Origin of the sequence: Sphingomonas sp. Leaf5 (genome assembly GCF_001421155.1) — a bacterium.
Lineage (GTDB): Bacteria > Pseudomonadota > Alphaproteobacteria > Sphingomonadales > Sphingomonadaceae > Sphingomonas.
In genome coordinates, this window is the sequence record NZ_LMJZ01000001.1 from 624538 (window position 1) to 679354 (window position 54817).

Here is a 54817-nt window from a genome sequence, read left to right on the forward strand (position 1 = left end):
ATCATCAGCATCGACCACAGCTGCCCCGCCGCCAGCGGATAGAGCGCCAGCGTCGCCGCGCTCCACAGCAGCAGTGCGCCGGCGGTCGGCATCAATGCCCGGTCGGCGAAACGCGGCACGACCAGATTGCCGACGGTCATGCCGATGCCGAACACGGCCAGCACCACCGGCACCATCGCCGCGCCCGCACCGGTCACCTCGATCAGCGTGGAGGCGAGATAGGTATAGACCGCGAACATGCCGCCGAACCCGATCGCGCCGATGCCGAGCGTCAGCCACAACTGGCCCGATCGCAGGACATTCAGTTCGGCAAGCGGGCTAGCCGACCGGTCGGGCCGATCGCGCGGCGCGACCCACGCGACCATCGCCATCGTCGCCGCGGCCAGCACCGCCACGACCCCGAAGCCCCAGCGCCACCCGATCGCCTGTCCCAGCGCATTGGCCAGCGGCACCCCGACGATCGTCGCGGTCGTCAGCCCGAGCATGACCCGCCCGATCGCCTGCGTCCGCTTCTCCGCCGGCACCAGCGAGGCCGCGACCAGCGCCGCGATCCCGAAATAGGCTCCATGCGGCAACCCGCTGAAAAACCGCGCAACCAACATCGCTTCATAGGTCGGGGCGAGCGCGCTCGCCGCATTGGCGACCCCGAAACATGCCATCAGCGCGATCAGCACCGTCCGTCGCGCCATCCGCGCGGTCAGCACCGCCAGCAGCGGCGCGCCGACCACGACGCCCAGCGCATAGGCGCTGATGACGTGCCCTGCCGTCGGTTCGTCGATGCTTAGTCCCGGCGCGAAGAACGGCACGAGGCTCATCGTCGCGAACTCGGTCGTCCCGATCGCGAAACCGCCGAGCGCGAGCGCGAGATGAACGAGGGCAGGGTTACGGGTCGGGGTCACGGTCACGCTCCTTGCTGCGATGCAGCATTCGAAGCGGTCATATGGGAGGAACGGTCGGGGGATCAACGATGAATAGGTATGCGGGTTTGCCGCTCTAGCGAAAAACTTGGAGACTCCCGCGATGGATAACGGCGAAGCCGTCTTCGGTAACAGGACTGGTTATACCGGCATCCCCCAACGCTTCACCGCAGAGAACCAGCGCCGGAACATCGAACATCGGCTTCGGCGCTGGCCCAATAGTTTCGGGTCGAAAAATGTTGATGCCGGGGTGATGGACGAGAACGTTGCAGCGGCCTCGTCTTTTCAAGTCTCGAACCATCTCGAGAAACTTTCCGAAGGTCGGGTTCGAAGAGAACGAGATATAATCGACCGGTACCCGTACCGAACCTCTCTGAACCGACTCGATCTTCGTATCGTCCAGTGCGGGTTGCCAACGTTTCTCCCGAAACGTCGCGGGTCGGCGATCAATCGGGATCGCATAGCGGGCCGAGTCCAGACCGACATGCGTCACCCAGACACGTTCCCAACCAACCATCGCTGCGTGCAAGACAAACAGGTCAAAACCGGCGATCAGAATCGCCACAGCGACCAAGGTTCGCCGAAGCGGCCTCATCCGGCGATGCCGATCATCTTGTGAAACGACTTTCCTACCGTCCGGATATCGTGCGATGCCCGCCGCCCGTTCTGTCTCATGCTCAATTCTTTAATCGCGCCTGCGTTAGTTCGGCGTTGGTGCCAAGTGCGCGCGAGTGTGACCTTCGTGACCTTTGGCGCCGCATCATCCCCGGTACAGCGCGTCCAGCCGCTCACCATATACCTCTTTCAACACATGCCGCCGGATCTTCAAACTCGGCGTCAGCTGCTGGTTCTCGATCGAAAAGGGTTCGTCGGCGATGATGAAGCGGCGGATGCGTTCGGTGACCGACAGGTCCTTGTTCACCCGCTCGACCGCTGCGCCCAGCGCCGCGCGATACTCGCTGTCCGCGCGCAACCGGGCGAAGTCGCAGCGTGCGCCGCCCTTCGCGCAGAATTGCTGGGTCCATTCGGCATCGGGCACGATCACCGCGACCATATAGGGTCGCCGGTCGCCCGCGATCATCGCCTGCGCGATCTCGTCCTGCAGGGTCAGCATCCCCTCGACCTTCTGCGGCGCGACATTGTCGCCCTTGTCGTTGACGATGATATCCTTCTTGCGATCGGTGATGCGGATGCGGCCTTTGGCGTCGATCTCGCCGATGTCGCCGGTATGCAGCCAGCCATCCTTCAGCACGCGGGCGGTCTCGGCCTCGTTGCGCCAATAGCCGTGCATGACCAGTTCGCCACGCACCAGGATTTCGCCGTCCCCGGCGATGCGAACCTCGGTTTCGGCCAGCGGCGGGCCGACCGTGTCCATCTCGATCCCCGCCGCCGGGCGGTTGCACGAAATGACCGGTGCGGCTTCGGTCTGGCCATAGCCCTGGAGCAGGCACAGCCCCATCGCCTCGAAGAAATTGCCGACATCGGGATTGAGCGGCGCGCCGCCCGACACCATCGCCTTCAGCCGCCCGCCGAACCGCTGCGCGATCTTGGGCTTGAGCAACCGATCGACCAGCAGCCTCGCCGGATAGTCGGTCAGCCGCGGGCCGTTCTGCCGGTTGCCGATGTCGATCGCGCGGTCGAGCAGCCACGACGACAGTCGTCCCTGTTTTTGTACGCCCTTGCTGATCCGCGTGCGCAATACTTCGAACAGGCGCGGTACCACGACCATGATCGTCGGGCGCACCTCCTCGATATTGCTGGCCAGCTTGTCGAGGCCCTCGCTGTAATAGATCTGCCCGCCCAGCCCGATCGGGAAAAACTGTCCCGCGGAATGCTCATAGGCATGGCTGAGCGGCAGGAACGACAGGAATATTTCGTCGCTCCATCCGAAATCCTCGGCGATGACGGTGGCGCAGCCATTCACGTTGTGCAGGATCGCGCCGTGATGCTGCATCACCCCGCGTGGGCTGCCTCCGGTGCCCGAGGTGTAGATGATGCAGGCCAGATCGTCGCGGCCGAAGTCCGCGTCCGCCGCGACCTTTGCCGGATCGGCGGGGTGGCGGGCGATCAGGTCGTGCCAGTCGTGAAATTCCAGACTGCCCTGCTGCGCGGTGCGAATCGGTTCGATCGTGATGATCTTTTCCGACGAATTGGTCGCACGAAGCGCAGCGGGCAGGATGATGCGCGCCAGCTTGTCGGTCGACACGATGATCGCGCACGCGCCCGAATTCTCGATGATATGACCATGGTCGCGGACGGTGTTGGTGACATAGGTCGGCACCGTCACGCACCCCGCCGCCATGATGGCGAGGTCGGAAATGCACCATTCGGGGCGGTTCTCGCTGACCAGCATCACCCGGTCGCCGCGTTTCAGCCCGATCGCCTTCAGCGCGGTCGCCAGTGCCGCGACCTGGCGCGCGGCCTCGGTCCAACTGGTCGACACCCATTGGCCGCCGGTCTTGGTCCACAGGAACGGCGCGTCGCCACGCTCGCGCGCCCGCGCGAAGAACATCGCGACCAGATTGGGGAATCGTTCGAGCTGCCGGGCCATTCGTCGTCCTTCTCCTGCGGGCAAGGTAGGCAGGTGCCGCGGCCGCGGCAATGTCCGAACGCGGGTGACGCGGCGGATCGTCTTGGGTAGACACGGCGACCATGAGGAAATCGACGATCGCCGCCGCCCTGCTCGCCACCGTGTCGCTGGGGGGATGCAACCTGTTGCCGTTCGGCAAGGCGCAGGTGGCGACCCCGGCCACCGCCGCCGCGCCGGTGGCGGGCGCGCAGCAGAAATTCGTCGTGACGGCCAATCCGCTGGCGAGCGAGGCGGGCATGGCGGTGCTGCGCCGTGGTGGCGGCGCGGTGGACGCGGCGATCGCGGTACAGGCGATGCTGTCGCTGGTCGAACCGCAAAGCTCCGGTATCGGCGGCGGCGCGTTCATGACCTATTTCAATGCCACGACCGGCAAGGTCGAGATCTATGACGGGCGCGAAACCGCACCCGCCGGGGCATCGCCGACGATGCTGTTGGGGGCGGACGGCAAGCCGCTGCCCTTCGCCGAAGCGGTGCTCGGCGGCCGCGCGACCGGTGTGCCCGGCGCGGTGCGGATGCTGGGACAGGCGCATGCCGATCACGGGACGCTCGCTTGGGCCGACCTGTTCGACGACGCCGAACGGACCGCGCGCAAGGGCTTCCTCATCTCGCCGCGCCTCGGCCGGTTCCTGACCGGCCGCTTCCCGGAGTTACAGGCCGAGGATGTCCGCCGCTATTTTAAGGGGAAGGGCGGGGCACTCGCCACCACCGGCGACCGGCTCACCAACGACGCCTATGCCGATTTCCTGAAGCGGCTGGCCAAGCAGGGGCCGGACGCGCTCTACACCGGGGAGACCGCGAAACGCATCGTCGCGCGCACGACCACGGGTACGCTGCCGGGCACGATGACGCTCGCCGACCTTGCCGCCTATCGCGCGGTCAAGCGCGATCCGCTGTGCGCGAACTGGCGTGTCTATATCGTCTGCACCCCGCCGCCGCCCAGCAGCGGGATCGGACTGATCGAGCTGCTCGGCATTCTTGGCCGCACCGATATCGACCAGCGCGGGCCGAACGATCCGCAAAGCTGGTTCCTGTTCGCCGAGGCGAGCCGGCTGATGTACGCCGATCGCGACCTGTATGTCGGCGATCCGAAGTTCGTGAACGTACCGGTCGCCGGGCTGCTGGCCCCGGCCTATCTGTCGGCGCGCGCGAAGCTGATCGGGGCGACCGCCGGACCGGCTCCGGTGGCGGGCGTGCCGGCAGGCGTCGTCACCGCGGCGGCGGACACCACCCGCGAACCGGCGGGGACGTCGCACTTCATCGTCGGCGATGCGGCGGGCAATGTCGTGTCGATGACGACGACGGTCGAAAGCATCTTTGGCAGCGGGCGGATGGTCGACGGCTTCTTCCTCAACAACCAGATGACCGACTTCGCCTTCTCGCCGGTCGATGCGCAGGGCCGCGCCGCCGCAAATGCGGTCGCGCCGGGCAAGCGGCCGCGTTCGTCGATGACGCCGCTGGTGATGATCGACCGGCAGGGCAAATTCGCGGGCGCGCTGGGGTCGGCGGGCGGCAATGCGATCCTCGCCTATGTCGGCAAGTCGCTGATCGGCGCGGTCGAATGGAAGCTGCCGATGCAGGACGCGCTGTCGCTGCCCAACCTCGTCGCGCGCGGCGACGGTTTTCAGGGGGAGGTGACCAAATTCTCACCGCAGATCCTGAGCGCGCTGGCAGCGAAGGGAATCCGGTTGCAGCCGGGGCAAGGGGAGGATTCGGGGCTGCACGGGGTCATCGTGCGGGACGGGAAGATCGATGGCGGCTTCGATCCGCGGCGTGAGGGCAAGGTGATCGTCGAGTAAAAGGTCGGTTCACGCGAAGGCGCAAAGAAGAAGCAGGAGGGGTTCGCGCGGAGGCGCGGAGGCGCGGAGGGGTTGCGCAGCGGGCAAGCCGGTCGCGATCGGCAGACCTTATCTCGCGTTGCCACGATGTATAAGGCCGCTGACGCGGATGAGGGTCGCCTGTGACGCGACCCCCTCCGCGTCTCCGCGCCTCCGCGCGAACCCCTACTTCTTCCAGCGAACCCGCGCGAAATGCTCCGCCCGCTCGAGCAGCAGCGTCAGATCCTCCGGCGCAATGTCGAACGCATCCGGTGTCTCGGCCATCGCAGCGTCGATATCCTCCGGCCGGATCCCGCCCGGCTCGGCCGCCGCCGCGATAGCGACTGGAGCAGCAGGCTCGTGCGGGTAGGAGAGCGCCGTCATCCGGTGATAGAACATGCCGATCGACACCAGCGCGATCGAATTGATTCCGACCGGCGCGAAGGCAAAGGCATAGCCGGCGTCATGGATGCCCGCACTGCCGATCACCGCCGTCAGCGCCGCCGCCCCGCCCGGCGGATGCAGGCAACGGCATAGCGACATGACGAAGATCGCGCAGCCGACCGCGACCCCGGCGGCGACGGTCACGGTCGGGATCGCCTGAAATGCTGCCACGCCGACCAGCGTCGACAGGATATTGCCGCCGACCACCGGCCATGGCTGTGCCAGCGGACTGGCCGGCACCGCGAATACCAGCACTGCCGACGCTCCGAGCGGCGCGACGATGATCGGCAGGTCGCCCTTGATCCACGGCACCTGCACGCAGACGACCATGGTCAGCGCGATGCCGATCGCCGCGCCGATGCAGGCGATGATCCGCCGCCCGAACCCGGCATTGGCGAGCAGTGGCCGGAACAGCCGGATCACAATCCGTCGACGATCCGCCGGGCAAGGCCGGGGCCTTCGTAGACGAGCGCGCTGTACAGCTGGACGAGACTGGCCCCGGCATCGATCCGCCGCTTCGCTTCGTCCGCCGATCCGACGCCGCCCGCCGAAATTAGGGGGATCGCACCGCCCGCGATCTCGCGCGCCTCGACCAGCTTGGCGAGCGCCAGCCCTGCGAGCGGTGCGCCCGACAGCCCGCCGGTCTCGTTCGCGTTCGCCGATCGCAGCGTATCGGGGCGCGAGATGGTGGTGTTCGACACGATCAGCCCATCGACCCCGCCGTCGATCGCCGCGCGGACCGCGACCTCCATTCCGTCGCGCGACAGATCGGGCGCGACTTTCAGGAACAGCGGTACGCGCTTGCCCCCGACATGGCGGGCGGCGTCGCTGGCGGCGATCAACTGGCCCAGTTCGGGCTGCGATTGCAGGTCGCGCAGGCCCGGCGTGTTCGGGCTGGAAATGTTGATGGTGACATAATCGGCCAGCGGCGCCGCCTTCGCGACCGCGGTCCCGTAATCGGCGATGCGGTCGGTCGAATCCTTGTTCGCGCCGACATTGATGCCGATGATGCCGGGACGGGGGGTGAGCGCCGCGACCCGCGCCAGCGCCGCGTCGATCCCGCCATTGTTGAAGCCGAGGCGGTTCACCACGCCCCGGTCCTCGGGCAGGCGGAAGATGCGCGGTTTCGGATTGCCCGGCTGCGGTCTGGGGGTCAGCGTGCCGACCTCAACAAAGCCGAAGCCGAGGCCAAGAAAGCCCGCGACCGCCCGCGCATCCTTGTCGACGCCTGCCGCCAGCCCGACCGGATTGGGAAAGCGGATGCCGGCGACCGTCACCGCATGACGGTCGTCGGTAGTTGCCGCCATCGGCGTCCCGGCCTTGCCCCACGCCTCCAGCATGGCGATCGTCAGCGAATGCGCGCGTTCGGCGTCGAGGGCGAAGAGGAGCGGGTGATACCATGCCATGTCAGGCGCCCTACCGTTCGGGAGCGGCGGAAGGAAGATTCGGTTTCACGCGAAGGCGCGAAGAAGAAAGTGTTTCGCGCAGAGGCGCAGAGGCGCGGAGTGGTTGCGTTCGTACCTCTGTCTCGCGTCAGCGAGACCTCAACTCCCTGTGGCTGCCACAGGCGTCAAAGCCGCTGATGCGGCGAGGCGCTTCCGCCGGCGTAACCGCTCCGCGCCTCTGCGCCTCTGCGCGAACCATTCTTCCTTCTTCTCTTCGCGCCTTCGGGTGAAACCGAATCCTTCTTCCACCCCAACAATCGATCACACCAATCGAAACATAGCCGGTTGACCTATCGCCCCGCCACGACCACATGCCAATCCGACCGGAATGATCCGATTAAGGAACATATGCGCCTTTCCAGCCTTGCCGACTATGCCGTCGTCCTGCTCGCCGCCACCGCACGGCGGGATGGGGACGCGCGCGTAACGGCGACCGCGCTGGCGGAGGAAACGGGCCTCCCGCTGCCGACCGTGCAGAAGCTGGTCAGCCGGTTGTCGGCCGCGTCGCTGATTGAAACGGGGCGTGGCACCGGTGGCGGCTTCCGCCTCGCGCGGGCTCCGCACGCGATCGATCTCGCCCAGATCATCGAGGCGATCGAGGGACCGATCGCACTCACCACCTGCGTCGATGCCGCGCGCCACGATTGCGCGGTGGAGACGAACTGCATGATCCGACCCCATGCCGGCACGGTCAACGCCGTGGTCCGGGGCGCTCTGGCGGGCGTGACGCTCGCCCAACTCGCGAACACCGGGGCGATGCCCCAAGAGGTAGTGTGATGGCCACGAAAAATGCCGAGGCGCTCGCCGCCGCAAACAAGAAGTACGAGTGGGGTTTCTCCTCGGACATCGAACAGGACTTCGCGCCCAAGGGGCTGAGTGAGGACACTGTCCGCTATATCAGCGCCAAGAAGAACGAGCCCGAATGGATGCTCGACTGGCGGCTGAAGGCGTATCGCCTGTGGCTGACGATGGAGGCGCCCGACTGGTCGAAGCTGAACATCGATCCGATCGATTATCAGGACGCGTATTATTACGCCGAGCCGAAGGCGAAGCCGAAGCTCGGCTCGCTGGACGAGGTCGATCCCGAAATCCTGCGCGTCTATGAAAAGCTCGGCATCCCGATCGAGGAGCAGAAGGTGCTCGCCGGGGTCGAGGGGTCGCGCAAGGTCGCGGTCGATGCGGTGTTCGACAGCGTGTCGGTGGCGACGACCTTCCGCAAGGAACTCGAAGCTGCGGGTGTCATCTTCCGCTCGATCAGCGAGGCAATCCGCGAATATCCCGATCTCGTCCGCAAGTGGCTGGGCAAGGTCGTGCCGCAGCGTGACAATTTCTTCGCGACGCTCAACAGCGCGGTCTTTTCGGACGGAACGTTCGTCTACATTCCGGAGGGCGTGCGTTGCCCGATGGAGCTGTCCACCTATTTCCGGATCAACGCCGAAAATACCGGCCAGTTCGAACGCACGCTGATCGTCGCCGACAAGGGCAGCTATGTCAGCTACCTCGAAGGCTGCACCGCGCCGATGCGCGACGAGAATCAGTTGCATGCGGCGGTGGTCGAGCTGGTCGCGCTGGACGATGCCGAGATCAAATACTCGACCGTCCAGAACTGGTATCCCGGCGACGAGAACGGCAAGGGCGGCATCTACAATTTCGTGACGAAGCGCGCGCTGTGTCAGGGCAGGAACAGCAAGGTGTCGTGGACGCAGGTCGAAACCGGATCGGCGATCACGTGGAAATATCCGTCGTGCGTGCTGGCGGGTGAGAACAGCGTCGGCGAATTCTATTCGGTCGCCGTCACCAACAATCGCCAGCAGGCCGATACCGGTACCAAGATGATCCATCTGGGCAAGGGGTCGCGCTCGACGATCGTGTCGAAGGGGATCAGCGCCGGACGCAGCGACAATACCTATCGCGGGCTGGTGCGCGTCGCCCCCTCGGCGGAAGGGGTGCGTAACTTTACCCAGTGCGACAGCCTGTTGCTGGGCGACCAGTGCGGCGCGCACACCGTGCCGTATATCGAGGTGAAGAACCCCTCGGCACAGATCGAGCATGAGGCGACGACCAGCAAGATTTCCGAAGACCAGATGTTCTACGCGCGGCAGCGGGGGTTGGATTCGGAGGCGGCGGTCGCGCTGATCGTCAACGGCTTCGCCCGCGAAGTGCTGCAACAGCTGCCGATGGAATTCGCGGTCGAGGCGCAGAAGCTGCTCGGCATTTCACTGGAAGGGTCGGTGGGGTGATCCTGCTCGCACTGGCGCTACAGGCGGTCGCGCCGACCGCGCCCTATGCCGACTGCCTGTCGGAGCGGATCAATACCGATCCGCGCATGGCCAAGCCGCCGACCGAAGCTGCCGGTCGCGTCGCGATTTTCGACGATGCGGCCAAGGCCTGCGCCCCGGTGCGGGCGAAGGTGGCGAAGGCACACGGTCCGATGCTCGACAAGATCGATGCGTCGATGAAATCGGTGCTGACCAACCCGGATGCCGCCGAGGCCGAGTTCGGCACCGAACCGGTCGCGGGAACGATGCCCTAAGCTTTTGAGATACGCGGGTCAGCCCCGCACGAACAGGACGGAACATGCTAAAGATCGAAAACCTCCACGCCGAAATCGACGGCAAGGAAATCCTGAAGGGCCTGTCGCTGAGCGTGAACGCGGGCGAGATCCATGCGATCATGGGTCCGAACGGTGCCGGCAAGTCGACGCTTGGCTATGTGCTGGGCGGGCGTCCGGGGTACGACGTGACCGAAGGCAGCGTGACCTTCGCAGGCGCGGACCTGCTCGACATGGATCCCGATGCCCGCGCCGCCGCCGGCCTGTTTCTCGGCTTCCAGTATCCGGTTGAGATCCCCGGCGTGTCAAACGTCCAGTTCCTGCGCGAAAGCCTGAACAGCCAGCGCCGCGCCCGTGACGAAAAGCCGCTGTCGGGTGCCGAATTCCTGAAGCTCGCCCGTGCGCAGGCCGATGGCCTCAGCATGGACATGGACATGATGAAGCGGCCGGTGAATGTCGGCTTTTCGGGCGGCGAGAAGAAACGCAACGAGATGGTGCAGATGGGCATCCTCGACCCGAAGCTGGCGATCCTCGACGAGACCGACAGCGGCCTCGACATCGATGCGCTGCGCATCGTCGGCGATGGCATCAACCGCATCATGCGCCGTCCCGACAAGGGCGTGATCCTCATTACCCATTATCAGCGCCTGCTCGACTATGTGCAGCCCGACTTCGTCCACGTCCTTGCCGACGGGCGCATCGTGCGGTCGGGCGGCAAGGAACTGGCGCACGAGCTGGAACGCGAAGGCTATGGAGCGGTGGCGGCGTAATGGCCACGCTCCCCACGAACTCGCAAGAGGCGTTCCGCTGGACCGACCTTGCCGCGCTGACCGCCGCTGCGGCATCGGTGCGCGGCGTGGCGGCGAGTGCCGATGGCTATTGGCTCGATCTTGCCGGCCCGCGGATCGTGTTCTTCGACGGCGCTTATGCGCCCGAACATAGTATGCCGGGGCATGTCGCGGTGTCGCCGTTGACTCTCGATACCGCGCACCCGTTGGGCGTGCAGGCATCGGGTGCGGCGGGCTGGTCGATCGACCTGTCGGCGGCCGAGATCGCGGAGCCGGTGCAGATCGTCCACATCGCGACCGGCGCGGAGAACCATCTTCCCGCGCGGCTGACGCTGGATGAGGATGCGGTCGCATCGGTCGTCGAAACCTATGTCGGCACCGGCTGGACCAATCGTCTGACCCAGATCGACCTCGAACGCGGCGCGCGGCTGATGCGCAGCGTCCGCCTGCTCCAGTCGGACGGTTTCGTGTCGATCCGCGACGAAGCGGTGGTGGGCGAGGCGGCGAGCCTCGTCACCCAGTTCCTCGGCGCGGGTGGCATGGGTAGCCGCATCGACGCGCAGCTGACGCTCGATGGTGATGCCGCGTTCGTCGATTACGGCGGCGCGCTGCTGACCCGCGAACAGCAGCGGCAGGAATGCGCCGTCGCCGTTCGCCATGCCGCCCTGAACGGATCGAGCCGCCAGACGTGGCGCGCGGTTGCCGCCGATCGCAGTCAGGCGAGCCTCGCCGCCCGTGTCGAGGTCGCCCGCGGTGCGCAGAAGACCGATGGCGAACAGTCGCTGCGCGGCCTGTTGCTCCAACGGACGGCGACGGTGAACCTGAAGCCCGAACTCGAAATTTTTGCCGACGATGTGAAGTGCGCGCACGGCGCGACGGTCGGCGAACTCGATGCGAAGGCGCTGTTTTATCTGCGCAGCCGGGGCGTCAGCGAGGCCCGGGCCAAGGCATTGCTGACCAAAGCGTTCGTTGCGGACTCGCTCGACCGGATCGGTGAGGATGTCGTGCGGGAAGCCTTCGCGGCCGATGCCGATGCTTGGCTGGAGGCCGCGCTTTGAGCGAAACCACCCCCCTCGACCGCGTCAGCGACTTTCCGGCGATCCCCGCCGGCTGGTCGTATCTCGATACCGCCGCGACCTCGCAAAAGCCGCAGCCGGTGATCGACGCGATCACCCGCGCCTACGACACGACCTATGCCACCGTGCATCGCGGTGTGTACCAGCGCTCGGCCGACATGACGCTTGCGTACGAGGCGGCGCGCCGCCGCGTCGCCACGTTCATCGGTGCCGCAGCGCCGGAGGAATGCGTGTTCGTGCGTGGCGCGACCGAGGGGATCAATCTGGTCGCGCAGGGCTGGGCCGAACGCCATCTGAAGGCCGGCGACCGCATCCTGTTGTCGATGCTCGAACATCATTCGAATATCGTGCCATGGCAGTTGGTCGCCGAGCGGATTGGCGTCGCAATCGACGTCGTGCCGCTGACGCCGGACGGGCGGATCGATCTCGACACGATGGCGGCGATGATCCGGCCCGAGCATAAGCTGGTCTCGCTGGCGCATGTGTCGAACGTGCTGGGATCGATGCTCGACGGCCGCCGCGCCGCCGACATCGCCCATTCGGTCGGGGCTAAGCTGTTGCTCGACGGGTGTCAGGCAGTGCCGCGCGTGGCGGTCGATGTCGCCGCGCTCGACTGCGACTTCTACGTTTTTTCGGGGCACAAGCTGTACGGCCCGACCGGTATCGGCGTGCTGTGGGGCCGCGCGGAACTGTTGGAATCGATGCATCCGGTGCATGGCGGCGGCGCGATGATCGACCGCGTGACCTTCGAGCGCACCACCTATGCCCCGCCGCCCGCTCGGTTCGAGGCAGGGACGCCGCATATCGTCGGTGCGCTCGGGCTGCATGCCGCGATCGACTATGTCGACGGCATCGGGCTGGACGCGATCCATGCGCATGAAACCGCGCTGGTCACCGCCACCCGCGACGCACTCGGCCGGATCAATTCGGTACGGCTGCTCGGACCCGACGACGCTGCCGGCATCGTCAGTTTCGTGGTGGAGGGGGTGCATCCGCACGATGTCGGCACCATCTTAGATGAGGAACGCGTCGCGATCCGTGCCGGCCATCATTGCGCACAGCCGCTGATGGACGTGCTGGGCGTGCCGGCCACCGCGCGGGCGAGCTTCGGCGTGTACAACGGACCGGCCGATGTCGATGCGCTGGTGCGCGGACTGGAACGGGTAAGCAGGATTTTCGGATGAACGACGAACGCCATTTCGATGTCGAGGAGGTCAGCGCGGTGCCGTCGCCGCCCCGCGCCCGCGTGACCGATGCGGAGGAAGCCCCGCCGCGCCGCCGCGACTATCTCGACGGTTTCCTGGCGCAAAAGCCCGAACCGCAACCGGCGGGCGAGCCGGGCGGCGACGTGTACGAAGCGGTCATCGCGTCGCTCAAGGAAATCTTCGACCCGGAAATTCCGGTCAACATCTACGACCTTGGCCTGATCTACGGCGTCGATGTCGCGGACAACGGCCATGTTGCAGTGACGATGACGCTGACCACGCCGCATTGCCCGGTGGCGGAATCGATGCCGGCCGAGGTCGAATTGCGCGTCTCGGCGGTGCCGGGCGTCGCCACCGCCGACGTCAATCTCGTCTGGGATCCGCCATGGGACCCGCAGAAAATGTCCGACGACGCCAAGCTCGAACTGGGAATGCTGTAATGGCCACGCGCGTCCGCCCCGCCGCGATCAACCTGACCGCCAGTGCCGAACGGCGCGTCGCCGACCTGATGGCGAAGGCCCCTGCGCAAGCGATCGGGGTGAAGCTGTCGACGCCCCGGCGCGGCTGTTCGGGCCTTGCCTATTCGGTCGATTACGTGACCGCCGCCAACCCGATGGACGAACGGATCGAAACGCCGGGCGGGACCTTCTTCGTCGACGGCGGATCGATCCTCTACCTGATCGGTTCGACGATGGACTGGGTCGAGGACGATTTCACTGCGGGCTTCGTCTTCGCCAATCCGAATGCCAAGGGCGCGTGCGGGTGCGGGGAAAGCTTCACGGTCTGATCGTCCCATCGGGGGACAGGTGTGAAGCGGTTTCTATGGATATTGGCGGCGTGGCCGGGCGCGGCGGCGGCACAGGACGCGCCGGAGATCGTCGTCACCGGGCGTGGCCTTGCCGATGCGCCGGGCGACCGCGTCTATGACATCGTCACCATCGACCGTGACCGCATTCTGTCCTCGGCCAGCGGGCGGGTCGAGGATGTGCTGCGCGACGTCGCCGGTCTCCAGCAATTTCGCCGATCGGACTCGCGCAACGCCAATCCGACCAGCCAGGGCATCACCCTGCGCGGCCTTGGCGGCAATGCATCGAGCCGCGCGCTCCTGCTGCTCGACGGAGTGCCACAGGCCGATCCGTTCGGGGGCTGGGTCGCCTTTCCCGCTTACGCCACCGACCGGCTCGGCCGGGTCCGCGTAACCCGCGGCGGGGGGAGCGGCGTCGCCGGACCGGGCGCGCTGGCCGGCACCATCGAACTCGACAGTGCGATGCCGGACAATCTGTCCCCGTTTGCCGGCTCGCTCAGCTATGGCAGCCGCGAATCGATCGACGCGCGCGGTTCTGCCGGTCTGACACGCAGCGGCGGCTTCGCGACCCTGTCGGCCGCCTATGCCCGTGGCGACGGCTTCGTGCCCATCGTCGCCGGCAGTCGCGGTCCCGCCGATCGCGCGGCCCCGTTCGAACAGGCCAGCGCCGCCGCCCGCGCGGTGGTGCAGGTCGGCGCGACGACCGAATTGCAGGCGAACGTGTCCGGCTTCACCGACCGTCGCGACCGTGGTCTCGACTTCACCGACAATCGCAGCGAAGGTGCCGATGCCAGCGTCCGGCTGGTCGGGCGTGGACCGACCGGCTGGTCGCTGCTCGGCTATCTCCAGACCCGCGCCTTCGCCAGTCGCTTCGCCAGCGTCGGGGCCGGCCGCGTGACCACCGCGCTGACACTCGACCAGTATAACGTCCCCGCGACCGGTATCGGCGGCCGGGCAGAGGTCGCCCCCGACCTCGGCAACGTGTCGCTCCGCCTCGGTGGCGACGTGCGCGTCGTCAGCGGCGAGACCCAGGAACTATACACCTATGTCGCCGGCAACCCGACCCGGCGGCGGGTCGCGGGTGGGCGCAACACGACCGGCGGCCTGTTCGCCGGTGCCAGCCTCGCGACCGGCGATATCGTGCTGAGCGCGGGTGGCCGCATCGATCGCTGGACGATCGCGGCAGGACGATTGCAGGAGGCATTGCTGACCGGCGCGGCGCTTACCGATCAACGCTTCGCCACGCGCAGTGGCTGGCAACCGACCGGACGGGCGGGGGTGGCGTGGACACTGGACCCGGCGGTGACAGTAAGGGCGGCGGGCTATCGCGGCTGGCGGCTGCCGACACTGAACGAACTTTATCGCCCGTTCCGGGTCGGTGCCGACGCCACTGCCGCCAACGCCGCGCTGTCGCCGGAAACATTATGGGGTGGTGAGGTCGGGCTGGAACTCCGGCCCGCTGCCCGGACCCGCATTGCCGCGACCGCTTTTGCCAACGACCTGCGCGACGCCATCGCCAACGTCACCGTCGCCAACGGACCCGGCGTGTTTCCGGGCGTCGGCTTCGTGTCGGCGGCCGGTGTGTTCCGCCGTCGCGCCAATCTCGATCATGTCCGGGTGCGGGGGGCCGAACTCGATGCATCGACCGGCTGGCGGGAATGGGAAGCGCGCCTGTCCTATGCCTATACCGATGCGCGGGTCGTCGACGGCGGCGTGCTCGATGGCTTGCGCCCGGCCCAGACGCCGACCCATAGCGGCTCGGCAACGATCGGTTGGCGGCGCGCCGGCTGGCAAGCGGCGGCAACGCTCCGCTACGTGTCGGACCAGTATGAGGACGATGCGAACCAGCGCCGTCTTGCCGATGCGACCACGCTTGACGCGGTCCTATCGGTACCGCTGTCGCGTGGACTGTCGGTGCAGGGGCGGGCCGAAAACGTGACCGACGCCCGCATCGAAGCAGCGGTCGGCGGCGATGGCGTAGTAGAACGCGCATCGCCGCGGACGTTTTGGCTGGGAATACGGTTCGGCGGCTGATCGAACCGCCGCTCGCGGCATCAGGTCCCCGTTTGCGACGCCATGCTGCCGCGCGGCGCGACGATCGAAGGTGCAGGACCCGTCGCAGGGCGCAGCGCCTCGCGCTCAGACGCCGGTACCGGTGCAGTCGGGTCTGGACGAAAGGCTTCGGGCGCACGGTCACCTGCGGCAGCGCGCGGCTTGTCCAGTGCCAGATCGGGTGCGGCATGACCCTCGCCCGGTGCCTTGCGCCGCGCAAGCAGCACACCGAACAGGCCGACGGCGATCCCTGCGACACCCAGCGCCACGGTCCGCAGCGTCGATACGCCTGCCTTGCGGGATTTGGGCTTTGGTTTCTTGTGCTTGGCCATCAATTGTACCTTTCGTGTATCACCCGGTCCAACGACCGGGCCACGCGCAGGTTCAATCGTGGGCGAGCGTTTCCGACCGGCGAACGGTCGCGGCTTCGCGGATCAGGCGCTGCTCGGTGGTGCGTTCGGCGCGCTCGGCCATTTCGGTCCACGCATGCTCGGCACGGCGGCAACGGTCGCGGACATTGTCCAGCGTCGCGGCATCGGCATTGGCGCGTTCGACGGCGGCACGGGCGCGGTAGGCTTCGGAGGTGTCAGCCAAGGGGGCGGGACCTTTTACTTGCTGGAGGAAGGTGCGGGCGGACGATCCGCCCGCACCCACGAACCGATCAGTCGGCGGCGGTCAGGTTCACCGCGCTCACGCGACCGCGGCGATCCTCTTCCAGCTCGTATCCGACGCGCTGGTTCTGGTTCAGCGTCACCATCCCGGCGCGTTCCACGGCCGAGATATGGACGAAAGCGTCTTCGCCGCCATTATCCGGCGCGATGAAGCCATAGCCCTTGTCCATGTTGAAAAATTTTACGGTGCCAAGCGTGGCCATGCAGGTTCCTTTCGATTTGCAGGCGACGGAACGCCCATCACCCGCGCCGTAGACAGCAGGGAAAGAAGGAACATGCCGCAAAGCAGGACACCATCGATTTGCGACTGTAGCGAAGCGGAAATGGGGATCGACCCGCCCCCTTGCAAGGGAGCGGGCCAATCGAACGTCGAAATGGCTGAACGAGGTTAGCGGCAGCGTACGTTGTTGCGGTCGATCGCCTGACCGCCGGCCGCCCCGGCCGCGCCGCCGAGCAGCGCACCCAGCAGCCCCGAACCGCCGGGACGCAGTGCCGAACCCAGTACGCCGCCTGCGATACCGCCGACGATCAGGCCGGTCGTACCATCGGTGCGGCGGCAATAATAACGGCCGTCCTGCCCGACATAGACCCGGTCGTTGCGCGACAGGCGGCGCTCGCGATACCGCCGGTCGTCGCGATAATAACGCGCCGCATCATATCCGTTGTACGACGGATCGGGCCGGTCATAATCATAACGGCCATAGCCGGCATCGGCATAGCGCGGACCACCGCCGCCCATGCCATAATCGGAACATCCGGAAACAAGGGTGGCAGCGGCGACGAGGCCGAGGGTAAGCGCACGCATGTCAACAGGTCCTTCGCTTGATATCGATCAAGTCCGAATGCCGTGCGGGAAAGGTTGTTCCGTACGTTTTCTCTGTACCGAAGGCTTTACCAGCGCCCGCCCGCCGCTTCGATCGCGGCCAGCAACGCGCGCTTGCTTTCGGTCCGGTTGTCACCGGCATTGCGCGGCAGTTCGGGATTGCCGAGCGCGGCACGGCGCTCGATCAGGCGCGCCGCAAAAGCCGCATGATCGATACGAGGGCCAGGCCATGCTTCCCGTTCGGGATCACAAATCGTCGACACCATAATCGCCCGAGCTTTCTTCGCGTATCCGTCGCTCAAGATAATCGAGATCGAGGCCCGAATGAAGGCCGAACAGCAACCGCGCCTGATCGATACGGTTGGCGGCAGTGCCGGACGCATATTGGCCCATGCGATCGGCGATCAGGTCCTCGATACCGAGAATGGCAAAGTTAGCTCCCGGCGTGAGATTTTCGATCAGGTGGATGCGATCACGATCCACCAGACCGTCAAGGGGCGTACTGCCGACGACTTCGAACCCCAGGCTCAGCCCCGGGTGCATCCATCCGCGCGTCGCCATGCCCGCACCGCTGGGACGCACGAAACCATGGTCACGCAAGACCGCTTCAAATTCGGGCTGCACCCGCGAACAAACGTCGAAATCGCCGGTCGAAACCGCGCTGCCCGACCAATATTCGACGGCCGCCCTGCCGACCAGGATCGGGCGGGGCCGGCCCGTTCCCCACAACGCTTCACTGACGGCGGCAAACATCCGTAGCGCCGCCTCAAACGGGGCGCGCCACAGGGTCACTCCGCCGCCTGTGCCCGTGCCGGATCGAGCAACGGCTTGAGATACTTGCCCGTGAAGCTGCCCTCGACCGCTGCGACCTTTTCCGGCGTGCCTTCGGCGACCACGCGGCCGCCCTTGACGCCGCCTTCGGGGCCCATGTCTAAAATCCAGTCGGCGGTCTTGATGACGTCGAGATTATGCTCGATCACCACGACCGTATTGCCCTGCTCGACCAGCTGATGCAGCACTTCCAGCAGCTTGCGGACGTCCTCGAAATGCAGGCCGGTGGTCGGTTCGTCGAGGATATACAGCGTATTGCCCGTCGCGCGGCGTGCCAGTTCCTTGGCCAGTTTCACCCGCTGCGCCTCGCCGCCCGACAGTGTCGTCGCCTGCTGCCCGACCTTGACGTACCCAAGGCCGACCTCGGCCAGCATCGCCATCTTGTCGCGGATCGGCGGCACCGCCTTGAAGAACTCGACCGCGTCCTCGACCGTCATGTCGAGCACGTCGGCGATGCTCATCCCCTTGAACTTCACCTCCAGCGTCTCGCGATTATAACGTGCGCCATGGCACACGTCGCACGTCACATAAACGTCGGGCAGGAAGTGCATCTCGATCTTCAGCACGCCGTCGCCCTGGCACGCCTCGCACCGGCCGCCTTTCACGTTGAAGCTGAACCTGCCGGGCTTGTAGCCACGTGCCTGCGCCTCGGGGAGCCCCGCGAACCAGTCGCGGATCTGCGTGAACGCCCCGGTGTAGGTCGCCGGGTTCGACCGCGGGGTGCGGCCGATCGGCGACTGGTCGATGTCGATCACCTTGTCGAGATGTTGCAGCCCGGTGATCTTGTCATGCTTGCCCTGCACGATCCGCGCACCGTTCAGCGTGCGGGCGGCAGCGGCATAGAGGGTGTCGATGGTGAAGCTCGACTTGCCCGATCCCGACACGCCGGTGATGCAGGTAAAGGTGCCGAGCGGCAGCGACGCGGTGACGCCGGTCAGGTTGTTGGCGGTGGCGTTATGCACCGTCAGCTTCTTGCCATTGCCCTTGCGCCGCTTGTCCGGCAGCGGCACCATCCGGGTACCGTTCAGGTAATCGGCGGTGATCGACCCCTTCGACTTCAGCAGCTGTTTCAGCGTTCCCTTGGCGACGACCTCGCCACCATGAACGCCCGCGCCCGGCCCCATGTCGATGACGTAATCGGCAGTGCGGATCGCATCCTCGTCATGCTCGACCACCAGCACGGTGTTGCCGAGGTCGCGCAGCCGGCGCAGCGTGGCGAGCAGCATGTCGTTATCGCGCTGGTGCAGCCCGATCGACGGCTCGTCGAGCACGTACAGCACCCCCGACAGCCCGCTGCCGATCTGCGACGCCAGCCGGATCCGCTGGCTCTCGCCGCCCGACAGCGTGCCGCTGGTCCGGTCGAGGTTCAGATAGTCGAGCCCGACATTGTTCAGGAAGCCGAGCCGCTCGACGATTTCCTTCAGGATCGACTGCGCGATCGCCTTTTGCTGGTCGTTGAAATGCTCGGGAAGCGACTGGAAGAACCGCAGCGCATCGACCACCGACAAATGCGTGGCATAGGCAATGTCCTGCATCGCGATCTTCACCGCCAGTGCCTCGGGCTTCAAGCGCGCGCCGTGGCAGGTCTCGCACGGCTGCGACGCCTGATATTTGGCCAGTTCCTCGCGCATCCACGCGCTTTCGGTCGACAGCATCCGCCGGTTGAGATTGCCGAGCACGCCCTCGAACGGCTTCTTGACGTCATACGCCTTCTTGCCGTCGATGAAGGTCAGCGTCACCGGCTTGCCGGCGGTGCCGTGCAGGATCACCCGCTGCGCTTCCTCGGGCAGATCCTTCCACCCGGTGTCGAGCGAGAAGTCGTATGCCTTGGCCAGCGACCCCAGCACCTGCATATAATAGGGGGAGGGCGGGTTGGACTTCGCCCATGGCACCACCGCGCCCTTCTTGATCGACAGTTCGTGGTTCGGGACGATCAGGTCCTCGTCGAACTCCAGCCGCTCGCCAAGGCCGTCGCACGCCGGGCAGGCCCCTTGTGGCGCGTTGAAGCTGAACAGGCGCGGCTCGATCTCGCTGATCGTGAAGCCGCTGACCGGACAGGCGAATTTTTCGGAAAAGACGATGCGGTTGTCGGGGATGCCGGCGCCTTTCAGCTTGCCGGTCTGCGGTGCGGCCTCGGTCGCGCGGTCGCCCTGTTCGCTGGCGACTGGCGGGTTGCCCGGCTGCGCCTCCGCCACCGTCGTTTCCAGCAGATCGACATAGGCGAGGCCGTCGGCCAGCTTCAACGCGGTCTCGAAACTCTCGGCCAGCCGCGTCGCCGCATCGGCGTTCACGACCAGCCGGTCGACCACGACCTCGATGTCATGCTTGAACTTCTTGTCGAGCGCGGGCGCATCCTCGATCAGATGGACCTCGCCATTGACCCGCACGCGTTGGAACCCGGCCTTCTGCCATTCGGCCAGTTCCTTGCGATACTCGCCCTTGCGCCCGCGCACGACCGGCGCGAGCAGCAGCAGCCGCGTCCCTTCGCGCAGCGCCAGCACCCGGTCGACCATCTGGCTGACCGTCTGCGCGCTGATCGGCAGGCCGGTGGCGGGGGAATAGGGCACGCCGACCCGCGCCCACAGCAACCGCATGTAATCGTAGATTTCGGTGACCGTCGCGACCGTCGATCGCGGATTGCGGCTGGTCGTCTTCTGCTCGATCGAAATCGCCGGCGACAGCCCCTCGATATGCTCGACGTTCGGCTTCTGCATCAGCTCGAGGAACTGGCGCGCATAGGCCGACAGCGATTCGACGTAACGTCGCTGCCCCTCGGCATAGATGGTGTCGAAGGCGAGCGACGATTTGCCCGAACCCGACAGGCCGGTGATGACCGTCAGCGTATCGCGCGGAATGTCGATATCGACACCCTTGAGGTTATGCTCCCGCGCACCGCGGACGGAGATATGGGTCAGGCTCATGCGGTCCGTTCTATCTTCGTTCTTGTGGAATTGCCAGCGGATGACATGGGGGTGCCGCCTGCCGGTTTCGAGGGGGCCCTGCCGCGCCAGTCGAGCGAGCGGCGGTTCAGCTCGGTCAGATCGACCGTGCCGGCGATCGCCGCCTCGCCCAGCACGACCGCGCGCGCCAGCGCCGCCGGATCGGCATGGATATAGGCCGGACGCGCGCTGACATGATCGTACCACACGCCGCCGAACGCATTGTCGAGCAGGATGCGCTGGAAACAATGGTCGGCCCGCACCGGCCAGCCGCGTGTCGCCGCCAGCCCCGGCAGTTCCCGCCGCGTCAGGTCGAGCCACCGCGCCTGCATCGCATCGCCGGTCATGCCGGCAGATCGACCGAGATCCGCCGCCAGCGCGCTTCCACGAAGCTGTAGATCCCGAAGGCGACGAAGCCGAGACCGGTCGCGGTCAGCAGCCACCGCCCGCCGGTCTGGCCTTGCAGCGTCGCCAGCGCATGGGCCATGCCGCCTGCCTCGTCGGCATCGGCGGCCCATGCCGCGGTGACGAAGAACAGGGCGATCAGCGCGAAGACCAATCCGCGCGCGCCATAGCCGATGCGGCCGATGGTGCAGACATGGCCGGGCACCGGCGTATCGCGCCCCAATTCGCGCGCGAAGCTGCCGTCCCACGCCTTCTTCGCCTGCTGCAACGCCGCGCCGAGCAGCCCGGCGGCGACCAGCGCCACCAGCACCCGCCCCATCGGCTGGTCGAGCAGCCATGCGGTCCAGTCGTGGGTGCTTTCCTCGCTCCCGACCCGGCCACCGGCATCGCTGGCATGGACGGCCAGTTTCGCGGCGGTCCACGCTAGGACGACGTGGGCGATGCCGCTGATCGCGTGGCCGGCGCGCTTGAACGCACCCTTGGCGGTCGTGCCCTGCGCTTCGGGATCGGTGATCGCCTCGGCCAGCCGCCACAGCGCATAGCCGGCGAGGCCCGCCGCCATCGCCGCCAATATCCATTCGCCGAACGGTTCGTCGGCGAGGCTGGCGATCGCGCCCTGATTGTCGCCCACCTTCCCGCCGCGCAGTGCCGCATCGACCGCGAACCACCCGACGAGGCAATAGACGATGCCCCGCGCCGCAAAGCCCAGTCGGGCAAGGAGCGTGGCGCCGTGTCGGGTGGTCATCGCACGCAAGCCTTTCAAATCGTTTCGCGCGGCCAACCATTTGCGGGCGGGTGCGGTTCCGGTCCGTATCGATGCTTGCGATTTCACAGGGCCGCTGTCAGCATCGCAGCGGGGAATAGGGGCTGACGCGATGCGACTACTGTTACCGGCCGCGCTGTTGATCGGGCAGGCCAGTGCGGGCACCGCACCACCGCTGGCGCCGGTCGGTCGGTGGACCGTCGACTATGCCGAAAAGATGTGTGTCGTCAGCCGGAGCTATGGCGACCCGGCGCATCCGATCATCGTCGCATTCAAACCCACACCGTTCGGCGAGTTCATGCAGTCGGTAATTCTCGGCAGCCGCGTGCAACTTGGTAAGGAAGGGTGGCTCGATCTGACGCTGGAGGCACCCGGACGTACCTTCGACAAGAAGCAGCCCGGAACCCGCGTCTATTTTCCGAAAGGCGACAAGGCGGTACTGACCTTCTACATCAGTCGTGCCGAATTCGAAGGACTGGTCGATGCTCCGACCTTTACCGTGCGTCCGAAAAGTGGACCGGTCATCTCCGTCGGGCTGGCGATGACCGAGGCGCTGCTGCCGGCACTCAAGAAGTGTGAAGTCGATCTGATGGAGCAGTTCGGCTACGATCCGGAGAAGGTCGCCGCGGTCGTGACGCGCGCGGAAGGCGAACGCCCGGGCGACTGGATCAATTATGACGATTATCCGTCATCTGCGCTGTCGAAGCATGAACAGGGCAATGTCGTCATCGCGTGGACCATCGCCGCCAACGCCCGCGTGACCGACTGCAAAGTCATTGAGTCGTCGGGATCGAACGATCTCGACAAGGCCGCCTGCGGCGCCATTCTCCGTCGCGGCCGCTATTTTCGCCCGGCACTCAATGCTGCCGGCAACCCGGTCGAATCCTATTCGACCCGCCGCGTCCTGTGGCAATTGCCGCGAGGGGGATAGTCCTTACCGCCCGAACGGCAGCAACGCCTCATACACTGCCAGTGGCGGCTTGCCCTTCACCGCCGCCCCCTGCCGGAGCAGAAAGGCGTGGCGGACGATCTCCGCCTGCTGCTCGATCCCGTATGCCGCGAACGGCTTTCCCGGCACGATCGCATAGCGATAGGTGCACAGTGGATGCCGCATCAGCGGCAGCCAGTATCGCCCGCGATGCTGGGTCTGATGGATATGCATCATCTCATGCAGGAACAACGCGGCCAGATCGCGCCCCGCGCTTGCGAAATCGTCGCGGTACAGCGTGCCGCCCGGATGGAAATGGATGCAGCCGGTCGGTGCCATCGCGACCTGTTTCGGCTGAAAGAACGCCCATTTTGCATTCGCCACCCGCGCCCGGTCATAGGCGATCTCGTCGCCGAACATCGTTCGGGCAAGGTCGATTTCGGAAGCGGTGAGGGGGCGTTTCATTACGGCTCCGGATCGCCCGCGGCTACCAGTTTTGCATCGACCGTCACCTTCGAACCATCCTCGAAGGCGAAGGTCATCGGGATGCTGCCCCCCGCGCGCAGATCGGGCGAAAGGCCGAACAGCATGATATGCTTTCCGCCGGGGCTGAAGCCGATGGACCCTTCGACCTTGACCTTGTCGAGCGCACGCATCGCCATCATGCCGCTATGGCCCGCCATGCTCTTGTGCAGTTCGGCCCGCTGGACCGCCGGGCTGGCGACGCTGGTCAGCACGTCGTTCCCGGACCCGCCACGCACCGTCGCATAGCCCGCCGCCGGCCGTCCCGGGACCGCGGGCAGGCGCACCCAGGCGTCGTCGACGCTCGGACCCTTCTGACACCCCGACAGCATCAACGCCGCGACCAACGTTGCCGCCCACTGTGTCTTCACGTCCACGCTCCTGTCCCGTTGCGGTTCCCTATGCCGCGCATAATCTTGCGGCAAGCCGAACCCTGCCTATATCCGCCTCCGGAACGACCCGCTTGGCACCTCCCCGTGCCGGTCGGGCCAGACATTATTTCAACCCGGGGGCCAATGAGGGACCATGGCTAAAGTTATCGGTATCGATCTGGGCACGACGAACAGCTGCGTCGCGGTGATGGAGGGCGGTAGCCCCAAGGTCATCGAGAACGCCGAAGGCGCACGGACCACGCCGTCGATCGTCGCTTTCGCCAAGGATGGCGAGCGTCTGATCGGCCAGCCGGCCAAGCGTCAGGCAGTGACGAACGGCGACAACACGATCTTCGCGGTGAAGCGCCTGATCGGCCGCCGCTTCGACGATCCGGTCACCAAGAAGGACACCGAACTGGTTCCCTACACCATCGCGCGCGGGCCGAACGGCGATGCGTGGGTGAAGGCGGGCGGCGAGGAATATTCGCCGTCGCAGATCAGCGCGTTCATCCTGCAGAAGATGAAGGAAACGGCGGAGTCGTATCTCGGCGAAACCGTGACGCAGGCGGTCATCACCGTGCCGGCCTACTTCAACGATGCTCAGCGTCAGGCGACCAAGGACGCCGGCAAGATCGCCGGTCTCGAAGTCCTGCGCATCATCAACGAACCGACGGCGGCGGCGCTCGCCTACGGCCTCGACAAGGACAATAACAAGACCATCGCGGTCTATGACCTTGGCGGCGGCACGTTCGACATCTCGGTCCTCGAAATCGGCGATGGCGTGTTCGAGGTGAAGTCGACCAACGGCGATACCTTCCTCGGCGGCGAAGATTTCGACGCGAAGATCGTGCAGTTCCTGGCGGACGAGTTCAAGAAGGTCGAAGGCATCGACCTGACCAAGGACAAGCTGGCGCTTCAGCGGCTGAAGGAAGCCGCCGAAAAGGCCAAGATCGAGCTGTCCTCGACCCAGACGACCGACGTCAACCTGCCGTTCATCACCGCCGACGCGACGGGGCCGAAGCACCTCGTCAAGTCCATCACCCGCGCCGATCTGGAGCGGCTGGTCGAGGATCTGGTGAAGCGGACGCTGGAGCCGTGCAAGAAGGCGCTGGCCGATGCCGGCGTGCAGGCGAGCGCGATCGACGAAGTCGTGCTGGTCGGCGGCATGACCCGCATGCCGCGCGTCCGCGAAGTCGTGAAGCAGTTCTTCGGCAAGGAACCGCACACCGGCGTGAACCCCGACGAGGTCGTGGCGATCGGTGCCGCGATCCAGGCGGGCGTGCTGCAGGGTGACGTGAAGGACGTGCTGCTGCTCGACGTGACCCCGCTGTCGCTGGGCATCGAGACGCTGGGCGGCATCATGACCCGCATGATCGACCGCAACACCACCATCCCGACCAAGAAGTCGCAGGTCTATTCGACCGCCGACGACAATCAGGGGGCGGTGACGATCCGCGTGTTCCAGGGCGAACGCGAAATGGCGCAGGACAACAAGATGCTGGGTCAGTTCGATCTGGTCGGCATCCCGCCCGCGCCGCGCGGCGTGCCGCAGATCGAGGTCACGTTCGACATCGACGCCAACGGCATCGTCAACGTGTCGGCCAAGGACAAGGGTACCGGCAAGGAGCAGCAGATTCGAATCCAGGCATCGGGTGGCCTGTCGGACAACGACATCGACCAGATGGTCCGCGACGCCGAACAGTTCGCGGAAGAGGACAAGAAGCGTCGTGCCGGCGCCGAAGCCAAGAACAACGCGGAATCGCTGATCCACACCACCGAGCGTCAGCTTGCCGACAATGGCGACAAGGTCGACGCCTCGCTCACGGCCGAGATCGAAGCCGCGGTGGCCGAGACCAAGGCAGCGGTCGAGAGCGGCGACAGCGAGCGCATGACCGAAAAGAGCCAGGCGCTGGCACAGGTCGCGATGAAGCTGGGTCAGGCGATCTACGAAAAGCAGCAGCAGGCCGAAGCCTCGCCCGCTGCCGACACCGCGCAGGAGAAGAAGGCCGACGACGACGTCGTCGACGCCGAATTCTCGGAAGTCGACGACAGCCGCAAGGCGTAAACCAACGCCCCTCCCTCTCCCCCTTGGGGGAGAGGGCCGGGGAGAGGGGGTGTGTCGGGCGGTTCGTTTCGGACGGCCCCTCTCCCAAACCCTCTCCCCCATGGGGGAGAGGGCTTTTTGATGACCACCGAAGTCGATTTCTACGAACTGCTCCAATGCGAGCGGACCGCCGATGCGCAGACGATCAAATCGTCCTACCGCAAGCTCGCGATCAAATATCACCCGGACAAGAATGCCGGCTGCAAGGATTCCGAGGCGAAGTTCAAGGCGATCAACGAAGCCTATGACTGCCTGAAAGACCCGCAGAAGCGTGCGGCGTACGACCGCTACGGCCATGCCGCGTTCCGCCAGGGGGCGGGCGGTGCCGGGGGCGGCGCGCAGGATTTCAACGGCTTTTCCGACATCTTCGAAAGCGTCTTCGGCGAATTCATGGGCGGCGGGCGGCAGGGCGGTCGCGCCGGCCCCCGGCGCGGTGCCGACCTGCGCTACGACATGGAAGTCACGCTCGAAGAGGCGTTCCACGGCAAGAACACGCAGATCACCGTCGACGTCTCGACCAGCTGCGCCCCGTGCGGCGGCAGCGGCGCGTCGCCGGGCACCAAGGCGCGGGCGTGCCAGACCTGTGCGGGCCATGGCAAGGTGCGGGCGCAACAGGGCTTTTTCGTCGTCGAGCGCGCCTGCCCGACCTGCCACGGCGCGGGACAGGTGATTGCCGATCCGTGCCCGGTCTGTAACGGCGAGGGGCGGGTCGACCAGACCAAGACGCTGGAGGTCAACGTACCCCCCGGCGTCGACGAAGGCACGCGCATTCGCCTGACCGGTGAGGGCGAGGCGGGGGCACGCGGTGCGCCGGCCGGCGATCTCTACATCTTCCTTCACGTCAAGCGCCACGCGCTGTTCGAACGCGAAGGGACCGCGCTCCACGCACGCGCGCCGATCAGCTTCACGACCGCGGCACTGGGCGGATCGATCGAGATTCCCGGTCTCGACGGGCAGAAGCACAGCATCCGCATCCCGGTGGGCATCCAGTCGGGCAAGGAACTGCGCCAGCGGGGTGCCGGCATGCCGGTGTTGCAGGGGCGCGGCCATGGCGACATGGTCATCCATATCGAGGTGGAAACCCCGACCCGCCTGTCGACCCGGCAAAAGGAACTGCTCGAGGCCTTCCGCGAGACCGAGACCGGCGACGAATGCCCCGAATCGAGCGGTTTCTTCAGCCGCCTGAAGACCGCGCTCGGCGGGTAGGGCGCAACGCCGACCGGTTCGGCACCCCGGCGCGGGCGGGAATCCATTGTATCGGGTGTTCGCGGCCGGTAGGCGGGCGCTCCGCCGTCCATCGGTCCCGGCCCGCGCCGGGATGACGCGTGGGATGAACGTCGATCGCTATCGAGGAATGAAGCTGCCATGACCGTCCAATGGCGTCCCGCCCGCGCCGACGACGCGCCGCGCATCGCCGCGCTCGCCCGTGCCGAACTGGGCGATTATGGCGAGGCGGCCGACCTCTACGCCGAACGCATCGCGCTCAGCGCCGCGGGCTGCTGGGTCCTTGCCGACGACGACGCGCTCGTCGGCCATTGCATCAGCCATCCGTGGCACCGCCTTGCGCCACCGGCGATGCACACGCTGCTGGGCGACCTGCCGCCCAGCGCCGATTGCTGGTATCTCCACGACGTCGTCGTCGCCCCGGCCGCACGCGGCACCCGGGCGGTCGAACGCCTGCTCCCGATCCTCGACGACATTGCCACGCGCCGCGCCATCCCGGTGCTCGCGCTGATCGCGGTCGGCGGGGCCGATGCCTATTGGGCACGACAGGGCTTCATCGCCGCCCCCGGCGGCGCGGCAGGGTTCGGCGCGGATGCCGTCTATATGGAGCGACCGGTAGCCTGCTCCGCCGAGGGCGCGCGAATATCCGGTAGTATCGCCACGGCGCACCCGAACCCGACGACGCTATAGCGGCAACACGCGATCCGTCGGCGGCGGGATCATCTCGCTCGCAACGACCCGCGCGATCCCATCCACCCCGCCGGACCAATGCCCGGCGGGGCGCGCACAATCACGCCTGTCCGAACACCCGGGCGAAGATCGTGTCGACATGCTTGTAATGGTAACCGAGATCGAACCGGCTCTCGATCTCCTCCGCCGACAGGGCGGCGGCGACGTCGGGATCGGCCTTCAGCAGTTCGAGCAGCGACAGCTCGCCGTCCGATTCCCACACCTTCATCGCGTTACGCTGGACCCAGCGATACGAATCCTCGCGGCTGGCCCCCGCCTGCGTCAGCGCCAGCAGCACCCGCTGCGAATGGACGAGGCCGCCCATCTTGTTCAGGTTCTTCTCCATCCGCGCTGGATAGACGACCAGCTTGTCGATCACGCCGGTCAGGCGGGCGAGCGCGAAGTCGAGCGTGATCGTCGCGTCGGGGCCGATATAGCGTTCGACCGACGAGTGCGAGATGTCGCGCTCATGCCACAGCGCGACATTCTCCAGCGCCGGCGTCACATAGCCGCGCACCATGCGGGCCAGGCCGGTCAGGTTTTCGGTCAGCACCGGGTTGCGCTTGTGCGGCATCGCCGACGAACCCTTCTGCCCCGGCGAGAAATATTCCTCCGCCTCCAGCACTTCGGTACGCTGCAAATGGCGGATTTCGGTGGCCAGCCGCTCGATCGATCCGGCGATCACGCCCAGCGTCGCGAAATACATCGCATGGCGGTCGCGCGGGATGACCTGCGTCGATACCGGCTCGACGCTCAGCCCCATCTTCTGCGCGACATGTTCCTCGACGCGCGGATCGATGTTGGCGAACGTGCCGACCGCGCCCGAAATCGCGCAGGTCGCCACTTCCGCCCGCGCATTGCGCAACCGGGTGCGGCAGCGATCGAACTCGGCATAGGCCTGTGCCAGCTTCAGCCCGAACGTCACCGGCTCGGCATGGATGCCATGACTGCGCCCGATCGTCGGGGTCAGCTTGTGCTCGCGCGCGCGCCGCTCGATCACCGCCAGCAGCTTGTCGAGATCGGCGAGCAGGATGTCCGACGCCCGCGCCAACTGGACGGCGAGGCAGGTGTCGAGCACGTCCGAGCTGGTCATGCCCTGATGCAGGAAGCGCGCTTCCGGTCCGGTCCGCTCCGACACATGCGTCAGGAACGCGATGACGTCGTGCTTCGTCTCCGCCTCGATCGCGTCGATCCGCGCGACGTCGAAATCGGCGTCGTTCATCGCCCAGATCTTCTCGGCGGCCTGTTTCGGCACCACGCCCAGTTCGGCCAGCGCGTCGGTGGCATGCGCCTCGATCTCGAACCAGATACGGAATCGCGACTGGGGCTCCCACAAAGCGGTCATTTCGGGGCGGGAATAGCGCGGAATCATCGGCGGGCCTTTCAAAACGGGCGAACGGTTTGCCGCGCCCTAGCAACAAGTCGGGGATGAATCGAGCCTGTCCTGCGATAGACGAGCCACGAAAGGGGCTTCAATCGAACCCGAAACGACCTAGATACGTTTCGTCATCGCACAGTCGTTCGAACGATGTTCGGACCGGCTGGATGAAAGACCGAAGCAATCCGAAAGGAAAAATTCGATGATGAAGCAACTTCTTCTCGCCAGCGCCGTCCTGATGTCGACTCCTGCATTTGCGCAGGATGCAGCACCGGCACAAACGACTGCCCCGACTGCGCAGACGGTGCCCGCTGATCCGGCCGCGACTGCTGCCGACCCCGCCGCATCGGCAACGCAAGTGACCCCGGCCGATCCGGCGACGCAGACCGCGCAGACCACCGCCGAAGCGGGACAGCCCGCCAGCGGCACGCAAATCGCGCAGATCGTCGAGGCCGAATTTCCGAAATATGACAAGGACGGGAAGGGCCAGTTGACCGAAAAGCAGTTCGGCGAATGGATGGTCGCGCTGCGCTCGGCGAGCGAACCCGGCGTGACCGCCGAAAAGCCGGCGGTGAAGACGTGGGTCAAACAGGCTTTCGCACAGGCCGACAAGGACAAGTCGAAGGCGGTATCCAAGGCCGAGTTGACCAGCTTCCTGAGCCAGAGCGCCTGACGTCCTGCCAACGCCGATATCGATACGACCGCTGGGAGCGATCCCGGCGGTTTTCTTCGTGTTGGCGGGCGCACCGCCTTCCCAATTCCGAACGTCACCCCGGACTTGATCCGGGGTCCCGCTTCTTCTGCGGCAACCCCCGCCACCGGCAGGAAGAAGAAAGAAATGGTTCACGCGGAGGCGCGGAGGGGTTGCGTCTGTCAAGACGGTATCCGCGTCAGCGGCTGCATCTTTCGCGGCAGCGCGCAATAAGGTCTCCCGAATGCGGGCCGTCCGCCCGGTGCGCAACCCCTCCGCGCCTCCGCGCCTCTGCGCGAACCAACTTCTTCTTTCTATGCAGACGGCTACCGAACCCGCGCCGGATTCCCCGCCACCGTCGCCCCGGCCGGTACATCGCGCGTAACCACCGATCCGGCACCGATGATCGCATCGTCGCCGACCGTGATCCCCGGCAGCAACAGCGCACCGCCACCGATCCACACATTTGCCCCGATCACGATCGGCTGCCCGAATTCCAGCGTCTGCGCCCGCACCGCCGGATCGCGCGGATGGTCGGCGGTCAGGATCTGCACCCCCGGCCCGATCTGCGTCTTCGCGCCGATCGTCACGGGGCATACGTCGAGGATGACGCAGCCGAAGTTTAGGAACACCCCGTCGCCGAGGGTGATGTTATACCCGTAATCGATGTGGAAGGGCGGCCGGATGTTGACGCCGTCGCCGACCGATCCCAATCCGTCGCGCAGGATCGCCAGCCGCTCGACCGGGTCCATCGCCAGCATCGCGTTATAGCGGTCCATCCACCGTCCCGCCGCCGCGCAATCGGCGACCAGCTCGGGATCGCCCGCGTCATACAGGTCGCCGGCGATCATCTTCTGCTTGTTCGACAGCGTCATAACATTCCCTGTGCGCGCAGGCTCGTATGCCCTTTCGCGCCGATGATGAGGTGGTCGTGGACGGTGATGCCCAGCGGCTTGCCCGCCGCCGCGATCTGCCGCGTCAGGTCGATATCGGCGCGGCTGGGGCTATGGTCGCCGCTCGGATGGTTATGGACCAGTATCAGCGCCGCCGACCCCAGATCGAGCGCGCGGTGGATCACCTCGCGGGTATAGAGGGGCGCTTCGTCCAGCGTCCCCTCGGCGACCAGTTCGTCGCGGATCAACAGGTTACGGGTATTCAGGTGCAGCACCCGGATCCGCTCGACCGCCTGATGCGCCATGTCGGCATGGAGATAATCGAGCAGCGCCTGCCAGTTCGACAACACCGGGCGCGCCAACACCTGCGCCTGCAACATCCGCGTCGCCGCGCACTGCGCGATGCGGATCGCGGCGACGGCGGTGTCGCCCATGCCCGCGACCTTGCCCAGCGCCGCCGGATCGGCCGACAGCAACCCGCCGATCCCGCCGAATTCGTGCAACAACGTCTTGGCCAGCGGCTTGGTATCACGCCGGGGAATGGCCAGCGTCAGCAGATATTCGATCAGTTCATGATCGAGCAGCGCTTCCCCGCCATGCTCCAGCAACCGCCCGCGCAGCCGCGCGCGGTGTCCGGTGCCATCGGTTTCGGGCGGGGTGTTCATGCGGGCGTCGTAGCCGATCGGGCAGGGGCGGGCGAGGGGGTGCGTTCCGTTGACGAAGCGAAGACCAGCATCAACCCTCTCGTCATCCCCGCGCAGGCGGGGATCCATACACGCTGCCCTATCGGCGCTACCACAGCCGTTAGCGCCAATGGATTCCCGCCTCCGCGGGAATGACGGACGCTAACCCTGCACCTCATCCCGCCGCAACGTCAGCACCTCGACCCCGTCCGCCGTCACCGCGACGGTATGTTCGAACTGCGCCGACAATTTCCCGTCGCCGGTCACGACGGTCCAGCCATCGTCCCCGGTCTCGACCCGGCGGGTGCCCTGATTGACCATCGGTTCGATCGTGAAGGTCATGCCCTCACGCAGCCGCACACCCTTGCCCGGCTTGCCGAAATTCATCACCTCGGGCGCTTCGTGCATCTCGCGGCCGATGCCGTGGCCGCAATAGTCGCGGACCACCGAATAGCCGTTCTTCTTGGCATGGCGTTCGATCGCGAAGCCGATATCGCCAAGGTGCGCGCCGGGCTTCACCTGCCGGATGCCCTGCCACATCGCTTCCTGCGCGACCTTCACCAACCGCCGCGCGGCGGGCGCGACCGCGCCGACCAGATAGGTCTTGCTCGAATCGGCGATGAACCCGTTCTTTTCCAGCGTGATGTCGAGGTTGATGATATCGCCGTCACGCACGATCGTGTCGGCATCGGGCACGCCGTGACACACGACCTGATTGATCGAGCAATTCAGCACGAACTTGAACCCGTACTGCCCCTTGCTCGCGGGCCTTGCGGCAAGGTCGTGGGTGATGAAGCGCTCGACCAGATCGTTGATCGCCAGCGTCGACATGCCGGCCAGGTTCGTGTCGTCGAGCATTTCGAACACGCGGGCCAGCAGCCTGCCCGAAATGCGCATCAGCGCAACTTCGTCCGGGGTCTTGACCATGTCAGGCGGCGATCGCGTCGACGGGCGGGACCTGCACGGCGGCCAACTCTGCACGGACGATGTCGGTGAACGGCAGCGTCGGGTTCGCTTCGGCCAACATCCCGATCTTCATCCAGAATTCGGCCTGCGCATTGATCGACCGGCACATCACCGCGCTCGCCCGGCGAACTTCGGCGTGCAAAGCGTCGTCAATCTTCACGATCCCCATGGTCGGCTGTCCTCCTGATCCGCGATACGGACCATATATGGTTCATATGCTTACGGGTCAAATATGGACATTCGCTACGTGTAACCTTCGCCAACTTCCGTTGCGCAGCCGGAACCGTTTGCTGCCTCTCGCGCTTGACCCCGGCGGGCCGAACCGCGACGGACGGGGCGAAACAGCGGAGTGGGTGGTCTGGGCGTTGACGACGATCGGGCGGAGCAGGCCGAAGCGCCGCCGCGTCGCGCCGGTCGCAGGCGGCGTCGCTTCGCGCGGGTGCTGCTGCTCGTCTGCCTGATCGTCCTCGCGCTGGCGGCCCTGCTGTGGACGCAACGGCGCTCGATCGCCGACGATATCGTCCGCCGCGAACTCGAACGCCGCGGCGTCACCGCCCGCTACCGCGTCGCCGAAATCGGCTTCGGGCGGCAGCGTCTGGTCGACGTCGTCCTAGGCGATCCCAAGGCCCCCGACCTCGTTGCCGACTGGGTGGAGATCGATACCAGGGTCGATCTGAACGGCGCACAGGTCACCGGCGCACGGGTCGGACAGGCCCGCCTGCGCGCGACGCTGCGGCCCGATGGCAAAGTCTCGTTCGGACAGATTGATCGCCTGCTTCCGCCGCCCTCGGGCAAGCCCTTTGCGCTCCCCGATTTCGACGTCGCGGTCGATGACGGTCGCATCCGTCTCGCCACCCCCTATGGCCTCGTCGGTGCGAAGCTGGCCGGGCGTGGCAATCTCGCCAACGGCTTTGTCGGGCGGTTGGCGGCGGTGTCCGAACGCCTGTCGCTGAACGGCTGCGGCATCGACCGTCTGGCACTGAACGTATCGCTCCGTACCGCCACGACCGGACCGTCGCTGACCGGCCCCGTGCGGGCGCGGCAGGCGGTCTGCGGCGATGTCCGGCTGGATTCGCCGGTGATCCGCCTTGACGCGAAGCTCGCGCCGGCCCTCGACCGCTGGCGGGGTCAGGCCGACGTCGCGGCGGCGGCGGTCGCCGCGCCCCAGACCCGCGTCGCCGATCTTGCGGGCAAGATCGGCTTCGACGGCACCGCACAGGGCACGCGCGGGACGCTCGACCTTGCGTCGGGCGCATTCGATCTGCCGCAACTGGGCGGTGCCGGCCTGTCGATCGCCGGCCGCTATCAGGTCGGCGGCGTCCTCGCCTTCGAAGGGCGGATCGGCGCGCGTGGCGCGAGGCTTGCCGACCCGATGATCGCGCAAATCGAGGCGTCGGGTACCGCCGCCGACGGCCTTCCGGTCGCGCCGCTGCTGCGCGCGGCGTCCCGGGCGGCGGGGCAGGCGGCGCGCCGTTTCGACCTGTCCGCCGACGTCGCCGCACGCCCGCTCGCCGCCCGGATCGACCGGATGGCGTTCATCGCCGCCAATGGTGCCCGCGTCACGCTGCGCGACGGTCCGGTCCGCTGGGTTTCGGGCAAGGGCGTAACGCTGAACGGTACGCTGGCGATGGGCGGGGGCGGGCTGCCGGTCGCGAGCATCCGCCTGTCGCATGCCGGACCCGGTGCGCCGGTGACCGGCACAGCGATGGTGCAGCCCTATGCGGCCGGCGACGCCCGGCTGGCGCTTGCACCCGTCCGGTTCCGCACGGCAGGCAACGGAGCGACCCGGATCGAAACACGCGCCGAACTGAGCGGACCGATCGGCGATGGTCGGGTCGAACGACTGGCGGTGCCGATCGATGCGCGTTGGGACGGGGGCGGGCGGCTGACCGTCAATGCCGATTGCGTGCCCGTCGCCTTCGATCGGCTGCGCGTTTCGGCACTGTCCCTCGATGCCACGCGGTTGCGGCTATGCCCACAGGACGGGGCGATGCTGCGGCTTGCCCGTGGCCGCGTCGGTGGCGGGGTCGGCATCGGAGCGACGCAATTGCGCGGCACCCTCGGCGGCACGCCGCTCGCGCTCGCCGCGAGTGGTGGCCGCTTCGGATTGGCCGGCATGACGTTCGCACTGGACGGCGTGAAGACCCGCCTGGGCAGTCCGGAACGTGTCAGCGTCCTCGATATCGGCACGCTCACCGGCCGCATCGCCAACGGCGTCGTCACCGGCGGGTTCGAACGGGGCGAGGGGCAGATCGGCAACGTCCCCCTGCTGATCCGGGAGGCGTCGGGCGACTGGAAACTGGCGGGTGGCGTGCTGTCGCTGAACGGCGATGTCGGCGTCCGCGACGCAGCACCCGACCCCCGGTTCGAACCGCTGCGCAGCGACGATTTCCGACTGACGCTGAACGGCAACGCCATTCGCGCCGGTGGTACGCTGAGGCACCCGACCAAGGGGGTGAAGGTCAGCGACGTGACCATTGCCCACGACCTTGCCACCGGGCGCGGCGATGCGGTGCTCGATGTGCCCGGCATCGCCTTTGGCGACGCGTTTCAGCCCAATGAACTGACGCGCCTGACGTTCGGCGTCATCGCCGACGTGAAGGGCAGCGTGTCGGGACGGGGCAAGATCGCGTGGAGTCCCGAGGGTGTCACCAGCACCGGCGTGTTCCGCACCGCCGGAACCGACCTTGCCGCCGCCTTCGGCCCGGTCACCGGCCTGTCGGGCGAGATTCGCTTCACCGACCTGTTGGGGCTGGTCAGCGCGCCTGGGCAGGTGGCGACGATCGCCGAGGTCAATCCGGGTATCGCCGTGACCGACGGCGTCGTCCGCTATCGCCTGATCGAAGGGCAACGGATCCAGATCGAGGGCGGACGCTGGCCGTTGGGCGGTGGCGAGATGATCCTCGAACCGACCATCCTCGATTTCGCTGAGGATCGTGAACGGCGCATGACGTTCCGGGTGAAGGGGGTCGATGGCGGGCTGTTCCTGCAACAGTTCGCCTTCGACAATCTCAACGCGTCGGGCACGTTCGACGGCGTGCTGCCGATGATCTTCGATGCCAATGGCGGCCGGATCGAAGGGGGTAAGCTGCGGTCGCGGGGTGCCGGCAACCTGTCCTATGTCGGGGAAGTATCGAAGGAAGATGTCGGCTTCTGGGGCAATCTGGCCTTCCAGGCGCTGAAATCGATGAACTATCGCGGCCTGACGATCGAGATGGACGGTCCGATCGCCGGCGAGATGGTGACCGCGATCCGCTTCTCCGGGGTCAGCCAGGGGACGGGGACCTACAGCAATTTCCTGATTCGGCGGCTGGCGCGGCTCCCCTTCGTATTCAACGTGCGGATCAAGGCACCCTTCCGCCAATTGATCGATTCGGTGCAGAATTATTATGATCCCAAGCGGCTGATCGAACGCAACCTGCCCGCGCTCCAAGCCGAACAGCGCCGCCGCGAACAGGGCTTGCCGCCGGCCCCGCTCGACACCACCATTCAGCCTTCCGAAAGCGAGACCGTGCCATGACGCGAACCGTGACCATGCTGCGATTCCTGACAATGGGTGCCGCTTCCTGTGCGGCGGCCGGGTGTGTGAACGTCTCCGCGCCCGACAAGCCGATCGTCATCAACTTGAACATCAACATCACGCAGGAAGTGGTGTATCGTCTCGATGGAGAAGCGAAGACGCTGATCCAGGACAATCCGGGGATATTCTGACCATGCATGCTTTCGTGAAATACGGTCTCGCCGCAGCCGCCATCGTCGCGGTCGCCGGGGTTGCCGGCACCGCATGGGCGCAGCGCGATCCCGCCTATCAGGCCGCTCGTGCCGCGGGTCAGGTCGGCGAGCAACCCGATGGCTATCTGGGCGTGGTCGGCGGCGGCACGCCGGAGCTTCGCGCGCTCGTTGCGAACATCAATATCCAGCGCAAGGCGGCATACACGCGCGGCGCACAGGCGGGCGCGACGGTCGAGCAATTCGCGTTCGTCTCGGGCTGCAACCTGATCGCGCAGACCAAGCCGGGCGAGAAGTACAAGACGCCGGGTGGCGGCTGGGAAACGCGCGGCAGCGGCGCGCCGGAGCGCGACCCGCGCTGTGTGTAAGGGTTGAAGATTAACCGCTGACAAGCTATGTCTCGAAAGCGGTATCAGAATTCAGTGATACACCTCCAGACCCCGGTCGTGCCAGCGGCCGGGGTCTTCTACGTTACGGGGCCGGCTGCCAGGCCGACCCCGTCCCGCCGCTACTTCGAGCGGGCGACCTCGATGAATTTCAGCACCAAGGTCGCGAAAGCCACTATCAGGATAGTTACGCCGATGATGACGGTTGCGGTATCGTCATCCAGGTCAATCACCTCCTTTGCGGTCGATGTATCGGCCGCGGGACCGATGTGGCGGGCAGGTAAAAGCCGGTCTGTACCAATCGTCATCGAATTTCGGTGCAAGCTCCGTCATCCTCCGTTCATCGTCCCGAAAGGTTTCGGCGCGAACGCTGTGGTTGACTCCAAACCGTCACCTTCCTAAAGCGCGCCTGCCTTGGCGGGCTCGCCATCCGGCGGATTCCGGCCCGGCCTTTGAAGGTCTTGGGAGGAAGCATGGCGGAGAACGAGCCTGGACTAGACCCCTTGCCCGAAGACGCCCGGATCACCTCGCTCGATGAGCGGCTGGATCGGGCGAAGAAGGACGAGGCGATCCGGACCGGTCAGGCGCGTGACGAAGCGGGGGAAAAGAACTACCGCCTCGGTAATCGCGTGCTGGCCGAATTGATCGGTGGAATGGTCGGGGGAGCGGTGATCGGCGGTACGCTCGATTATCTGCTCGGCACCTCGCCTTGGCTCCTGCTCGTGTTGCTGACCCTCGGGATCGTCAGCGCGTTCAGGAACATCATCAGGATTTCGAACCGGCGTCCGGACTGAAAGTTTCGGGCGCCTTGGCATATCGGGGCGAAGCGACGTGGCGCAGGCAGGCAAGATCGATCCGATGCACCAGTTCGAGGTGCAGACGATCTTCAACATTCCGCTCGGCGATACCGTCCTGCCGTTCACCAATTCGGCGCTGTGGATGATCGTCGCGGCGATCGCGTTGTTCGTGTTCATGATCGGCGGCATGAAGCAGCAGCAGGTGCCCGGTCGCTGGCAGATGGCGGTCGAGGGCTTCACCGGCTTCATCGACAAGCTGCTGGCGGCGAATATCGGGCATGAGGGGCGCAAGTATCTTCCCTATGTCTTCTCGCTGTTCATGTTCATCCTGTTCGCGAACGTCGTCGGGCTGCTGCCGTTCGGTCTGATCGGGCTGCACCCGTTCACCGTCACCAGCCATTTCACCGTGACCGGCGTCCTCGCCATCGCCAGCTTCTCGATCGTGCTGGTCGTCGGCCTGTTCAAGCATGGCCTGCGTTTCTTCAGCCTGTTCGCGCCGAAGGGCACGCCGGTTCCGGTGCTGCTGCTGGTCGCGCCGATCGAGTTCGTGTCGTTCATGGTCCGTCCGTTCAGCCTCGCGCTGCGACTGTTCGTCGCGATGACCGCGGGCCACATCCTGCTGAAGGTGCTGGCGGGTTTCATCATCAATTCGACTGCCGCCGGTGCGGGCATCGGCGTGCTGGTCAGCGTGCCGAGCTTCGCGCTGATGGTCGGTGTGTCGGCCCTCGAAATGCTGGTCGCCGGCGTACAGGCCTATGTCTTTGCGCTGTTGACCTCGCTCTACATCAACGATGCCGTGCACCTGCACGACCATCACTGATCCCAACCCAAACATAGATTTTTCCAAGGGAGTTTTCGACATGGAAGCAGACGCCATCAAGTTCCTCGGCGCCGGTCTGGCCGCCATCGGTGCCGGCCTCGCGGCACTCGGCGTGGGCAACGTCTTCGCAGCGTTCCTGCAGGGCGCACTGCGCAACCCGTCGGCCGCTGCCAGCCAGCAGGGCAACATGTTCATCGGCTTCGCCGCCGCCGAACTTCTCGGCCTGCTGGCGTTCGTCGTTGCAGTGCTGCTGATCTTCGTCGCGTAACTGCGTGACGCCCGGCGCGGGGTTGCCCGCGCCGGATCTCCGGCCCCATGGGCCGGTTTCGGCCGGACGATGGCGTCCGGTCGACCAGACAATACGGGACGTTTCATGCCGCAAATCGAGCAGCTCGCCGCGACCTGGGGGTCGCAGGTCTTCTGGCTGGTGCTGACCTTCGGCATCGTGTTTCTGGTCGTCGGCCTTGGCATGGTGCCCAAGGTACAGGGCACCGTCGACAAGCGCGATCAGGGCATCGCCGCCGATCTGGCCGCCGCCGATCAGGCGCGCAGCACCGCCGATGCCACCGAAGCCGCATGGCGTACCCGTGAAAATGCGAGCCGCGAGGCTGCGCAGAAGCTGCTGGCCGAAGCACGCGCCGCGGGCGCTGCCGCTGCCGCCGAAAGGCTGGCCGCTGCCAATGCCGATGTGCAGGCCCGCGTCGCCCAAGCCGAAGCCGACATCGCCGCGCAGCGCAACGCTGCCATGGCCGAAGTCGAACAGGTCGCCGCCGAAGCGGCGCAGGCGATCGTCGCCCGCGTGTCGGGCGTTCATGTCAGCGAACAGGACGCGCAAGGCGCGGTAAAGGCGGTGCTCCATGGCTAATCCGACCACGGCCGTGCATGGCAGCCCGACGCTGAACGAAGCGATCCACGAGGAAGGTCTGACCAAGACCGGCGTGAGCGCCGTCGAGAGCGAGCATGGCAGCACCACCGCCGCCAACCATCCCGATCCGACCGCGTTCGGCCTCGACGGCACCGGTTGGGTCAGCGCAGCGATGCTGCTGTTCCTGATCGTGCTGATCGTGAAGGGCGTACCGGCCGTGATCGGCCGGCTGCTCGACGGGCAGATCGCGGTGATCCGCACGCGCCTCGACGAAGCGCGCAAGCTGCGTGCCGAAGCCGAGGCGTTGCGTGACGAATATACCGCGAAGATCGCCGGGATCGAGGCACAAGCCGCTGAGATGGTCGCTCATGCCGAGGCCGAAGCGCAGGGGCTGCTGGCCAAGGCCGAAACCGATGCCGCCGACCTGACCCAGCGGCGGGCCAAAATGGCGACCGACAAGATCGCCGCCGCCGAGCGCGCCGCCATCGCCGAGGTCCGCGCGACCGCCGCCGATGCTGCCGCCAAGGCCGCGACCGCGCTGATTTCGACGCATCTGTCGGGCGATGCCGATCGCGCGCTGATCGACCGGACCATCGCCGGCCTGGGTGGCAATCGACTGAACTGATCGACTGTACCGACGCGTGTGCGCCGCCCTGCCGATCCGGCCGGGCGGCGTTTCGCGTTTTGGGGTGGCGCCTCTTTCGGGTTTCCGGCGCGCCCTCCCATTACCGAGCCCGCTGAAGGAGAAACGCCATGGCATGGGCCATCTTGGCGGTTGCGGTCGTGTGTGAGGTCATCTGGGCGCTCAGCCTGAAATGGGCGGCGGGGCAGGGGACGCTGCTGGCGTCGTCGGTGCCGATCGGCCTGTCGTTCGTGAACATGGCACTGCTGGCGCTGGCGATGCGCGGCATTCCGGCGGGGACCGCCTATGCGGTGTGGACCGGGCTGGGCGCGATCGGCGTCATCATCGGTGGGGCGCTGCTGTTCGGCGAACGGATCGCCCCGTTGCAGGCCGGGTTCATGGTCCTGATCGTGGTCGGTGTAGCGGGAACCAAGCTGTTCGCCCAGGGGTGATTCTCGTCCGCGGAAGGTTGCGAAGGTTACACGGTTGCGACCTTTGGCGGGGTGGTCTGGACGGTCATTTCAAAGAACGGATCGAGTGTAGTTTGCCGACTCCGTGTAGGAAAGCGGTGAAAACTGTTGCCGTTTAACAATGCGATAGCCTCAATTCCGTTTTTGGTGGCCGGCGGGGTGGGGTGCCGTGAGAGGCTGTGGGGCAATGCCGGATCGTGCCGCCTAGGTGTGGAAGTGGACACTGGCGGCTCTTCGCAGTGATCCGAGCGGTTCGCCGGGCGCTCCGGAACGGTTCGATCGCCCCGGCAACGGTCCGGTGCGGGACGAAAACACCGCTGCCTTGGCGGACCGGCACGCCTACTTCCGAGATCGCCGTTAACGCTAACAGAATCATTGGACAATGGGTGCGCGGCTGCCGATACTCGCCTGATAATAAAGGGAGAGGATGGTCATGACAGGTATGAAACACGCGCGTCTGCGCGCGCTGGCGTGGACGATTGGCGGGGCGCTGATCACGGTGGCAGCACCGGCGCTGGCGCAGAGCGACAAGATGGAGCCGATCGCGATCCCGGCGCAACCGGATGCGATCCCGCTGAAGACCGGCACGCTGCCCGACGCGAAGGCGCGCGAGGCGTGGCACCAGCAATATGGCAGCGTGTTCGCGCGGAACGTCACCGACGCGACGCTGACGCCGTTCCTGCCCGATCCGGCCAAGGCGAATGGCACGGCAGTGATCGTCGCGCCGGGCGGCGGGTTCCGCACGCTGTCGATGCAGAACGAAGGTTGGGACGTCGCCAGGGCGCTGGCGGCGCGCGGCGTGGCGGCGTTCGTGCTGAAATACCGGCTGAACCAGACGCCGGCCGATATGGCCGGGTTCGAACAGTCGATGACCGCCATGTTCTCCGCCACCGCACAGCGTCCGCCCCGACCGAACCCGGCCAGCGCCGCGAACGCGCTGGCACCGCAGATCGCCGATGCCAATGCGGCGTTCGCGCTGGTCCGTTCGCGCGCCGGCGAATGGAAGGTCGATCTCAACCGGATCGGGATGATCGGCTTTTCGGCCGGCGCGATGCTGACGATGGCGACGACGCTGTCGTCGAACGCAGCGAAGCCGGCCTTTATCGGCGACATCTATGGCCCGTTGTCCGCCGCGACCGTGCCCGCCGATGCCCCGCCGCTGTTCGTGGCGCTCGCCGCCGACGATCCGTTCTTCGCCAATGCCGGGTTCGGGCTGATCGATTCGTGGAAGGCGGCGAAGCGGCCGGTCGAGTTTCACCTGTACGAACAGGGTGGTCACGGTTTCGGCATGTATCCGAAGACGACGACCAGCACCGGCTGGTTCGAAGCGTTCGCCAAGTGGATGGAAATGCATGGCTGGATGAAGCGGGCGGCGTGAGGTTGTCGCCGCGGTGTTGGGGGGGCTCGGTTCTGTTGGTTTGACGAGCGGGACTTTGACCAGCGGCTGCGGGTCGAGAGCGTTTCGAACCTGGCCGATGCCTGGCGGTATCCCAGCGGAGGCCGGGGTCCAGTTGGGGAGGCGCTGCGGCGGACCGGTTTACGTCCCCCAACTGGGTCCCGGCCTCCGCCGGGGTATGGTTTGGGCTGGTGGGCGGGTTTTTTTGCTCAATCCGGGGGATGCCGTCTTTTTGCTGGCGAAGGAGAAGAAGCGGGACCCCTGTGGATTCACATTCGAAGTGCAACGGGATGAAGGCTTCGGCGGGGGTTTGGAAGCCGAGGCATTTTCGGGGCGTATGGTTGTGTTTGGCGAGGATGGCGTTGAGCGCGCGCGGCGACNCCGGGTGTGGATTCACATTCGAAGTGCAACGGGATGAAGGCTTCGGCGGGGGTTTGGAAGCCGAGGCATTTTCGGGGCGTATGGTTGTGTTTGGCGAGGATGGCGTTGAGCGCGCGCGGCGACAAGGCGTGAGGTTCGGTTTTTCTGGGCAGGTCGCGTCTGAGCCGTCCGATGGCGTTTTCGACGCCGCCCTTCTGCCAGGGCGACCGTGGATCGCAGAACCAGGCGTCGATTTTGAGTTGCTGCTCGATGCGGCGGTAGCGGGTGAACTCGGTGCCGTTGTCGAAGGTGACGGATCGTCGCAGTCGTTCGGGTAGCGACCGCAGCATCCGCACCAGCGCCGTCGCGACGGTATCGGCCTTGAGGCTGTCCTGCCGCACGGCGATGGTGAGCCGCGAGGTACGTTCGTGCGCGACGATCAGTGCGTGGCCGGGCTTGGAGAAGAGCATGGCGTCGGCCTCCCAGTGACCGGGTTCGCAGCGGGTGGCGACGTCGGGCGGCCGGTCGTGGATCGTACGGCCGGTCGGGCGCGGCCAGCCACCTTTGGTGCGCCGCCCACGTTTGTATTTGGCGCGCGGCAGATAGTGGCGCCAGCGCCGGTCGTTGGTGCGCGTGAGCTGGGCGTAGACGAAGCGGTAGATCGTCTCATGGCTGATGACCGGGTGCCCGGCTTGGCGGGCGAGGCGGCCCGAGACCTGCTCGGGCGACCAGCCTGCGGCGAGGCGGTCGAGGATGGTCTCGCGCAAGGCGTCCTCGCGCTCCAGCCGGCAGCCGCTCCAGCGCCGCGCCTCGGCCTGCGCCTGGGCATAGGCGGGGCGGTAGCCGACCTTGCTGCCAGCATTCCGTTTCAACTCGCGCGAGATCGTCGATGGCTGGCGATCCAGAGCTGCAGCGATTTGCCGGATCGATTGCCCGGCTTCATGAAGCCGGGCAATCGAACACCGTTCCTCGAGCGATAACTGACGGTAGATGGACATGGCAGCACCTGTCTCAGGTGTTGCACTTCGTTTGTGAACTCAGAGAACACCGTTCCTCGAGCGATAACTGACGGTAGATGGACATGGCAGCACCTGTCTCAGGTGTTGCACTTCGTTTGTGAACTCAGAGGGGTCCCGCTTCTTTCTTCTTCGTCCGGGCAAAGGAAGAAGCGGGGCCCCGGATCAAGTCCGGGGTGACGTGAAAGTCTGGGAAAGGTCCCGCTTTCACCACGAGACCCCAGCCTTCGCTGGGGTAACGAATAGAGCAGGAAGAGGACCTCCTATTTCCGGTCCTCATAAAACTTCTTGACCACGTTCCACCCTTCCTCCGCCGTTTCAACGAAGGTGATGAGATCGAGATCGCGTTCCGAGATCACGCCTTCCTCGACCAGCGCGTCCCAGTTGACGACCCGGTTCCAGAATTCGCGACCGTAGAACAGCACCGGGATCGGCTCGATCTTGCCGGTCTGGATCAGCGTCAGCAGCTCGAAGCTCTCGTCGAACGTGCCGAAGCCGCCGGGGAACACCGCGACCGCGCGGGCGCGCAGCAGGAAGTGCATCTTGCGCAGCGCGAAATAGTGGAACTGCATCGACAGCGCCGGGGTGACGTAGGGATTCGGAGCCTGTTCGTGCGGCAGGACGATGTTGAGACCGATCGATTCGGCCCCTGCCTCGTTCGCGCCGCGATTGGCCGCTTCCATGATCGACGGGCCGCCGCCCGAACAGACGACGAAGTGCCGCTTGCCGTTGACGTCGTTGGGAAACTGGCTGGCGTTGAACGCCAGTTCGCGCGCCACGTCGTAATAATGCGCCTTGGCGACGATCCGCTCGGCAATCGCGCGCGCCTTGTCGTCCTGCGCGAGATCGAGCAGCATTTCGGCCTTGTCCGGCTCAGGGATACGCGCCGAGCCGTAGATGACGAAGGTCGAGGCGATGTTTGCTTCATCGAGCAGCAGCGAGGGTTTCAGCAGTTCCAGCTGGAATCGCACCGGCCGCAGATCGTCGCGCAACAGGAACTCCATGTCCTGAAACGCCAGTCGATAGGCGGGATGCTCGGTCTGCGGGGTGGAAAGCTGGGCGCGGGCCGCCTCGGCCTCCTGCTTGGCCCCGCGGAACACGCGGGACGGTACTTTGGTATCAGTCATAGGGGAGTGAATTTAGGCACGTCGGCAAACAGCGGCAAGCGGGTTGCGTCACCGGCACAGCGGTCGCCCGCCCATGTCGAAATGAAAATGGTTGGTATGCGCCGCGTTATACTCGGGGCCGAGCGTGGTGACGAAACGCTTGCAGGCCGAGCGATGGACGATGCGCAGGAATTCGCGGATCTGTGGGTCGGGGCTGTTCCAGTCGCGCTCGATCGAAATGCGGCGGCCGTCCGCCAGCACGAAACTGCCGATATCGACCGCGTTGGCAAGGCCGTGTTCGGACACGCGCCCCGCCGCGCGACTGCCGCCACCGACGATACCCCGACAGACATAGGTGCCATAGCTGTCGATCCGCGTCACCTCGCTGCCCAGCAGGTGCCGGGCGGCCGGGCGGACGCCGTGGCGGACCCAGCCGGTCAGCGCCCGCGCCGCCGGACAGCGTATCGCCTTCAGCCCGTTCACCGGCGTACCGATGTCGAGCAACTGCACCGCACCCAGCACGACGCAGCCCGATCCATAGTCGCGATCGGGCAGCGGGCTGAACCGGACCTCGGCACGCGACAGGTCGGCGAAGCATTGCTGCGTGTCGCGCGGCGTCTGCCCCGACAAGGTGATCGGGCCCGACGGGCGCGGCGCGATCGGTCGTGCCGGCGGCGCGGGTTCGGGACGGTCGCCACCGATACAGGCCGACAGGAACAGGATCGCAAGCAACAGGGTGAAACGCGAAGGGGCCATCGCCATCGTGGTTCCACGTCGCCGGCGGCTTCACAAGCGGCGATGCGACCGGCCGTGCCGCCCGGTCGGGAATCGGATCGAACGGTAACCGTTGTCACGAAAAGATTGATTACCGGGCACATTTTTGAATATGTACGACTTTTGGCTGCCCGGATGACGGGAAGTCCACCCGCCCTCCGGCAACGGACCGCATTGCAAAGGAATGCAGCGTGACTATCGTCGTCCGAACCCTGTCCGATCGCGTGTTCGAAATCGTCCGCGAACGGATCGTCAGCGGTGCGCTGCCCGAAACCTTTGCGATTCGCCAGGATGCGCTGGCCAGCGAACTGGGCGTCAGCAAGATCCCGCTGCGTGAGGCACTCGCCCGGCTGGAACAGGAAGGGCTGGTCGCCGGACAGGCCAATCGCGGCTATACCGTGCGGCCGATGTCGGCGTTGCAGGCGGAGGAAATCTACGAACTGCGTCTGGCGGTGGAGCCGGGTGCCGCCGCCTATGCCGCGATCCATGCCGACGAACTGCGGCGCGCGGCGGTGATCGACGCGTTCGAGCGGCTGGACGGCGCGCCGGCCCGCGACCTGCTGGAAGCGGCGGCGCGCAACCGCGCGTTTCACGCCGCGCTGGTGGCGGCGAACGGGCGCGACCTGACCATCGATCTGGTGCAGCGTTTGTCGGTGTTGGCCGAACGCTATGTCGTCGCCCATCTGCGTCCCGCCGGGCGGGGCGACCGCGCCTATGTCGAGCATCGTTCGCTGCTCGACGCATGGCTGGCGCGCGACGGGGTGGCGGTGCGCAACGTGCTTACCCGCCATCTCGAAGCGACGATCGAGGATTTGCGTACCGAATTCGCCGCAGCGGTCGCGCTTGCCTGACGCGGGGTGGGCCGGGGCCGGCGGCTGGGGTAGGAAGCGGTATGCTCCGTCTGCTCCTGACCCTGACCGCCGTGTCGCTGGCGACCTGCCCCGCATCCGCCCGCGACATCCTGTTCATCGGCAACAGCTTTACCTTCGGTGCCGGATCGCCGGTCGAACGCTATCGCCCCGACAGCGTCACCGACCTGAACGACGACGGGATCGGCGGCGTGCCCGCGCTGTTCCGTGCCTTTGCCGAACAGGCCGGGCTGGACTGGAGCGTCTCGCTCGAAACCTCGCCGGGCAAGGATCTGGCCTATCACTATGCCAACCGGCGGGGTGCGATCGACCGGCGCTGGGACGTGGTGATCCTGCAGGGCTATTCGACGCTCGACGCCCGGCGGCCGGGGAACGCCACCCGTCATGGCGAAGCGGCGGGCAAGCTGGCGGCGTTGGTCCACGCCCGCAATCGCCAGGCGCAGGTGACGCTGGTCGAAACCTGGTCGCGCGCCGACCTGACCTATCGCCCCGGCAGCCGCTGGTCGGGCAAGCCGATCGCGGCGATGGCGAACGATCTGGCGGCGGCGAACCGGCAGGTGGCAAGGACGGTGCCGGGCATCGCCGGCACGATCCCGGTCGGCAGCGCGTGGAACGACGCGATCGCCACCGGGCTGGCCGACGCCAACCCCTATGACGGAATCGATCCGGGCAGGATCGGACTATGGGCCGACGATCACTATCATGGCAGCACCGCCGGCTATTATCTGGAGGCGCTGACCATCTTCGGCCGGGTCACCGGCTTTGACGTGCGCCGGCTGGGCCCCGACGAGCGCGCCGCCCGCGATCTCGGCCTGACGCCCGCCATTGCCAAGGCGTTGCAGCGGGTCGCGTGGAAGACGTTGCGGCGGAATCGCTGATGCGCTGGCTTTTGCTTGCCCCGTCCCTCACCGAGTTTCTGACGGCGTGCGGCGGCGGCGATGCCGACCGTGCCGGGCGGCTGCGCGCGGCAGGGCCGAACGCCGGGCTGGCGGGGTTGCTGGCCCATGCCGATGCCGGTGCGGGGCGTCGCGCCTTTGGCCGATGCGCGGCCTGCCATACGATCGGGGCGGGGCGGCAGGCGCTGGCCGGACCCAATCTCCATGGCATCATGGGGCGCAAGGTCGCCGGCGACGCGCGCTTTGGCTATACCCAGGCGCTGATCGACCATGGCGGCCGCTGGAACGCGGCGCGCATGGACGCGTGGCTCGCCGCGCCGTCGCGGGTGGTGCCGGGGACGCAGATGGCGTTTGCCGGCGTCCGCGACCCGATGGAGCGCGCCGACCTGATCGCGTATCTGACCGAGGAAAGCCGGTGATTCTCCCCTCCCTGGCAAGGGAGGGGCGGGGGTGGGTTGGCCTGCGTGGGACGGTGACCGTGCGACAACCGGCCAACCCACCCCCAACCCCTCCCTTCCAGGGCGGGGAGCTGTCGCGCCCTATAGCTGATGCCCGGTACGATCGCGCTTCGTTGCCAGATAGCGTTCGTTATGCGGATTAGCCGGCAGGTGATGCGCGACCCGTTCGATGACAGTAATACCCGTTGCTTCCAGCCCGGCGACCTTGGCCGGGTTGTTGGTCAGCAACCGGATCTGCCGCTGGCCGAGCAGCGCCAGCATCCGCCCGGCGACGCCGAAATCGCGCGCATCGATGGCGAAGCCGAGCCGGGTATTGGCGTCGACCGTGTCGAACCCCTGATCCTGCAGCGCATAGGCGCGCAGCTTGTTGACCAGCCCGATCCCGCGTCCTTCCTGCCGCAGATACAGCAGGATGCCCCAGTTCGCATCGGCGATGGCGTGGATCGCGGCATGGAGCTGCGGCCCGCAATCGCATTTCAGGCTGCCGAGCACATCCCCGGTCAGGCATTCGCTGTGCAGCCGGACCAGCGGCGGGTGCCCGTCGGGCTGACCGATGACCAGTGCGACATGCTCGCCCGCCGCATCGGGCGTGCGGAACGCGACGATCTCGCTGTCCTCGGCCCCCGCCACCGGCAGTCGCGCGCGGGTGACGATCGCGAGCCGATTGGCATCCTCATGCGCATCGATCGCTTGCGGGGTGATCGTCACCTCCGCATCGGTGCCGTCCGCGACGAAGGCGGGCAGCAGGCCGGCCACCCGGGCGAGGCGCAGCGCGGCGGTCGCGGCGACCGGCGCTGCCACGTCGATGCTGCGAAACGGCCCCTTCATCGGCGTGGCGAGGTCGAGTTGCGGGTCGGCCAGCGCCGTCGCGGCGGCGAAGTCGGTCCATGCCTCGCGCCGGATCGCCACCGGATGATCGGGTTGGGCGGCGGCGCGCTGGTTGACGATCCGCAGCGTTTCGGCCCGGCCGAACGACAACAGGATATGGCCGGTACCATCGGGATCGAACCGCGCCAGCCGTTCGGGATCGGCGGTCTCGATCGGCAGCAGCGTCAGCACCGGCTCGCCCGGCGCGGCGATGGCGATCGGCCAGCCGCGGCGCAGCGCATCGATCGCGCGGGCGACGTCGCGGGTCTCGCTCAAAACGCGAACTCGGTGACGATCGGGATATGGTCGCTCGGCTTCAGCCAGCTGCGGCACGGTTCATGGACGCGGTGCGCGACCGCCTTTGCCGCGACGTCGCGGCTGGCCCACATATGGTCGAGCCGCCGTCCGCGATCCGACGCCGCCCAATCCTTCGCGCGGTAGCTCCACCACGTATAGAGCCGCTGCGGTGCCGGTACGAACTGGCGGCCCAGATCCACCCAGTCGTTCGCCGCCTGCAACCGCGCCAGCGTCGCGACCTCGATCGGCGTATGGCTGACCACGTCGAGCAATTGCTTGTGGCTCCACACATCGCTTTCGAGCGGGGCGACATTGAAATCGCCGACCAGCAACGTCGGGATGCCCGACAGGCCGTGCGACCATTCGATCATGCGTTCGAGGAAATCGAGCTTCTGGCCGAACTTCGGGTTCAGCTCGCGGTCGGGCACGTCGCCGCCAGCGGGGATATAGACGTTCTCGATCCTGAGCCCGTTGGCCAGCCGCACGCCCAGATGCCGCGCCTCGCCATTGGCCTGCCAGTCGAGCCGGTCATCCTCGGCCAGCGGCACTTTCGAGATCACCGCGACGCCGTGGTGCATCCGCTGCCCGTTGATCGCGATATGGGTATAGCCCAGCCGCCGCAGCGGTTCGTACGGGAAATCGCGATTCTCGACCTTCGTTTCCTGAAGGCACAGCACATCGGGCTGCGCTTCACGCAGGAACTGCTCGACGATGTCCATGCGGAACCGGACCGAGTTGATGTTCCACGAAGCGACCGAAAGCATGTCCATGCAGCGCCTGTATCGTCGGAGAAGCGCCTGCGCCAGACATGGAAAGGCCCCCGCTCCGGGGGCATGGAGCGAGGGCCGACCTAGCGTTCGTTACGCAGGCGGGCGTTGAAGACCCGGGCAACAGGGGGGAAAATCCCGGACGCGCTCCAACACCGCGAGATCAGCCTTAGGGCTGCGAACCTGTCGCCAACATGAACGCTTTCTGTAATTTTCTAAAAATACCGGACATATGCGTTGAACCGCGACAAATGCAGCGGGCCGCGTGTCATTCGCCGGTATCGGCATCGCCGGCCACTCGCGAATCGGTTTGCGCTGAAACAGGTCGGCCGCGACGGTGCGCCTATCGCCGCGGACGGCTGGGTTCGTTGAACCGGAACGCATTGTCGGCGACCGGGACATTGAACTTCTGGTTGGTCAGGCGGACCGTGGTCCGGTTCGCCTGCGCATCGAGCGCGACCCAGCCCTGCAGCATCAGCCCGGCGGGGGCGGAGGGCTGGCGCGCGAACACCATCGTGATCCGGCCATATTCGGGACGTTTCGGATCATAGGCTTCGACGCTGACGATGCGCGGATCGTTCGACGGCACGACCCGCGCGAATTTCGATGCGTCGCGTTCGGGGTTCAGCAGGATGCCGAGCGGCGAGTTGCCGATCGGCCAGCGTTGCTTCTGCCCGACCTGATAGTCGAGGAAGTACAGCGATTTGCCATCCGACACGAGCAGGATCGGCACGCCCTTTTGATACTGGAAGCGGATCTTGCCCGGCTTCTTGAGCGTCAGTTGCCCGGTCAGCACGCGGCCGTTGCGATCGGTCTGGCTGAAATCGGCGGTCATCGTCTGCGTCGCCGACAGATGCCGCTGAACCGAGGCGAGATCGTTCCGCGGTGCCTGCGCAGATAGCGCGACCGGGGCGGCAAGGGCGACGGCGAGAGCGAGCGGGCGGATGGGGAATCTCCGTATCATGGTGCCGGGGTAGGATCGGCGCATTGAACGCGGCGTGAACCCATGGGTTGCGAGATAACTCCCCTCCCTTGTCAGGGAGGGGAGTAGAAAGCGGGTGCCGCCCGCCCGCTTATAGCCGGTGTTCGCCCTTCACCCAGCGGACCGTGCCCGAACTGGCGCGCATCACGACGCTTTCGGTGGTCATCTTGCCCTTCAGCCGCTTGACCCCGGCGAGCAGCGAACCGTCGGTCACGCCGGTCGCCGCGAAGATGCAGTCGCCGCGCGCCAGTTCGGTCAGGTCGTACTGCTTGTCGAGGTCGGTGACGCCCCATTTGGCGGCACGCGCGCGTTCGTCGTCGTTACGGAACAGCAGCCGGCCCTTGAACTGCCCGCCGACGCAGCGCAGTGCCGCCGCCGCCAGCACGCCCTCCGGTGCGCCGCCCGACCCCATATACAGGTCGATGGTGGTGTCGGGATCGCTGGTCGCGATCACGCCCGCCACGTCGCCGTCGCCGATCAGCATCACGCCGCAGCCGACCGACCGCAATTCGGCGATCAGCGCGCCATGACGCGGGCGGTCGAGGACGCAGACGATGATGTCGCGCGGATCGACGCCCTTGGCCGTGGCCACCGCCGTCACATTCTCGGTCGGCGACCGGTCGAGGTCGATGACGCCGTCGGGATAGCCCGGACCGCACGCGATCTTGTCCATATAGACGTCGGGCGCGTTCAGCAGCCCGCCCTTTTCCGCGATCGCCAGCACGGCGAGGCTGTTCGGACCGGCGGTCGCGCAGATCGTGGTCCCTTCCAACGGGTCGAGCGCGATGTCGATTTCAGGGCCGTTGCCGGTGCCGACCTTCTCGCCGATGAACAGCATCGGCGCTTCGTCGCGCTCGCCCTCGCCGATCACGACGGTGCCGTCCATGTCGAGTTCGTTCAGCGCGGCACGCATCGCTTCGACGGCGGCGGCGTCGGCAGCCTTTTCATCGCCCCGCCCGACCAGCGTCGACGCGGCGATCGCCGCCGCTTCGGTAACGCGCACCATTTCGAGAACGAGGACGCGGTCGAGCGTGTTGCTGACGGGCTGCATAGGGTGAGGCTCCGGGCTGTTAAACATATTAAACAAGCGATAGGCGACCGACCCTTGCCCGGCAAGCCGGATCGTTCGATACCTGTGCCGGTCGCTTCGGGGAGGCATGGGCATGACGGCATGGGTGGCGTTGCTGGCGATGATGCAGGACGAAGGCCGGGCGGCGGCGATGATCGCGCGGGCGCGCAGCCTGACGCAGGTCGCGCAGGCGTGCCACGCCGATGCCGATGCCGACGAAATCATGGTGTGCGCGCGGCGTAACGCCGACCGGTTCCGCGTGCCGCTGTCGACGCCGCCGGCCGATGGCGACCCGCGGGCGGTCGACGCGCTTGGCGAGCGTGAACGGTTGCTGGCGGTACCGCAACCGTCCTGCGGGACGGCGGCGTTCCTGCAAGGCTGCGGGTTCGTCGGCATGACCGCGTCGACCCGGCGCGGCGGCAGTATCGCCGCGCCCCGGCCGTTGGCGAAATAGGCAACCAAAGCGCCGATAACGGGTTCGGAGATGCAGGTTTATGGGGAGCGTGCCATGTCGATGACGCTGTTGTTCGCGCTGGTCCTGCAATCGGCACCGGTGGTGACGAAACTGAATGTCGCCGAACCGGTCGATTGCGTCGTCACCCCGCGCGCGCTGGGCTGTCCGGAACGGCGCAACGAGCGTTTCCGCCTGGGCGATAGCGACGAACCGGCGTTCGACCGCAAGGCCGATGGATTGAAACAGGACGGACGGCAATGCGGGCTGCTGGGATCGCAGCAATATTGCACCCGCAAGCCGCGCACGATCCTGTCGGCACCGACCAACTGACCCTGCGCTTCGGACCGCGCCCTTCCGAGCGTTTCACACGGGTTTCGAACGAACGGGGCGGCACGATGCCGCCCCGCACGCCTCACGCCTCGGCGAGTTCGGCCTGTGCGTTGACCTTGTGTTCGGCCATCGACGTCAGCTTCTCGTCGGTGGCGCGTTCTTCCGCCAGCGTTTCGCCTAGCAGCGCGGCGATATCCTCCCGGCCGAGTTGCCGCGCCCATGCGATCAGCGTGCCGTAGCGAGTGATCTCGTAATGCTCGACCGCCTGCGCCGACGCGATGAGCGCGGCGTCGAGCACTTTCTTGTCGGCGATCTCACCGGCGACCTCGTTCGCTTCCTTGATGATGCCGTCGATCGCCGGACAGGTCACCGCCTTCTTCGTCGCGCCGTGCAGGTCGAACACCTGTTCCAGCCGGCGGATCTGCCCTTCGGTTTCGGCCAGATGGCGTTCGAACCCGGCCTTCAGTTCGGGATCGGTCGCCTTGGCGATCATCTTCGGCAACGCCTTGGTGATCTGGTTCTCGGCGTAGAAGATGTCCTGAAGCTGATGGACGAACAGGTCGTCGAGCGTCGCGATATCCTTCGAAAACAGGCCCATGACGGTTTCCTTCGCTGGCGGGGTGATGCCACCCTCAACGATGCGGTCCGCCACGGGTTGCGTGGAAAGCGCGTTACCTGCCGCGACAGGCGAGCAGTTCGACGACATCCTCCAGCCGCGCGGCATCGCCCAGCGCGATCACCTCGCCGATGCTGCCGGCATGGAGCGGATCGCCCGACCAGTCGCTCATCGTGCCGCCCGCGCCCTCGACCACCGGTACCAGCGCGGCGAAATCGTGCAGCTTCAGCCCCGCTTCGACCACCACGTCGATATGCCCCGACGCCAGCGTGCCATAGGAATAGCAATCGCCGCCCAGCACGGTCGAGCGCACCTTCGCCTCGACATGTTCGAAGCCGTGCAACTGCCCGTCGTCGAACAGGGCCGGACTGGTCGTCGCCAGCAATGCGTCGGCCAGATCGCGGCAGCGACGGGTCCGGGCCGGTTGCCCGTTGAAGGTCGTGCCACGCCCGATCGCCCCGACCCAGCGTTCGCCGATGATCGGCTGGTCGATGACGCCCAGCACCGGCCAGCCATCCTCGACCAGCGCGATCAGCGTGCCGAAGATCGGCCGTCCGGCGATGAACGACCGGGTGCCGTCGATCGGGTCGAGCACCCATACCCGCCCGCTGGTCCCTTCGCGGACACCATATTCCTCACCCTGAATACCGTCCGAGGGCCGTTCGCGCTCGATCAGAACCCGCATCGCCGCCTCCGCCTCGCGATCGGCGAGCGTCACCGGCGAGGCATCCTCCTTGATTTCGAGGCCATAGTCGCTGCGGAAGCGCGGGCGGATCGCGGCACCGGCGGCATCGGCCAGTTGCGCGGCAAGGGTCAGGTCGGCGGCGGTGACGGGCATGATGGGCCTTTGCATTGCGAACCGTCAGATAGGCGGTGGAGCGGGCAAAGCGCAAACGATGCTCGCGGTTGTCGCAAATGGCTGGCACAGATGGGGCCATGATCGCGCTCGCCCTGCTGCTCGCTGCCCCGCCACAAGTTCGGATCGTCGCCGAACCGCCCGCTTCGGTCGCCGCGGCGGAGGGCGGGGTACAGGTATTCGCGCTCAACGAAGGCGGCGAAGCGGTCGAGATGGTACCGACCGAGATGACGGTCGTTACCGGCGACGGTGCGCGGTTGCGGATCGTGCCGGCCGAACCGGCGGCAGCCACCATCGCGCCGGGCGGGTTTCGGGCGCTGCGTTACCGGGTTGCCCCGTCGGCGGTCGCGCAGGTCGCGCCGGTGACCGTGCCTGGCGGCGAATCGACGGTCGCAACGGCGGCAGGTGGCACATCGGGCTTTCTCGACCGGTTCGAACCGCATGCGCCGATCTACGGCGTGTTCGGCCTCGGATCGGACGGGGCGAAGCTGCAATTCAGCCTCGCGGTCCGTCCGTTCGACGGTGCAGGCGCGCTCGACGGGGTGCGCCTTGCATGGACGCAGACGATGTTCTGGGCGATCGACCAGCCGTCCGGGCCGTTCCGGTCCACTACCTACAGCCCCGAAGTCTATTATCAGCGCGCGCTGCGCGACGACGTCGTCGGTGCGGTCGGCTATGCCCATGATTCGAACGGCCGCGATGCCGGATCGATCGACGTGAACCGCCTGTTCGCCTCGGCCGGCTATACGGTGCCGATCGGCCGTGACTGGCGCGTCGAGGTGACGCCGAAGCTGTGGACCTATGTCGGTACCGGCTATCGCGATCTCGACCGCTATTGGGGCAATTGGTCGCTGGGGGCCGCGATCGGGCAGACCGATGGCTTGCGCATCGCCGCCTCGCTGCGCAATCCGGCGGGCAGCCGGCGCGCGGGCGAGGTGTTCGCCTCCTACCCCCTCACCCGGATCGGTGGCGGCACCGGACTGTACGTTTTCGGACAGGCGTTCAGCGGTTACGGCGAGGCGATCGACGATTATCGTCTGCGCAGTTCGAGCGCGCGTCTGGGCATCGCCTTCACGCGTTAGCATACTCCGTTCTCACGACGACCTTTCGACCAAGGAACCGCCCGATGCGTATCGCCCTGCTTGCCGCTGCCCTGACCCTGCCCTTTGCCGCGCCGCTGTCCGCCGCGCTCGCGCCCGGTGCGAAGGCACCCGATTTCACCACCCAGGCGGCGATCGCGGGCAAGGCGTTCACGCTCAACCTGCGGTCGCAGCTGCGCAAGGGGCCGGTGGTTCTGTACTTCTTCCCCGCGGCATTCACCGGTGGCTGCAATGCCGAGGCGAAGGCGTTTGCCGATTCGGTCGACCAGTTCAAGGCGGCGGGCGCGACCGTGATCGGCATGTCGGC

62 protein-coding genes and 1 pseudogene (2 of these 63 running past the window's edge) are annotated in these 54817 nt (G+C 66.4%); 32 read left to right on the forward strand and 31 right to left on the reverse strand.

The window, feature by feature from the left end:
- From ASE50_RS02850 to ASE50_RS02860, 3 genes are all read right to left on the reverse strand, one after another.
- Positions 1-899, reverse strand: the 5' portion of a protein-coding gene (locus ASE50_RS02850; protein WP_156347255.1) for an MFS transporter. The gene continues 283 nt to the left of window position 1, outside the view; 899 of the gene's 1182 nt are visible here — the first part of the coding sequence; it begins with the start codon at positions 897-899; the stop codon falls past the left edge of the window.
- 94 nt (positions 900-993) lie between these two features.
- Complete coding sequence (locus tag ASE50_RS02855; RefSeq protein ID WP_156347256.1) at positions 994-1482, reverse strand: hypothetical protein; 489 nt, start codon at positions 1480-1482, stop codon at positions 994-996.
- Between the two features lie 195 nt (positions 1483-1677).
- On the reverse strand, positions 1678-3468 hold the full coding sequence (locus tag ASE50_RS02860) for an AMP-dependent synthetase/ligase (RefSeq protein ID WP_056395176.1): 1791 nt from the start codon (positions 3466-3468) through the stop codon (positions 1678-1680).
- 101 nt (positions 3469-3569) lie between these two features.
- Between ASE50_RS02860 and ASE50_RS02865 the strand changes: the two genes are divergently transcribed.
- Complete coding sequence (locus tag ASE50_RS02865) at positions 3570-5303, forward strand: gamma-glutamyltransferase family protein (protein WP_056395178.1); 1734 nt, start codon at positions 3570-3572, stop codon at positions 5301-5303.
- Between the two features lie 204 nt (positions 5304-5507).
- Here the strand turns inward: ASE50_RS02865 and ASE50_RS02870 are convergent, their stop codons facing one another.
- The gene (locus ASE50_RS02870) at positions 5508-6185 is read right to left on the reverse strand and encodes an HPP family protein (protein ID WP_056395674.1); all 678 of its coding nucleotides are present in this window, start codon (positions 6183-6185) and stop codon (positions 5508-5510) included.
- Complete coding sequence (locus tag ASE50_RS02875) at positions 6185-7171, reverse strand: quinone-dependent dihydroorotate dehydrogenase (RefSeq protein ID WP_056395180.1); 987 nt, start codon at positions 7169-7171, stop codon at positions 6185-6187. The genes ASE50_RS02870 and ASE50_RS02875 overlap by 1 nt, the downstream gene beginning before the upstream one ends.
- A 387-nt stretch (positions 7172-7558) precedes the next feature.
- Here ASE50_RS02875 and ASE50_RS02880 point away from each other — a divergent pair, with 387 nt between their 5' ends.
- Genes ASE50_RS02880 through ASE50_RS02920 form a run of 9 tightly spaced genes read left to right on the forward strand, consistent with a single transcriptional unit; the run spans position 7559 to position 15669 of the window.
- Positions 7559-7987: an SUF system Fe-S cluster assembly regulator gene (locus ASE50_RS02880; RefSeq protein WP_056395182.1), complete on the forward strand. Its 429-nt coding sequence runs from the start codon at positions 7559-7561 to the stop codon at positions 7985-7987.
- Complete coding sequence (gene sufB, locus ASE50_RS02885; RefSeq protein ID WP_056395185.1) at positions 7987-9450, forward strand: Fe-S cluster assembly protein SufB; 1464 nt, start codon at positions 7987-7989, stop codon at positions 9448-9450. Before ASE50_RS02880 ends, sufB begins: the two co-directional genes overlap by 1 nt.
- Positions 9447-9743 (forward strand): hypothetical protein, encoded by a 297-nt coding sequence (locus ASE50_RS02890; RefSeq protein ID WP_056395187.1) that lies wholly within the window; start codon positions 9447-9449, stop codon positions 9741-9743. Before sufB ends, ASE50_RS02890 begins: the two co-directional genes overlap by 4 nt.
- A gap of 44 nt (positions 9744-9787) precedes the next feature.
- Positions 9788-10531, forward strand: a complete 744-nt coding sequence (gene sufC, locus ASE50_RS02895) for a Fe-S cluster assembly ATPase SufC (RefSeq protein WP_056395188.1) — start codon at positions 9788-9790, stop codon at positions 10529-10531.
- Positions 10531-11607 (forward strand): SufD family Fe-S cluster assembly protein, encoded by a 1077-nt coding sequence (locus ASE50_RS02900; protein WP_056395190.1) that lies wholly within the window; start codon positions 10531-10533, stop codon positions 11605-11607. Before sufC ends, ASE50_RS02900 begins: the two co-directional genes overlap by 1 nt.
- Positions 11604-12809 carry a cysteine desulfurase gene (locus tag ASE50_RS02905; RefSeq protein ID WP_056395192.1) on the forward strand — a complete coding sequence of 402 codons (1206 nt, stop codon included), beginning with the start codon at positions 11604-11606 and terminating at the stop codon, positions 12807-12809. Before ASE50_RS02900 ends, ASE50_RS02905 begins: the two co-directional genes overlap by 4 nt.
- Positions 12806-13270 (forward strand): SUF system Fe-S cluster assembly protein, encoded by a 465-nt coding sequence (locus tag ASE50_RS02910; RefSeq protein WP_056395194.1) that lies wholly within the window; start codon positions 12806-12808, stop codon positions 13268-13270. Before ASE50_RS02905 ends, ASE50_RS02910 begins: the two co-directional genes overlap by 4 nt.
- On the forward strand, positions 13270-13617 hold the full coding sequence (locus ASE50_RS02915; RefSeq protein WP_056395197.1) for a HesB/IscA family protein: 348 nt from the start codon (positions 13270-13272) through the stop codon (positions 13615-13617). Before ASE50_RS02910 ends, ASE50_RS02915 begins: the two co-directional genes overlap by 1 nt.
- Before the next feature lie 21 nt (positions 13618-13638).
- On the forward strand, positions 13639-15669 hold the full coding sequence (locus tag ASE50_RS02920) for a TonB-dependent receptor (protein ID WP_056395199.1): 2031 nt from the start codon (positions 13639-13641) through the stop codon (positions 15667-15669).
- Between the two features lie 20 nt (positions 15670-15689).
- On the opposite strand, the gene ASE50_RS02925 is transcribed toward ASE50_RS02920, so the two are convergent.
- The 9 genes from ASE50_RS02925 to ASE50_RS02965 form a co-directional block, all read right to left on the reverse strand.
- Positions 15690-16019 carry a hypothetical protein gene (locus tag ASE50_RS02925; RefSeq protein WP_056395202.1) on the reverse strand — a complete coding sequence of 110 codons (330 nt, stop codon included), beginning with the start codon at positions 16017-16019 and terminating at the stop codon, positions 15690-15692.
- A gap of 52 nt (positions 16020-16071) precedes the next feature.
- Positions 16072-16281 (reverse strand): hypothetical protein, encoded by a 210-nt coding sequence (locus tag ASE50_RS02930; protein WP_056004559.1) that lies wholly within the window; start codon positions 16279-16281, stop codon positions 16072-16074.
- 67 nt (positions 16282-16348) lie between these two features.
- Positions 16349-16561, reverse strand: a complete 213-nt coding sequence (locus ASE50_RS02935) for a cold-shock protein (protein WP_056395204.1) — start codon at positions 16559-16561, stop codon at positions 16349-16351.
- Positions 16562-16746: 185 nt separating this feature from the next.
- Positions 16747-17163 carry a glycine zipper 2TM domain-containing protein gene (locus ASE50_RS02940; RefSeq protein WP_056395205.1) on the reverse strand — a complete coding sequence of 139 codons (417 nt, stop codon included), beginning with the start codon at positions 17161-17163 and terminating at the stop codon, positions 16747-16749.
- An 86-nt stretch (positions 17164-17249) separates the two neighbouring features.
- Positions 17250-17444: a hypothetical protein gene (locus ASE50_RS02945; protein WP_414881662.1), complete on the reverse strand. Its 195-nt coding sequence runs from the start codon at positions 17442-17444 to the stop codon at positions 17250-17252.
- Positions 17428-17973, reverse strand: a complete 546-nt coding sequence (locus tag ASE50_RS02950; RefSeq protein WP_056395210.1) for a hypothetical protein — start codon at positions 17971-17973, stop codon at positions 17428-17430. Before ASE50_RS02950 ends, ASE50_RS02945 begins: the two co-directional genes overlap by 17 nt.
- Positions 17970-20933 carry an excinuclease ABC subunit UvrA gene (gene uvrA / locus ASE50_RS02955; protein WP_056395212.1) on the reverse strand — a complete coding sequence of 988 codons (2964 nt, stop codon included), beginning with the start codon at positions 20931-20933 and terminating at the stop codon, positions 17970-17972. Before uvrA ends, ASE50_RS02950 begins: the two co-directional genes overlap by 4 nt.
- Positions 20930-21298: a GCN5-related N-acetyltransferase gene (locus ASE50_RS02960; RefSeq protein WP_200909448.1), complete on the reverse strand. Its 369-nt coding sequence runs from the start codon at positions 21296-21298 to the stop codon at positions 20930-20932. The genes uvrA and ASE50_RS02960 overlap by 4 nt, the downstream gene beginning before the upstream one ends.
- Positions 21295-22101: a DUF1206 domain-containing protein gene (locus ASE50_RS02965; RefSeq protein ID WP_056395214.1), complete on the reverse strand. Its 807-nt coding sequence runs from the start codon at positions 22099-22101 to the stop codon at positions 21295-21297. Before ASE50_RS02965 ends, ASE50_RS02960 begins: the two co-directional genes overlap by 4 nt.
- Positions 22102-22231: 130 nt before the next feature.
- On the opposite strand from ASE50_RS02965, the gene ASE50_RS02970 reads away from it, so the two are divergent.
- Positions 22232-23050, forward strand: coding sequence for an energy transducer TonB (locus ASE50_RS02970; RefSeq protein WP_056395217.1), 819 nt, complete (start codon positions 22232-22234; stop codon positions 23048-23050).
- A 3-nt stretch (positions 23051-23053) separates the two neighbouring features.
- Here the strand turns inward: ASE50_RS02970 and ASE50_RS02975 are convergent, their stop codons facing one another.
- Positions 23054-23512 carry a hypothetical protein gene (locus tag ASE50_RS02975; RefSeq protein ID WP_056395219.1) on the reverse strand — a complete coding sequence of 153 codons (459 nt, stop codon included), beginning with the start codon at positions 23510-23512 and terminating at the stop codon, positions 23054-23056.
- Positions 23512-23940 (reverse strand): copper chaperone PCu(A)C, encoded by a 429-nt coding sequence (locus ASE50_RS02980; RefSeq protein ID WP_156347257.1) that lies wholly within the window; start codon positions 23938-23940, stop codon positions 23512-23514. The genes ASE50_RS02975 and ASE50_RS02980 overlap by 1 nt, the downstream gene beginning before the upstream one ends.
- 154 nt (positions 23941-24094) lie before the next feature.
- On the opposite strand from ASE50_RS02980, the gene dnaK reads away from it, so the two are divergent.
- The 3 genes from dnaK (at position 24095) to ASE50_RS02995 (ending at position 27958) form a co-directional block, all read left to right on the forward strand.
- Complete coding sequence (gene dnaK / locus ASE50_RS02985) at positions 24095-26005, forward strand: molecular chaperone DnaK (RefSeq protein WP_056395221.1); 1911 nt, start codon at positions 24095-24097, stop codon at positions 26003-26005.
- Between the two features lie 120 nt (positions 26006-26125).
- Positions 26126-27250: a molecular chaperone DnaJ gene (gene dnaJ, locus ASE50_RS02990; protein WP_056395223.1), complete on the forward strand. Its 1125-nt coding sequence runs from the start codon at positions 26126-26128 to the stop codon at positions 27248-27250.
- A 159-nt stretch (positions 27251-27409) separates the two neighbouring features.
- Positions 27410-27958, forward strand: coding sequence for a GNAT family N-acetyltransferase (locus tag ASE50_RS02995; protein WP_056395225.1), 549 nt, complete (start codon positions 27410-27412; stop codon positions 27956-27958).
- Positions 27959-28058: 100 nt separating this feature from the next.
- On the opposite strand, the gene purB is transcribed toward ASE50_RS02995, so the two are convergent.
- Positions 28059-29369, reverse strand: a complete 1311-nt coding sequence (purB, locus tag ASE50_RS03000; RefSeq protein ID WP_056395227.1) for an adenylosuccinate lyase — start codon at positions 29367-29369, stop codon at positions 28059-28061.
- Positions 29370-29577: 208 nt separating this feature from the next.
- Between purB and ASE50_RS03005 the strand changes: the two genes are divergently transcribed.
- Positions 29578-30048: a hypothetical protein gene (locus ASE50_RS03005; protein WP_056395233.1), complete on the forward strand. Its 471-nt coding sequence runs from the start codon at positions 29578-29580 to the stop codon at positions 30046-30048.
- A gap of 344 nt (positions 30049-30392) precedes the next feature.
- Here the strand turns inward: ASE50_RS03005 and ASE50_RS03010 are convergent, their stop codons facing one another.
- The 4 genes from ASE50_RS03010 to ASE50_RS03025 all read right to left on the reverse strand — a co-directional run bounded on the left by ASE50_RS03010 (position 30393) and on the right by ASE50_RS03025 (position 32777).
- Complete coding sequence (locus tag ASE50_RS03010; RefSeq protein WP_056395235.1) at positions 30393-30941, reverse strand: sugar O-acetyltransferase; 549 nt, start codon at positions 30939-30941, stop codon at positions 30393-30395.
- Positions 30938-31624, reverse strand: a complete 687-nt coding sequence (gene radC, locus ASE50_RS03015; protein WP_056395236.1) for a RadC family protein — start codon at positions 31622-31624, stop codon at positions 30938-30940. The genes ASE50_RS03010 and radC overlap by 4 nt, the downstream gene beginning before the upstream one ends.
- Positions 31625-31804: 180 nt before the next feature.
- Positions 31805-32569: a type I methionyl aminopeptidase gene (map, locus tag ASE50_RS03020; protein ID WP_056395238.1), complete on the reverse strand. Its 765-nt coding sequence runs from the start codon at positions 32567-32569 to the stop codon at positions 31805-31807.
- Between the two features lies 1 nt (position 32570).
- On the reverse strand, positions 32571-32777 hold the full coding sequence (locus ASE50_RS03025; RefSeq protein WP_056395240.1) for a ParD-like family protein: 207 nt from the start codon (positions 32775-32777) through the stop codon (positions 32571-32573).
- Between the two features lie 180 nt (positions 32778-32957).
- Between ASE50_RS03025 and ASE50_RS03030 the strand changes: the two genes are divergently transcribed.
- Genes ASE50_RS03030 through ASE50_RS03040 form a run of 3 tightly spaced genes read left to right on the forward strand, consistent with a single transcriptional unit; the run spans position 32958 to position 36705 of the window.
- The gene (locus tag ASE50_RS03030; protein ID WP_235512109.1) at positions 32958-36128 is read left to right on the forward strand and encodes a YdbH domain-containing protein; all 3171 of its coding nucleotides are present in this window, start codon (positions 32958-32960) and stop codon (positions 36126-36128) included.
- Complete coding sequence (locus ASE50_RS03035) at positions 36125-36319, forward strand: YnbE family lipoprotein (protein WP_056395242.1); 195 nt, start codon at positions 36125-36127, stop codon at positions 36317-36319. Before ASE50_RS03030 ends, ASE50_RS03035 begins: the two co-directional genes overlap by 4 nt.
- 2 nt (positions 36320-36321) lie before the next feature.
- Positions 36322-36705, forward strand: a complete 384-nt coding sequence (locus ASE50_RS03040; RefSeq protein WP_056395244.1) for a YdbL family protein — start codon at positions 36322-36324, stop codon at positions 36703-36705.
- A gap of 140 nt (positions 36706-36845) precedes the next feature.
- Here ASE50_RS03040 and ASE50_RS03045 read toward each other — a convergent pair whose 3' ends face one another.
- Positions 36846-37031 carry a hypothetical protein gene (locus tag ASE50_RS03045; RefSeq protein WP_056395246.1) on the reverse strand — a complete coding sequence of 62 codons (186 nt, stop codon included), beginning with the start codon at positions 37029-37031 and terminating at the stop codon, positions 36846-36848.
- Positions 37032-37196: 165 nt separating this feature from the next.
- On the opposite strand from ASE50_RS03045, the gene ASE50_RS03050 reads away from it, so the two are divergent.
- The 7 genes from ASE50_RS03050 (at position 37197) to ASE50_RS03080 (ending at position 41675) form a co-directional block, all read left to right on the forward strand.
- A complete protein-coding gene (locus ASE50_RS03050; RefSeq protein ID WP_055998530.1) occupies positions 37197-37517 on the forward strand; it encodes an AtpZ/AtpI family protein in 321 nt (106 codons plus the stop codon).
- Positions 37518-37554: 37 nt separating this feature from the next.
- Entirely contained in the window at positions 37555-38340 is a 786-nt protein-coding gene (locus tag ASE50_RS03055; protein ID WP_056395249.1) for a F0F1 ATP synthase subunit A, read from the forward strand.
- 40 nt (positions 38341-38380) lie between these two features.
- The gene (locus ASE50_RS03060; protein WP_055998526.1) at positions 38381-38608 is read left to right on the forward strand and encodes a F0F1 ATP synthase subunit C; all 228 of its coding nucleotides are present in this window, start codon (positions 38381-38383) and stop codon (positions 38606-38608) included.
- Between the two features lie 105 nt (positions 38609-38713).
- The gene (locus ASE50_RS03065) at positions 38714-39205 is read left to right on the forward strand and encodes an ATPase (RefSeq protein WP_056395251.1); all 492 of its coding nucleotides are present in this window, start codon (positions 38714-38716) and stop codon (positions 39203-39205) included.
- Positions 39198-39830, forward strand: coding sequence for a hypothetical protein (locus tag ASE50_RS03070; protein WP_056395253.1), 633 nt, complete (start codon positions 39198-39200; stop codon positions 39828-39830). The genes ASE50_RS03065 and ASE50_RS03070 overlap by 8 nt, the downstream gene beginning before the upstream one ends.
- 128 nt (positions 39831-39958) lie before the next feature.
- Positions 39959-40279, forward strand: coding sequence for a DMT family transporter (locus ASE50_RS03075; protein WP_055998520.1), 321 nt, complete (start codon positions 39959-39961; stop codon positions 40277-40279).
- A gap of 460 nt (positions 40280-40739) precedes the next feature.
- Positions 40740-41675: an alpha/beta hydrolase gene (locus ASE50_RS03080; RefSeq protein WP_235512131.1), complete on the forward strand. Its 936-nt coding sequence runs from the start codon at positions 40740-40742 to the stop codon at positions 41673-41675.
- A 399-nt stretch (positions 41676-42074) separates the two neighbouring features.
- Here the strand turns inward: ASE50_RS03080 and ASE50_RS19725 are convergent.
- The 3 genes and pseudogenes from ASE50_RS19725 to ASE50_RS03095 form a co-directional block, all read right to left on the reverse strand.
- Positions 42075-43051, reverse strand: a pseudogene (locus ASE50_RS19725) (IS30 family transposase); the annotation flags it as partial.
- Between the two features lie 281 nt (positions 43052-43332).
- Complete coding sequence (locus ASE50_RS03090; RefSeq protein ID WP_056395257.1) at positions 43333-44196, reverse strand: LOG family protein; 864 nt, start codon at positions 44194-44196, stop codon at positions 43333-43335.
- 48 nt (positions 44197-44244) lie between these two features.
- On the reverse strand, positions 44245-44937 hold the full coding sequence (locus ASE50_RS03095) for an extensin family protein (protein ID WP_321163358.1): 693 nt from the start codon (positions 44935-44937) through the stop codon (positions 44245-44247).
- A gap of 203 nt (positions 44938-45140) precedes the next feature.
- Here ASE50_RS03095 and ASE50_RS03100 point away from each other — a divergent pair, with 203 nt between their 5' ends.
- Genes ASE50_RS03100 through ASE50_RS03110 form a run of 3 tightly spaced genes read left to right on the forward strand, consistent with a single transcriptional unit; the run spans position 45141 to position 47133 of the window.
- Complete coding sequence (locus ASE50_RS03100; RefSeq protein ID WP_056395260.1) at positions 45141-45800, forward strand: GntR family transcriptional regulator; 660 nt, start codon at positions 45141-45143, stop codon at positions 45798-45800.
- Between the two features lie 41 nt (positions 45801-45841).
- A complete protein-coding gene (locus ASE50_RS03105; RefSeq protein WP_056395262.1) occupies positions 45842-46696 on the forward strand; it encodes a DUF4886 domain-containing protein in 855 nt (284 codons plus the stop codon).
- Entirely contained in the window at positions 46696-47133 is a 438-nt protein-coding gene (locus ASE50_RS03110) for a c-type cytochrome (RefSeq protein ID WP_056395687.1), read from the forward strand. The genes ASE50_RS03105 and ASE50_RS03110 overlap by 1 nt, the downstream gene beginning before the upstream one ends.
- A gap of 120 nt (positions 47134-47253) precedes the next feature.
- Here the strand turns inward: ASE50_RS03110 and ribA are convergent, their stop codons facing one another.
- The 4 genes from ribA to glpX form a co-directional block, all read right to left on the reverse strand.
- Positions 47254-48315 (reverse strand): GTP cyclohydrolase II, encoded by a 1062-nt coding sequence (gene ribA, locus ASE50_RS03115; RefSeq protein WP_056395264.1) that lies wholly within the window; start codon positions 48313-48315, stop codon positions 47254-47256.
- On the reverse strand, positions 48312-49106 hold the full coding sequence (locus ASE50_RS03120; protein WP_056395267.1) for an exodeoxyribonuclease III: 795 nt from the start codon (positions 49104-49106) through the stop codon (positions 48312-48314). Before ASE50_RS03120 ends, ribA begins: the two co-directional genes overlap by 4 nt.
- Positions 49107-49446: 340 nt before the next feature.
- Positions 49447-50067 (reverse strand): LolA family protein, encoded by a 621-nt coding sequence (locus tag ASE50_RS03125; protein ID WP_056395269.1) that lies wholly within the window; start codon positions 50065-50067, stop codon positions 49447-49449.
- A 109-nt stretch (positions 50068-50176) separates the two neighbouring features.
- Complete coding sequence (gene glpX, locus ASE50_RS03130; RefSeq protein WP_056395276.1) at positions 50177-51136, reverse strand: class II fructose-bisphosphatase; 960 nt, start codon at positions 51134-51136, stop codon at positions 50177-50179.
- Positions 51137-51248: 112 nt separating this feature from the next.
- Between glpX and ASE50_RS03135 the strand changes: the two genes are divergently transcribed.
- A complete protein-coding gene (locus ASE50_RS03135; protein WP_156347258.1) occupies positions 51249-51608 on the forward strand; it encodes a hypothetical protein in 360 nt (119 codons plus the stop codon).
- Positions 51609-51662: 54 nt separating this feature from the next.
- Positions 51663-51938, forward strand: a complete 276-nt coding sequence (locus ASE50_RS03140) for a hypothetical protein (RefSeq protein ID WP_156347259.1) — start codon at positions 51663-51665, stop codon at positions 51936-51938.
- An 82-nt stretch (positions 51939-52020) separates the two neighbouring features.
- On the opposite strand, the gene ASE50_RS03145 is transcribed toward ASE50_RS03140, so the two are convergent.
- The gene (locus tag ASE50_RS03145) at positions 52021-52536 is read right to left on the reverse strand and encodes a ferritin-like domain-containing protein (RefSeq protein WP_056395279.1); all 516 of its coding nucleotides are present in this window, start codon (positions 52534-52536) and stop codon (positions 52021-52023) included.
- 73 nt (positions 52537-52609) lie between these two features.
- Entirely contained in the window at positions 52610-53392 is a 783-nt protein-coding gene (hisN, locus tag ASE50_RS03150) for a histidinol-phosphatase (RefSeq protein ID WP_056395287.1), read from the reverse strand.
- 98 nt (positions 53393-53490) lie between these two features.
- Here hisN and ASE50_RS03155 point away from each other — a divergent pair, with 98 nt between their 5' ends.
- Entirely contained in the window at positions 53491-54492 is a 1002-nt protein-coding gene (locus ASE50_RS03155; RefSeq protein ID WP_056395293.1) for a phospholipase A, read from the forward strand.
- 44 nt (positions 54493-54536) lie between these two features.
- On the forward strand, positions 54537-54817 hold the 5' portion of the coding sequence (locus tag ASE50_RS03160; protein ID WP_056395295.1) for a peroxiredoxin. It continues 271 nt past the right edge of the window; 281 of the gene's 552 nt are visible here — the first part of the coding sequence; it begins with the start codon at positions 54537-54539; its stop codon lies off the right edge, out of view.

Excerpts from the sequence above, each read along its gene's own strand:
- ASE50_RS02875 (WP_056395180.1), bottom strand. The coding sequence starts at position 7,171 with ATGGCATGGTATCACCCGCTCCTCTTCGCCCTCGACGCCGAACGCGCG.
- sufC (WP_056395188.1), top strand. The coding sequence starts at position 9,788 with ATGCTAAAGATCGAAAACCTCCACGCCGAAATCGACGGCAAGGAAATC.
- glpX (WP_056395276.1), bottom strand. The coding sequence starts at position 51,136 with ATGCAGCCCGTCAGCAACACGCTCGACCGCGTCCTCGTTCTCGAAATG.
- ASE50_RS03120 (WP_056395267.1), bottom strand. The coding sequence starts at position 49,106 with ATGGACATGCTTTCGGTCGCTTCGTGGAACATCAACTCGGTCCGGTTC.
- ASE50_RS03075 (WP_055998520.1), top strand. The coding sequence starts at position 39,959 with ATGGCATGGGCCATCTTGGCGGTTGCGGTCGTGTGTGAGGTCATCTGG.
- ASE50_RS03110 (WP_056395687.1), top strand. The coding sequence starts at position 46,696 with ATGCGCTGGCTTTTGCTTGCCCCGTCCCTCACCGAGTTTCTGACGGCG.
- ASE50_RS02880 (WP_056395182.1), top strand. The coding sequence starts at position 7,559 with ATGCGCCTTTCCAGCCTTGCCGACTATGCCGTCGTCCTGCTCGCCGCC.
- ASE50_RS03095 (WP_321163358.1), bottom strand. The coding sequence starts at position 44,937 with ATGGCGATGGCCCCTTCGCGTTTCACCCTGTTGCTTGCGATCCTGTTC.
- hisN (WP_056395287.1), bottom strand. The coding sequence starts at position 53,392 with ATGCCCGTCACCGCCGCCGACCTGACCCTTGCCGCGCAACTGGCCGAT.
- ASE50_RS03090 (WP_056395257.1), bottom strand. The coding sequence starts at position 44,196 with ATGACTGATACCAAAGTACCGTCCCGCGTGTTCCGCGGGGCCAAGCAG.
- ASE50_RS03135 (WP_156347258.1), top strand. The coding sequence starts at position 51,249 with ATGACGGCATGGGTGGCGTTGCTGGCGATGATGCAGGACGAAGGCCGG.
- ASE50_RS03035 (WP_056395242.1), top strand. The coding sequence starts at position 36,125 with ATGACGCGAACCGTGACCATGCTGCGATTCCTGACAATGGGTGCCGCT.
- ASE50_RS02935 (WP_056395204.1), bottom strand. The coding sequence starts at position 16,561 with ATGGCCACGCTTGGCACCGTAAAATTTTTCAACATGGACAAGGGCTAT.
- ASE50_RS02925 (WP_056395202.1), bottom strand. The coding sequence starts at position 16,019 with ATGGCCAAGCACAAGAAACCAAAGCCCAAATCCCGCAAGGCAGGCGTA.
- ASE50_RS02865 (WP_056395178.1), top strand. The coding sequence starts at position 3,570 with ATGAGGAAATCGACGATCGCCGCCGCCCTGCTCGCCACCGTGTCGCTG.
- radC (WP_056395236.1), bottom strand. The coding sequence starts at position 31,624 with ATGAACACCCCGCCCGAAACCGATGGCACCGGACACCGCGCGCGGCTG.
- ASE50_RS03025 (WP_056395240.1), bottom strand. The coding sequence starts at position 32,777 with ATGGGGATCGTGAAGATTGACGACGCTTTGCACGCCGAAGTTCGCCGG.
- map (WP_056395238.1), bottom strand. The coding sequence starts at position 32,569 with ATGGTCAAGACCCCGGACGAAGTTGCGCTGATGCGCATTTCGGGCAGG.
- purB (WP_056395227.1), bottom strand. The coding sequence starts at position 29,369 with ATGATTCCGCGCTATTCCCGCCCCGAAATGACCGCTTTGTGGGAGCCC.
- ASE50_RS02995 (WP_056395225.1), top strand. The coding sequence starts at position 27,410 with ATGACCGTCCAATGGCGTCCCGCCCGCGCCGACGACGCGCCGCGCATC.
- ASE50_RS02910 (WP_056395194.1), top strand. The coding sequence starts at position 12,806 with ATGAACGACGAACGCCATTTCGATGTCGAGGAGGTCAGCGCGGTGCCG.
- ASE50_RS02940 (WP_056395205.1), bottom strand. The coding sequence starts at position 17,163 with ATGCGTGCGCTTACCCTCGGCCTCGTCGCCGCTGCCACCCTTGTTTCC.
- dnaJ (WP_056395223.1), top strand. The coding sequence starts at position 26,126 with ATGACCACCGAAGTCGATTTCTACGAACTGCTCCAATGCGAGCGGACC.
- ASE50_RS03010 (WP_056395235.1), bottom strand. The coding sequence starts at position 30,941 with ATGACGCTGTCGAACAAGCAGAAGATGATCGCCGGCGACCTGTATGAC.
- dnaK (WP_056395221.1), top strand. The coding sequence starts at position 24,095 with ATGGCTAAAGTTATCGGTATCGATCTGGGCACGACGAACAGCTGCGTC.
- ASE50_RS03145 (WP_056395279.1), bottom strand. The coding sequence starts at position 52,536 with ATGGGCCTGTTTTCGAAGGATATCGCGACGCTCGACGACCTGTTCGTC.
- uvrA (WP_056395212.1), bottom strand. The coding sequence starts at position 20,933 with ATGAGCCTGACCCATATCTCCGTCCGCGGTGCGCGGGAGCATAACCTC.
- ASE50_RS02965 (WP_056395214.1), bottom strand. The coding sequence starts at position 22,101 with ATGACCACCCGACACGGCGCCACGCTCCTTGCCCGACTGGGCTTTGCG.
- ASE50_RS02900 (WP_056395190.1), top strand. The coding sequence starts at position 10,531 with ATGGCCACGCTCCCCACGAACTCGCAAGAGGCGTTCCGCTGGACCGAC.
- ASE50_RS03060 (WP_055998526.1), top strand. The coding sequence starts at position 38,381 with ATGGAAGCAGACGCCATCAAGTTCCTCGGCGCCGGTCTGGCCGCCATC.
- ASE50_RS03040 (WP_056395244.1), top strand. The coding sequence starts at position 36,322 with ATGCATGCTTTCGTGAAATACGGTCTCGCCGCAGCCGCCATCGTCGCG.
- ASE50_RS03080 (WP_235512131.1), top strand. The coding sequence starts at position 40,740 with ATGAAACACGCGCGTCTGCGCGCGCTGGCGTGGACGATTGGCGGGGCG.
- ASE50_RS03140 (WP_156347259.1), top strand. The coding sequence starts at position 51,663 with ATGTCGATGACGCTGTTGTTCGCGCTGGTCCTGCAATCGGCACCGGTG.
- ASE50_RS03065 (WP_056395251.1), top strand. The coding sequence starts at position 38,714 with ATGCCGCAAATCGAGCAGCTCGCCGCGACCTGGGGGTCGCAGGTCTTC.
- ASE50_RS02960 (WP_200909448.1), bottom strand. The coding sequence starts at position 21,298 with ATGACCGGCGATGCGATGCAGGCGCGGTGGCTCGACCTGACGCGGCGG.
- ASE50_RS03125 (WP_056395269.1), bottom strand. The coding sequence starts at position 50,067 with ATGATACGGAGATTCCCCATCCGCCCGCTCGCTCTCGCCGTCGCCCTT.
- ASE50_RS03005 (WP_056395233.1), top strand. The coding sequence starts at position 29,578 with ATGATGAAGCAACTTCTTCTCGCCAGCGCCGTCCTGATGTCGACTCCT.
- ASE50_RS02975 (WP_056395219.1), bottom strand. The coding sequence starts at position 23,512 with ATGAAACGCCCCCTCACCGCTTCCGAAATCGACCTTGCCCGAACGATG.
- ASE50_RS02915 (WP_056395197.1), top strand. The coding sequence starts at position 13,270 with ATGGCCACGCGCGTCCGCCCCGCCGCGATCAACCTGACCGCCAGTGCC.
- sufB (WP_056395185.1), top strand. The coding sequence starts at position 7,987 with ATGGCCACGAAAAATGCCGAGGCGCTCGCCGCCGCAAACAAGAAGTAC.
- ASE50_RS03070 (WP_056395253.1), top strand. The coding sequence starts at position 39,198 with ATGGCTAATCCGACCACGGCCGTGCATGGCAGCCCGACGCTGAACGAA.
- ASE50_RS02860 (WP_056395176.1), bottom strand. The coding sequence starts at position 3,468 with ATGGCCCGGCAGCTCGAACGATTCCCCAATCTGGTCGCGATGTTCTTC.
- ASE50_RS03045 (WP_056395246.1), bottom strand. The coding sequence starts at position 37,031 with ATGACGATTGGTACAGACCGGCTTTTACCTGCCCGCCACATCGGTCCC.
- ASE50_RS03155 (WP_056395293.1), top strand. The coding sequence starts at position 53,491 with ATGATCGCGCTCGCCCTGCTGCTCGCTGCCCCGCCACAAGTTCGGATC.
- ASE50_RS03105 (WP_056395262.1), top strand. The coding sequence starts at position 45,842 with ATGCTCCGTCTGCTCCTGACCCTGACCGCCGTGTCGCTGGCGACCTGC.
- ASE50_RS02970 (WP_056395217.1), top strand. The coding sequence starts at position 22,232 with ATGCGACTACTGTTACCGGCCGCGCTGTTGATCGGGCAGGCCAGTGCG.
- ASE50_RS03050 (WP_055998530.1), top strand. The coding sequence starts at position 37,197 with ATGGCGGAGAACGAGCCTGGACTAGACCCCTTGCCCGAAGACGCCCGG.